The organism is Clostridium sediminicola (genome assembly GCF_050402865.1).
In the GTDB taxonomy this organism is placed as follows: Bacteria; Bacillota; Clostridia; order Clostridiales; family Clostridiaceae; genus Clostridium_AF; species Clostridium_AF sediminicola.
On sequence record NZ_BAABMF010000028.1, the window covers coordinates 1 to 44994 of the forward strand.

General features: G+C 29.2%; 42 protein-coding genes, 1 tRNA gene, 1 rRNA gene and 2 riboswitches. Of the genes, 34 read left to right on the plus strand and 10 right to left on the minus strand.

Annotation, left to right across the window (positions count from 1 at the left end):
- Positions 1-9 precede the first annotated feature (9 nt).
- From rrf to ACQ3F0_RS24445, 4 genes are all read left to right on the plus strand, one after another.
- Positions 10-126: ribosomal RNA gene (gene rrf, locus ACQ3F0_RS24430) — 5S ribosomal RNA — on the plus strand.
- Positions 127-131: 5 nt separating this feature from the next.
- Positions 132-207, plus strand: a tRNA-Lys gene (locus ACQ3F0_RS24435).
- A 262-nt stretch (positions 208-469) separates the two neighbouring features.
- Positions 470-1279: an XdhC family protein gene (locus ACQ3F0_RS24440; protein WP_428868412.1), complete on the plus strand. Its 810-nt coding sequence runs from the start codon at positions 470-472 to the stop codon at positions 1277-1279.
- A gap of 63 nt (positions 1280-1342) precedes the next feature.
- Positions 1343-2920, plus strand: a complete 1578-nt coding sequence (locus ACQ3F0_RS24445) for an HD domain-containing phosphohydrolase (RefSeq protein WP_428868413.1) — start codon at positions 1343-1345, stop codon at positions 2918-2920.
- A 29-nt stretch (positions 2921-2949) separates the two neighbouring features.
- Here the strand turns inward: ACQ3F0_RS24445 and ACQ3F0_RS24450 are convergent, their stop codons facing one another.
- Both ACQ3F0_RS24450 and ACQ3F0_RS24455 read right to left on the minus strand, forming a co-directional pair.
- Entirely contained in the window at positions 2950-3864 is a 915-nt protein-coding gene (locus tag ACQ3F0_RS24450; RefSeq protein WP_428868414.1) for an anti-sigma-V factor rsiV, read from the minus strand.
- Between the two features lie 14 nt (positions 3865-3878).
- On the minus strand, positions 3879-4415 hold the full coding sequence (locus ACQ3F0_RS24455) for a sigma-70 family RNA polymerase sigma factor (RefSeq protein WP_428868415.1): 537 nt from the start codon (positions 4413-4415) through the stop codon (positions 3879-3881).
- A gap of 247 nt (positions 4416-4662) precedes the next feature.
- On the opposite strand from ACQ3F0_RS24455, the gene ACQ3F0_RS24460 reads away from it, so the two are divergent.
- The 5 genes from ACQ3F0_RS24460 to ACQ3F0_RS24480 all read left to right on the plus strand — a co-directional run bounded on the left by ACQ3F0_RS24460 (position 4663) and on the right by ACQ3F0_RS24480 (position 10840).
- On the plus strand, positions 4663-5373 hold the full coding sequence (locus ACQ3F0_RS24460) for an ABC transporter ATP-binding protein (protein ID WP_428868416.1): 711 nt from the start codon (positions 4663-4665) through the stop codon (positions 5371-5373).
- A complete protein-coding gene (locus ACQ3F0_RS24465; RefSeq protein ID WP_428868417.1) occupies positions 5366-6997 on the plus strand; it encodes a hypothetical protein in 1632 nt (543 codons plus the stop codon). The genes ACQ3F0_RS24460 and ACQ3F0_RS24465 overlap by 8 nt, the downstream gene beginning before the upstream one ends.
- Positions 6998-7030: 33 nt before the next feature.
- The gene (locus ACQ3F0_RS24470) at positions 7031-8119 is read left to right on the plus strand and encodes a leucine-rich repeat domain-containing protein (RefSeq protein WP_428868418.1); all 1089 of its coding nucleotides are present in this window, start codon (positions 7031-7033) and stop codon (positions 8117-8119) included.
- Between the two features lie 118 nt (positions 8120-8237).
- Entirely contained in the window at positions 8238-9971 is a 1734-nt protein-coding gene (locus ACQ3F0_RS24475; protein WP_428868419.1) for a sensor domain-containing diguanylate cyclase, read from the plus strand.
- Between the two features lie 35 nt (positions 9972-10006).
- On the plus strand, positions 10007-10840 hold the full coding sequence (locus ACQ3F0_RS24480) for a hypothetical protein (protein ID WP_428868420.1): 834 nt from the start codon (positions 10007-10009) through the stop codon (positions 10838-10840).
- Between the two features lie 48 nt (positions 10841-10888).
- On the opposite strand, the gene ACQ3F0_RS24485 is transcribed toward ACQ3F0_RS24480, so the two are convergent.
- Together ACQ3F0_RS24485 and ACQ3F0_RS24490 are read right to left on the minus strand one after the other, a co-directional pair.
- Positions 10889-11035, minus strand: a complete 147-nt coding sequence (locus tag ACQ3F0_RS24485) for a hypothetical protein (protein WP_428868421.1) — start codon at positions 11033-11035, stop codon at positions 10889-10891.
- A 20-nt stretch (positions 11036-11055) separates the two neighbouring features.
- On the minus strand, positions 11056-11982 hold the full coding sequence (locus ACQ3F0_RS24490) for a permease (protein ID WP_428868422.1): 927 nt from the start codon (positions 11980-11982) through the stop codon (positions 11056-11058).
- 274 nt (positions 11983-12256) lie between these two features.
- Here ACQ3F0_RS24490 and ACQ3F0_RS24495 point away from each other — a divergent pair, with 274 nt between their 5' ends.
- A complete protein-coding gene (locus ACQ3F0_RS24495; protein WP_428868423.1) occupies positions 12257-12595 on the plus strand; it encodes a winged helix-turn-helix transcriptional regulator in 339 nt (112 codons plus the stop codon).
- An 81-nt stretch (positions 12596-12676) separates the two neighbouring features.
- Positions 12677-13018, plus strand: coding sequence for a zinc ribbon domain-containing protein YjdM (locus tag ACQ3F0_RS24500; RefSeq protein WP_428868424.1), 342 nt, complete (start codon positions 12677-12679; stop codon positions 13016-13018).
- Between the two features lie 114 nt (positions 13019-13132).
- On the opposite strand, the gene ACQ3F0_RS24505 is transcribed toward ACQ3F0_RS24500, so the two are convergent.
- Together ACQ3F0_RS24505 and ACQ3F0_RS24510 are read right to left on the minus strand one after the other, a co-directional pair.
- On the minus strand, positions 13133-13537 hold the full coding sequence (locus tag ACQ3F0_RS24505) for a hypothetical protein (protein WP_428868425.1): 405 nt from the start codon (positions 13535-13537) through the stop codon (positions 13133-13135).
- Positions 13527-13739 carry a helix-turn-helix transcriptional regulator gene (locus ACQ3F0_RS24510; protein ID WP_428868426.1) on the minus strand — a complete coding sequence of 71 codons (213 nt, stop codon included), beginning with the start codon at positions 13737-13739 and terminating at the stop codon, positions 13527-13529. The genes ACQ3F0_RS24505 and ACQ3F0_RS24510 overlap by 11 nt, the downstream gene beginning before the upstream one ends.
- A gap of 295 nt (positions 13740-14034) precedes the next feature.
- Here ACQ3F0_RS24510 and ACQ3F0_RS24515 point away from each other — a divergent pair, with 295 nt between their 5' ends.
- From ACQ3F0_RS24515 to ACQ3F0_RS24620, 22 genes are all read left to right on the plus strand, one after another.
- Positions 14035-14385, plus strand: a complete 351-nt coding sequence (locus tag ACQ3F0_RS24515; protein WP_428868427.1) for an arsenate reductase family protein — start codon at positions 14035-14037, stop codon at positions 14383-14385.
- A gap of 31 nt (positions 14386-14416) precedes the next feature.
- A riboswitch (purine riboswitch) is annotated at positions 14417-14518 on the plus strand.
- Positions 14519-14611: 93 nt separating this feature from the next.
- Positions 14612-16750: a xanthine dehydrogenase family protein molybdopterin-binding subunit gene (locus ACQ3F0_RS24520; RefSeq protein WP_428868428.1), complete on the plus strand. Its 2139-nt coding sequence runs from the start codon at positions 14612-14614 to the stop codon at positions 16748-16750.
- Positions 16751-16773: 23 nt separating this feature from the next.
- Positions 16774-17250 carry a (2Fe-2S)-binding protein gene (locus tag ACQ3F0_RS24525; RefSeq protein ID WP_428868429.1) on the plus strand — a complete coding sequence of 159 codons (477 nt, stop codon included), beginning with the start codon at positions 16774-16776 and terminating at the stop codon, positions 17248-17250.
- Positions 17237-18070, plus strand: a complete 834-nt coding sequence (locus tag ACQ3F0_RS24530) for an FAD binding domain-containing protein (RefSeq protein WP_428868430.1) — start codon at positions 17237-17239, stop codon at positions 18068-18070. Before ACQ3F0_RS24525 ends, ACQ3F0_RS24530 begins: the two co-directional genes overlap by 14 nt.
- Before the next feature lie 204 nt (positions 18071-18274).
- Positions 18275-18943 carry a PBECR4 domain-containing protein gene (locus ACQ3F0_RS24535; protein ID WP_428868431.1) on the plus strand — a complete coding sequence of 223 codons (669 nt, stop codon included), beginning with the start codon at positions 18275-18277 and terminating at the stop codon, positions 18941-18943.
- A gap of 44 nt (positions 18944-18987) precedes the next feature.
- Positions 18988-20187, plus strand: coding sequence for a hypothetical protein (locus tag ACQ3F0_RS24540; protein WP_428868432.1), 1200 nt, complete (start codon positions 18988-18990; stop codon positions 20185-20187).
- A gap of 48 nt (positions 20188-20235) precedes the next feature.
- A riboswitch (Fluoride riboswitch) is annotated at positions 20236-20294 on the plus strand.
- 149 nt (positions 20295-20443) lie between these two features.
- The gene (locus tag ACQ3F0_RS24545) at positions 20444-21673 is read left to right on the plus strand and encodes a cation:proton antiporter (protein WP_428868433.1); all 1230 of its coding nucleotides are present in this window, start codon (positions 20444-20446) and stop codon (positions 21671-21673) included.
- A gap of 192 nt (positions 21674-21865) precedes the next feature.
- Positions 21866-22249, plus strand: a complete 384-nt coding sequence (locus tag ACQ3F0_RS24550) for a BlaI/MecI/CopY family transcriptional regulator (protein ID WP_428868434.1) — start codon at positions 21866-21868, stop codon at positions 22247-22249.
- Positions 22250-22254: 5 nt separating this feature from the next.
- Entirely contained in the window at positions 22255-23736 is a 1482-nt protein-coding gene (locus tag ACQ3F0_RS24555) for a M56 family metallopeptidase (protein WP_428868435.1), read from the plus strand.
- A gap of 190 nt (positions 23737-23926) precedes the next feature.
- A complete protein-coding gene (locus ACQ3F0_RS24560) occupies positions 23927-25387 on the plus strand; it encodes a DNA-3-methyladenine glycosylase 2 family protein (protein WP_428868436.1) in 1461 nt (486 codons plus the stop codon).
- Positions 25387-25863: a methylated-DNA--[protein]-cysteine S-methyltransferase gene (locus tag ACQ3F0_RS24565; protein WP_428868437.1), complete on the plus strand. Its 477-nt coding sequence runs from the start codon at positions 25387-25389 to the stop codon at positions 25861-25863. Before ACQ3F0_RS24560 ends, ACQ3F0_RS24565 begins: the two co-directional genes overlap by 1 nt.
- Before the next feature lie 518 nt (positions 25864-26381).
- A complete protein-coding gene (locus ACQ3F0_RS24570; protein ID WP_428868438.1) occupies positions 26382-27164 on the plus strand; it encodes a short-chain-enoyl-CoA hydratase in 783 nt (260 codons plus the stop codon).
- A gap of 8 nt (positions 27165-27172) precedes the next feature.
- Positions 27173-28021: a 3-hydroxybutyryl-CoA dehydrogenase gene (locus ACQ3F0_RS24575; protein ID WP_428868453.1), complete on the plus strand. Its 849-nt coding sequence runs from the start codon at positions 27173-27175 to the stop codon at positions 28019-28021.
- A gap of 382 nt (positions 28022-28403) precedes the next feature.
- Positions 28404-29543, plus strand: a complete 1140-nt coding sequence (locus ACQ3F0_RS24580; protein ID WP_428868439.1) for an acyl-CoA dehydrogenase — start codon at positions 28404-28406, stop codon at positions 29541-29543.
- 13 nt (positions 29544-29556) lie between these two features.
- The gene (locus tag ACQ3F0_RS24585; protein ID WP_428868440.1) at positions 29557-30339 is read left to right on the plus strand and encodes an electron transfer flavoprotein subunit beta; all 783 of its coding nucleotides are present in this window, start codon (positions 29557-29559) and stop codon (positions 30337-30339) included.
- Positions 30340-30367: 28 nt separating this feature from the next.
- Positions 30368-31378, plus strand: a complete 1011-nt coding sequence (locus ACQ3F0_RS24590; RefSeq protein WP_428868441.1) for an electron transfer flavoprotein subunit alpha/FixB family protein — start codon at positions 30368-30370, stop codon at positions 31376-31378.
- 364 nt (positions 31379-31742) lie between these two features.
- Positions 31743-33452, plus strand: a complete 1710-nt coding sequence (locus ACQ3F0_RS24595; RefSeq protein ID WP_428868442.1) for a sigma 54-interacting transcriptional regulator — start codon at positions 31743-31745, stop codon at positions 33450-33452.
- A gap of 357 nt (positions 33453-33809) precedes the next feature.
- A complete protein-coding gene (locus ACQ3F0_RS24600) occupies positions 33810-34988 on the plus strand; it encodes an acetyl-CoA C-acetyltransferase (RefSeq protein WP_428868443.1) in 1179 nt (392 codons plus the stop codon).
- Between the two features lie 381 nt (positions 34989-35369).
- Positions 35370-36317: an AEC family transporter gene (locus tag ACQ3F0_RS24605; protein WP_428868444.1), complete on the plus strand. Its 948-nt coding sequence runs from the start codon at positions 35370-35372 to the stop codon at positions 36315-36317.
- A gap of 77 nt (positions 36318-36394) precedes the next feature.
- Positions 36395-37300, plus strand: a complete 906-nt coding sequence (ptb, locus tag ACQ3F0_RS24610; protein WP_428868445.1) for a phosphate butyryltransferase — start codon at positions 36395-36397, stop codon at positions 37298-37300.
- Positions 37301-37331: 31 nt separating this feature from the next.
- Complete coding sequence (gene buk / locus ACQ3F0_RS24615) at positions 37332-38399, plus strand: butyrate kinase (RefSeq protein WP_428868446.1); 1068 nt, start codon at positions 37332-37334, stop codon at positions 38397-38399.
- 295 nt (positions 38400-38694) lie between these two features.
- A complete protein-coding gene (locus ACQ3F0_RS24620) occupies positions 38695-39723 on the plus strand; it encodes a DctP family TRAP transporter solute-binding subunit (RefSeq protein WP_428868447.1) in 1029 nt (342 codons plus the stop codon).
- Between the two features lie 82 nt (positions 39724-39805).
- Here the strand turns inward: ACQ3F0_RS24620 and ACQ3F0_RS24625 are convergent, their stop codons facing one another.
- From ACQ3F0_RS24625 to ACQ3F0_RS24640, 4 genes are all read right to left on the minus strand, one after another.
- Positions 39806-40624: an EFR1 family ferrodoxin gene (locus ACQ3F0_RS24625; protein WP_428868448.1), complete on the minus strand. Its 819-nt coding sequence runs from the start codon at positions 40622-40624 to the stop codon at positions 39806-39808.
- A gap of 358 nt (positions 40625-40982) precedes the next feature.
- Positions 40983-41843 carry a MurR/RpiR family transcriptional regulator gene (locus ACQ3F0_RS24630; RefSeq protein ID WP_428868449.1) on the minus strand — a complete coding sequence of 287 codons (861 nt, stop codon included), beginning with the start codon at positions 41841-41843 and terminating at the stop codon, positions 40983-40985.
- A gap of 144 nt (positions 41844-41987) precedes the next feature.
- Positions 41988-42890 carry a DMT family transporter gene (locus ACQ3F0_RS24635; RefSeq protein ID WP_428868450.1) on the minus strand — a complete coding sequence of 301 codons (903 nt, stop codon included), beginning with the start codon at positions 42888-42890 and terminating at the stop codon, positions 41988-41990.
- Positions 42891-43186: 296 nt separating this feature from the next.
- Positions 43187-44347 (minus strand): MFS transporter, encoded by a 1161-nt coding sequence (locus tag ACQ3F0_RS24640; RefSeq protein ID WP_428868451.1) that lies wholly within the window; start codon positions 44345-44347, stop codon positions 43187-43189.
- A gap of 163 nt (positions 44348-44510) precedes the next feature.
- On the opposite strand from ACQ3F0_RS24640, the gene ACQ3F0_RS24645 reads away from it, so the two are divergent.
- Positions 44511-44994, plus strand: a 484-nt coding sequence (locus ACQ3F0_RS24645) for an alpha/beta hydrolase (protein WP_428868452.1), incomplete at its 3' end; no start/stop codon positions are given.

Consider the following 44994-nt stretch of genomic DNA (forward strand, 5'->3'; position numbering starts at 1 on the left):
AACTATATATCTGGTGATTATAGCTTGAAGGTAACACCCGTTCCCATTCCGAACACGAAGGTTAAGCTTCAACACGCTGATGGTACTGCACGGGAGACTGTGTGGGAGAGTAGGACGTTGCCAGGTAACATGATTCACTAGCTCAGTCGGTAGAGCACTTGACTTTTAATCAAGTTGTCCGGGGTTCGATTCCCCGGTGGATCACCAAAACAGCATCTCATTTGAGATGCTGTTTTTTATTTGTATTTAAATTATAAATTTTTAATAGTATATTAGAGTTCATTAAATAGTTGAAAAAGTCAGTCTTTTTTGCTAAAGTAAAAGTTAGCTAGTAAAAATTTTGCAGAAAATTATAATTAATGCAACTATGATATTTGTATTTATTAGTATTAAACTTTAAGTTAATGAGACGTTTCTGTAAATTTTCTATGTGATTTAGTAATATATAAAATGAAATGTAGGTGAAAATATGGATGAAAAAATTTTAAAACAGATTTATGAAAGTGTGAAAAATGGACAAAGAGTTGCAATGGTAACTGTTACAGAGGCATTTGGGTCTGCTCCAAGAAAAAGTGGTTCAATGATGGCGGTTTGGCAGGATGGTAGAATTTTAGGATCAGTAGGTGGCGGTAAGGTAGAGTATGAAGTAATAAATGAAGCTAAAGAGTGTATAAAGAGAGGAAAGGATAGCCAATTCGAACATGTATTAAATGAAAAAGGCGAATTAGGTATGCAATGTGGAGGATCAGTCAAAGGATTTATAAAGATATTTAGTGCAAAGCCTAAACTTTTAATAGTTGGTGGAGGGCATATAGGAGAAAATCTTTATAAATTAGGTAAAATTCTTGGTTTTAATACTGTGGTTATTGATGATAGAGAGGAATTTGCAAACGAGATTAAATTTAAAGAAGCAGATGAAGTTTTACAAGGAAATATAGGGGAAATTCTTTTAAACTATGAGATTGATAATAATACTTATATAGTCATTGTAACAAAAGGCCATAAACAAGACAAGAATGCATTAAAAGCTGTAGTTTCAAGGCGAGCAGCTTATATAGGAATGATAGGAAGTAGAAATAAAAATACACATGTTATGAATAAGCTTTTGGAAGAAGGAGTATCAAAAGATGATTTGAAAAAAGTTTATGCTCCTATTGGGCTAAATATCACATCGGGAACACCAGAAGAAATAGCTTTTGGGATACTAAGTGAAATTCTTTTAATTAAGAATAATGGATCTTTAAATCATATGAGAGAGATTAAGAAGGTTGAATTTTGATATAAAAGTTAGTTATTTAGATAAAAGACTCTGCAGATATGAAATAGCTGAGGTGTTATTGATATGTATAGAAACATGAAATATTTTATTTTCGGAATAGTTTTTACAGCAATTTTAGTAGTAAGTATAGGAACATTAACTATTAATAATATATCATGGAAGTCACTTTTAGCACATTATAATGACACAAAAGAAGATCAAGTGGACTATTATATCAATACTGTTTATAAAGATTTAGAAAGTTTACTTATATCTCATTCAGTATGGACTGATGCAATTGTTGCTCTCAATAAAAAAGATTCTGAGTGGTTGACTGAAAACGCAACTAAGTATATTGTAGACGATAAGTCATATAATATAGACTTTATTTATATAATCTCCGAAGATAGAACTTTTACTCAAACTAATGGGGAAGATTATGAAAAGCAAGTGACTATGACAAAGAGTTTTACAGATGCATTATATAATGATAAATTGAGTAGTGAAATTGTTTGGATTAATGAAATACCAATATTAATTATTGCAAGTCCCTTTTTAGAGAATGATTATAAAAATCCTACGGGGTGTTATATTATTGCTAGAAAGATAGATGAACAACAATTGGAAGAACTCAAAAATGTTTTTGGCAAAAATGAAGCTTCTGCCATATCTATTACAAAAGAACCACTTACAGACTCGATAATATCAAATGATTATAAAGAAATTTCAATGAGTTATCCAATTGAATTTAACCAGAGTAAAGATTATATAAACATTACCATAAGTACCCCTACCTTTAACTATATTTTTAAAGAAAACGAAAATCAGAACATAGCAGTGATTGCAGTAATATTAATTATTGCAATGATAGTTTTACTAATTAACCTAAAAAAGATTGTTAATACAATTATTTTAGTTATTGATGGAGTTGAAGAGATATCAAATGGTAACTACAAAAAACATATAAAGAAACTTAAATCTAAGACTATGCCTGAACTAGATCGTTTGGTTAATTCGGTAAATAATATGTCTAAAAATATTGAGAGCAATATGGAAATAATTGAAGAACAAATAAAAACAATTAACCATAAATACTATGAAACAATAGAACTTATAGTGAATACTGTAGAAATGAATGATTCCTATACTTATCAGCATAGTATTTCTGTGTCAAAATATGCTCTGATTATTGGAAAAGCTATTGGCTATAAGGATTTAAAAAATTTAGAATTGGCTGCAAAACTTCATGACATCGGAAAGATTTCTATACCAACACATATTTTAAATAAGCCAGGCTCATTAACAGATGAAGAATATGAACTTATTAAAAAACATCCTGACAAAGGGAGCATTTTGGTAAATAAAATTGACGAATTTAAAGGTATCAGTGAAGCAATTAAATACCATCATGAACGGTATGATGGTAAAGGCTACCCACAAGGATTAGAGGGAGAGAATATTCCACTAATAGCTCAAATTATATCCATTGCTGATGTATATGATGCACTAACTTCGGATAGGTCCTATCGTAAGGCAATGACATGTAAAGATGCAATGAAGATTATTTTGAACGAGTCAGGAAAAATGTTTAATAAAAAACTTGTTGATGTTTTTTATGAGGAGATAAAAAAAATAGAATGTGATACGAATACCCAAGGATAATTTTATCAATTATCCTTGGAATAGTTTTATTATTTAAGATATCCTAGTTCAGAGATGTTATCTCCGAAAGTAGAAGTATCAATTATAAATTCTGGCATTCCCATATAACCTGCTGCTATCTCATATTCATTAAAAACTATTACGAGATTGCCATCTTCATTAATATAAAAATTTGCATTATTATCTATAGTTTTAAAATAATCTATAAAAAAGGCTGCATCTTCTTTCTTGTTTTTTTCATTCATTTGTAATATGATTTCATTATTTATAACATTTATATAATCATAATTTTTATTGAATAAATCTTCTAAAGTAAGCAATTTACTGTTTTTCAAATCTACATTATAATAGTATCCTGTTTCTGATGCGCTTGCTGCAATTTCTGTTGTAATAACCATAAAAGATAATAGATCATCACTATTTCTAATCAGTTTAAAATTCTGCTCTATTGTTTCGGGTATAGAAGTTAAAAAACCTGCTTCCTGAGACTCTTTTTTTATTTTTTCAGAGTTTTCAAATGCCTTATCATAAACAGTTATGGCTCGTTTTTTTAAAATTTGGTTTATTTCCTCTTGAACATTTGTGTCTTCTAGTCCTTCAATGGATGGAATTTCTATACTTATATGTCTATACTCATCATAAAGTGCCATTTTATCAAATGTTACAAGATTTACTATATTACTAATCACAGGTATATCAAGTAAATTTGCGGCAAATACTTTATTTACATTAACTAGACTTACGAATATTGCACATATACAAGCTGCACTTGCAAGAACTCTTTTAATTATTTTTTTTGAATTTTTTCTTTTTGGTAGAGTTTTCTCTTTGAATTTATTTTTTATATTAGCTAAATTTTTATCTGTGAACTCTGGAAGTTCACTTGAAAGCATATCTAATTTTTTTTCGCCTAGTTCAGAAATAAAGTTATCATATTTTTTCATAAACATTCTCCTTTTTAAATTTTTATTCTAGTTAATAAAGATTTTCGGCTATTATAAAGTTTATTACTTACTTCTTTAGCTGAAATATTTAATTTGAGAGCAATTTCCCTTGGTTTTAATTGATAAAAATATCTAAGTAGAAAAATTTCACTATCTGGTTTTTTAAGTTTTTTTGCAAAGTTATAAATCTCATCAATCATTTGCTTTTTAAATAATGCGTCTTCAATGTCATCAGTTTCTGTAATTAAGGCATCATCATAAGGGAGAAGAGGTGTTTTATTTATTTTTCTTACCTTATCTATTGCTTTACTTTTTGTAACAATACATAAATAAGATTTAATACTACCTCTTCCTTCATCGTATTTCTCAGGGTATTCCCATAAATATGCAAAGCTTTCTGCAACGCAGTCTTCAATATCTTCTATGCTACCAGTATTTTTAAGAATACCTGAAGCTATAACCCAAAGTAACTTACTATATTTATTTATTAAAAAGTCATAGGTTTTAGGAATGCGACTATGTACATCTCGCTGCAACTTCTTATCTTCCATATCGTTTATTACCTCCTTTATTTATTACTCATAATCGATTATACAAAATAATACGAACAAAGTAGTATTTTGACTTAAAAAAACTTGTAACATTTTTGTTATCCAAAATGGCTAGTAAATTGGTAATATATATATATAATGTATAATGGTTAAAACACAATTGAAAATGCTCAATTAAAATCTTTCATTTGCTAAAGGTATGAAAAACTGAAAACTTATAATTATAAAAAACTGGGGGAGTAAAAATATGAGATTAACATTACAAGAAATTGACAAAAGATTTGGAGATAAAAAAGTGTTAAAGAAAGCATCGTTTACTTTTGAAAAGGGTAAAATTTATGGACTTCTAGGGCGTAATGGAGCAGGAAAGACTACTCTTTTCAATTGTATTGGAGGAGATATAGAATATGAGGGAGGTAACGTTATTTTATCTGAGGAGAATAAAGAGGATAGTCCATTAGATTATTCCAGAGTAGGATATGTATATTCTTCGCCTATACTACCTGAGTTTTTAACAGGACATGAATTTGTTAAGTTTTTTATTGATATAAATAAAGATAGAATAGAAGATTTGCTTTCTATTGATGAGTATTTCGACATTATAAAAATTGATGAAAAAGATAGATATCGTTTAATTAAGGGATATTCACATGGAATGAAGAATAAAATTCAAATGCTGTGTATTATAATTACAAGACCTGCCATTATTTTATTGGATGAGCCATTGACTTCTTTTGATGTGGTTGTGGCACTTCAAATTAAAAATTTGCTAAAAGAAATAAAAAGTGAACATATTATAATATTTTCTACTCATATACTTCAGCTAGCAACTGATTTATGTGATGAGATAGTTGTTCTTAATGATGGAGTTTTGGAACTATTGGATCATGAAGTAATGAAGAGTCCAGAGTTTGAAGATGAAATTATGGATATTTTAAAGGAGGAAAGAAATGATTAATACGTTTTTAGCATCCTTTAAAGTTTCTTTTGCAACAGGAGGGAATACATTTATTTATTTTTTAAAAAGAGTACCCTTATTGGGAAAGGTTATATCTGATAATTTATATAAAGAGACCAATATAAAAATTGTTTTAGGAATTATAAGTGAGATATTCAGTATAATAGGAGGGTTCTTAAAGAAAGCTTTGTATCTAGGGTTAATGATTTTACTACCTTCATTTCTTATAAATCATTATTTATTAAAGGATATTAACTTATTACCAGAATTCTTACATATATTTTTCTTTTTAAGTTTTATTATTGGAACTTTGAGCAAACCAATAATTTTTGATAAACAAAATAAAAAAGCTTATGATATGATAGTTTTAATGAGAGCTGATGCTAAAGAGTTTTATCTCTTTGAATTATTAATTAATAGAATAATGAATTTTATATGGTTTACTTTACCGTTAGTGATTATTGGAAATTTTATTGGACTATCAGCAGGAAAAGCAGCAGTTACTATATTAGAGCTTACAGCTTTTAAATTTATAGGAGAGTGGCTCTATGTATTTATATACGAAAAGAAAGTAAAAGGTTTAAAGGACAAGAGTTTTGATGATAATTCATTAATCATTTCTATAATAGTAATTGCAGCACTTATATTCGCATATGCGTTACCTTCTTTTGGATGGACAATAAAATTTGATAGTTTATTATTTAATTTGATGTTTGAAAGCATTTCAGTTATTGCAGGAACAATGGCACTAATATATTTATTTAGATATAGAAAATATAAGGCTATAGCAAAAAAATTTCTTACTATGGATAGTATTACTTCTTTTGATGATATTATGAAGGATGCAAAATTCTCTGATGTAAAAGTTGATGAAGATAAAATAAGCAAGGAAAGCCTAGACAAAGAGATTTATAAGGATAAACAAGGTTATGAATATTTGAATGCTTTGTTCTTTTTGAGACATAAAAGAATAATTTCTAGACCAATAAGAACAAGGGTTATAATAATTGGGATTGGATTTATAGCTTGTGTGACAGCAGCATTATTTTTTCCACAAAGTAAAGAAAAATTAACTGTAGTAATCCATAATGGTGCTCCGGCGTGGGTATTTATAATGTACTTGATGTCCACTACTGAAAGAGTTTGTAGGGCTATGTTTCATAATTGTGATGTAAGTTTATTAGGGTATGCGTTTTATCGTGAAGGAAAAGTTATTTTAACCAATTTTACATATAGGTTAAGAAGAATTGTATTTTTCAATTTGATACCTGCATTTGTTCTATGTATAGCGTTGTGTTTAGTGTTGCTAATCAGTGGAGCTAGAAATCTAATAATAGGAACTATACCAATATTCTTATGCATAATTTGTTTATCTTGCTTTTTTTCAATTCACTACCTGTTTATGTACTATGTCCTTCAACCATATACAAAGAATATGGAAGTTAAAAGTCCATTATTTAAGTTTATCAATGGAGCAGTTTATTTTCTAAGTTATATAAGCATTAAAATAAAAACCACATCATTATATTTTGCGTATGGAGTAATTGGGGTTACATTTGTGTACATGATGATTGCACTATATTTAACTTATAAATTAGCCCCTAAGACTTTTAGATTGAAGTAGTGGGTAATTCATTGAAAAAAGGAGAGAGAATCAATGGGGGAGAAATCAAAACAAGATTACAATAAAATTATATTAATATATTTAGTCGCACTTTTAATAACACTAATATTATATCCATTTCATGTTATGAATAATGTTCACTTTTTAATGTTTTTATATTGGGGCATATATGGTTGTCAATTGCTTTTTTTTAAAAAGCTAATTAGAAAAGATCTTATATTTATCATAGGTATTATAATATTATATGCTATATTTTCGTTCAAACTATGTATATTTGCAAGAGCTGAGATTATGTTAGGCATTTGTTTTGTAATGCTCATTTCTTATTATTTATTTAAGGTCAGAGCAAAATATAAATGGATAAAGATACTATCGGTTATGCTTCTGATTCCATTAACTATTACTATAAGTACGCATTTAAGAAAAAATGAATTGATAAAGGATAGAGTACTTGAGAAGCGTATAAAAGAAATGATTAAAATAGAAAATGATATTTCAGTAGAAGACCTAACTTTAGATAATTTAAAGAAGATAAGGAGACTACACATATGGGGAGACAACAATGTCTATGATCTAGAAGGTATAGAATACTGTTATAATTTAGAAAAATTAGAGGTTGATTGTAGAGGAGTTAAAAATTTAGAAGCTATAGGCATGTTAAATAATTTAAAAGAACTATATATATATGAAGAAAATTCATATAGATTAGAAAAAATTAGTGGTTTAGAATCTTTAGATATATTAAGGCTTTCACATGTTAAAATTAATAATGGATATTCGATAAAGAATTTTTCGGGATTGAAAGAATTAGAATTAAATGAAGTGAAATGCAAAGATTTATCCTTTACGAAGGAATTAAAAGAACTTGAAAAGTTAAGTTTAGGTGGTTGTGCAATTGGAAGTTTGGATGGGATACAATATTTATCAAATCTAAAAAGATTAGAGCTTAACCATACAGAAGTAAAAAATATTGATAAGATTAAGGAATTAAAATCTCTAGAAGAATTAGAGTTATGTAAGAGTGAATTTGGTGATGTTGACAAGCTTCAGAAAGAAACGGATTTTAAAATATCAGTTAGAGAAGAGACTTATATAGATAAGATATTGTATAAAAATGATTAAGAATTTATTTAGGAATATAAATTATCTAAAGGTTTAGAATTAATCTTCACCTTAATATTAGAATTTTCAAATTTTAGTGTATAATATATTTACATAGCAATAGAAACGAGGTGCACAAATGAAGAAATTAGGTTTTTCAAAACAAATAGTAATTTTACTCATGTCCTTGGTAATTATTTGCACAGTATTAACTGGGGTTATTAGCTATAAAGTCGCATCAGACCAAAATAACTATCTGGTGATGAATAATCTTCAGACTTTGACTGATTCAACATATAATCTAATCGATTCGTCTGTTAATGCATCTATTAAAAATCATCTTAGAGGTATTGCAGAGAAGAATAAAAATATAGTTGAACTCTATTATGAAAAATTTGTAGCTGGGGAACTATCGGAGTTAGAAGCCAAGAAGGCTATCTTAACTATTTTTTCCAATCAAAAAATTGCAGAAACAGGATATATTTATATTGTAGATTCTACAGGAATTTTGAGAGAACACCCTGTATTAAAGGGAGAAGATATATCCAGTTATGATTTTATAAAAAAGCAAATTGAAAAAAAGGATGGTTACATAGAATATTTATGGAAAAATCCTGAAGACCAAAAGGAACAAGAAAAAGTACTGTATATGACATATTTTGAACCTTGGGACTATATTATTTCTGTTTCATCCTATAAGTCAGAATTTATAAAACTTGTTAATACACATGACTTTGAAGAGAATATACTTTCAGTTAAAATTGGAAAAACCGGATATATGTATGTTATGAATTCTTTAGGAAACTTGATTATACATCCCAAACAAGAAGGAAAGAGTATTTATAATTATGTTGATTCAGAAGGGAACTACTTTGTACATGAGATTATAAAAAAGAAAAATGGTGATATTATATATCCATGGAAAAACCCAGAGGATGAAGATTATAGAGATAAAATAGTAATATATAAATATTATGAACCTATGGATTGGTACCTTTGCAGTGGGGGTTATATTGATGAAATTACTAAACCTATAGACGAATTGAAAGAACGTTTATTTATAGTTTTTATTTTTGTATTCATTTTGGCAGCTATTATTGCACTTATTTATAGTAAGATTATTCTTATTCCTATTAAGAATCTTATCACAGCTATGGAAAAAGTTATCGGTGGACAGTTTGATATAAAAATTGAAAACAATAGAAATGATGAAATAGGCGAACTTACAAAGATATTTAATGATATGGTTTTTAAAATTAAAAATTATATGGAAGAGCTAAGAATATCGAATTGTAGGTTAGAGGAAAGTAATATTAATTTAGAAAATAAAGTTCAAGAAAGAACTAGGCAACTAGAAAAATTATCAAATTTAGATGGTCTTACAGGAATACCTAATAGAAGGAAAATGGATGAATATTTAGAACAAGTATGGAATGAATCAATAAATAATGAAGAACCATTGTCTCTTTTACTAATGGATATTGACTACTTCAAAAATTACAATGATACTTATGGACACCCTGTTGGTGATGATTGTTTGAAAATAGTTGCTAGAACTATAAAAGACATGTTAAGAAAAGAAATCGATTTTGTAGCAAGATATGGTGGAGAAGAATTTCTTGCTATCTTAAAAAATACAGATGAAAAGACTGCTTTAACTTTAGCAGAAAGGATTAGAAAAGGAATAGAAGATTCCAATATTCCTCATAAATCTTCAGAGATTGCTGATTATGTTACAGTTAGTATAGGTGTTTGTACAATGAATCAGTTTTCTAAAGGCGATATAAACACAATTATTAAATTAACAGATGAGGCTTTATATAAAGCTAAAACATCAGGACGAAATAGAGTAGAGCTAAATAATTTAAGTTAGAACGTGGAGGAACATCATAATATGAAATAGATGAAATGAATACAAAGGAATACGCAGAATACAAAGAAAAAGGCTATTATCATTTTCTTTATTTGTGCGATTTGGAAGAAGATAAAATATATTTGATAGAAGATTTAAAGATAGTAAATGGGCTTGCAGTAGTACATGGCTTAATTGACTGCCTTCCAACATTTTCACATAAAAATGAAGAGTATTTGATTTTTAATGAGGCTTATATGCATGATTATGAATATGAACTAGTTATTTATGATGCAATACAAGAAAATAAGATAAATAAAGATTTAATTACGGATATAGAGGCACTATATTTGATTAGTGTTAAAGATTTTACAGAGGCTATTAAATCAGGAAATCGAAATATTCCATTTAAAGAAATTAGTAAAAGATATTTAAATGGATGGGTAAGATATCTAGCAATGGATAAGGAAAATATATATTATAGGGAAAAAGATTTTCAAACTCAAATGGAAAAGATATATAAAGTAAATAAAGAGAATTTTGAACCAATAGTTGTAAAGGAAATTGACCATAAAAAGATTGTAGGGAGATTGTTTTATGGTGATGAAATATATGAAAAAATTGAATTAGAAGACAATATTATGATAAAAGGATTGTATAATTGTGATTATAATTTGAACTTTCAAAATCTTAAAAATATATGGTTTGATGGTTTAATAAATGATAGATATTTAATTACTAATCAATGGATTGAAGATGAAGAGGACAATTATTTCGAGTTTGTCTATGTTACAGATACAAAAGATAATAAATCCATTAAGTATGATGGGACATGTAAAATTTATAACGATTGTGTGATTATATATGACAATTCAGGGTATTGGGAATAAAATAAAAGCCAAGGGATTCAGTACTGAGATCCTTGGCTTTTCTATAGATTATTTTTTGTTTTTGTTATCTGAAGTAGTCTTGTCTTTCTTCTTTTGAGGTTTTTCTTCTTTTTCTTCTACGATTTGGACGCCACAATTGCATCCTGCACTAGTTTTAAATAATCCACCGAATAAACCTTTTTTCTTTTCACTCATTGTTATTCCCCTTTCTAATATTAACTAAAGATAAGATTAAAAGCGATTCCTGTTAATGTAGCAACACTAAACACTGAAAGAACGAATGCAAAAACCATTTTCTTCTTGAAAATTGTATTTAGTAATGTTACTTCAGGAATACTAGCTCCAGCACCACCTATTACCAAAGCAATAATAGCACCCATACTCATACCAGAAGCATTTAAAGCTTTTGCAATAGGAATCATTGTTTCTGTTCTTACATACATAGGAACACCAATGATAGCTGCTGTAGGAACTGCGAAGAAATTAGATGGTCCTGCGTATTTCACAATAAACTCTTGTGGAACAAAACCATATATAAATGCACCAACACCTGCACCAAATATTAAGAATGGAATAACTTTTACAAATAAGCTAAAGGTATCTTTTGTAGCATATTTAAAAACTGCTTTATGACGTTCAGCTTTTGTACCTTCAATCTTGTCAAAAGTTATTTCATCATGGCCCTCTCCTTGAATAGTCACATTTTTAATTTGATCTTCCATGCCAAGTTTTTCTAAAACATAACCTATAAATGTTGCAAATATGAAAGTGAATACAAAATATATCCCGGTTGCCTTTAGGCCGAAGAACTTTAGAAATAGCACAATGATCATCGGATTTAGTACTGGCGAAGCGATAAGGAATGATATCGTTCCTCCAAATGGTGCACCACTTTTAAATAAGCCAACTAAAATTGGAATTGTCGAGCAAGAACAGAATGGTGTTACTGCTCCTAAAGCCGCACCAATGATATTTTGCAAACGCTTATGGGGTTTGGTCAACACTTTTTTGATAGTATCTTTTGAAATATATCGTTGGAGCAACGCAACGATAAAGCTGATAATAATAAATAGAAGGATTAATTCTGTGAAGATTAGCTTGAAAAAATCCCAAGCAATAGTTAGATTGTTTACATTGAACATTTTATTTCACCTCGTTAATTATAGGGAATCCATTGTGAAACTTAATTTATACATGTTCCAAAATCTCGGGCATCAGTGAGTTATGGTACATGTATAAATTAATAGTTGAACTGGAATCTCTATATAGATATTTTACTGCGAAATTTGATTTATTTTTCCTACAAGGTTATTATAGTATATAAATAGGATATTAAGTAAGTATGCACTTTTTTGTAACTAGTATCTAAAAGGTTACTATAAAGTGCTATAACTCGTGGAATTAGGAGGGTGAGAAATGGATAAAAAATTTGAAATTATTAATGTTTTGAGTAGTGAAGAATGCGGTATTGAGTATACACTTTCAAAAATGGGAGGAAAATGGAAGCCTTTAATACTTTGGCTTCTAGCGAAAAATGGTACAAAAAGGTATGGTGAAATCAGACGATTTATACCTAAAGTCACTAATAAAATGCTAAGTCAACAATTGAAGGAATTAGTAGGTGATGGTTTCATTAAGAGGAAAGATTATAAAACTATTCCACCAAAAGTGGAGTATTCAATTACTAAAGAAGGTCTATCATTGGTACCAATTCTAGACTTGATGTGTGCTTGGGGATACGAAAGGAAAAAATAAGAAATACTGAAGGTTTGTCAATATTATAAGATTATGATAATATATATATCGGAATTTATAACAAATGGAGGAAATGAAATTATGAATGATTTACCAAATTGTCCGAAATGTAATTCAGAATACACTTATGAAGATGGAAACTTATTAGTTTGTCCAGAATGCGCTTATGAGTGGACTTTAGCATCAGAAACAGAAAATAGTGAAGATGATAAAGTTTTTAAAGATGCAAATGGAAATATATTAACTGATGGTGATACTGTAACAGTAATAAAAGATCTTAAAGTAAAAGGAAGCTCTTCATCAATAAAAAAAGGTACTAAAGTGAAAAATATACGTTTGGTTGATGGAGATCATGATATTGATTGTAAAATTGAGGGTTTTGGGGCTATGAAATTAAAATCTGAATTTGTTAAAAAGGCATAGTATATAATAATAAGCTAAGTAATCCAGTTATTTAGAAGTAAGAACAGTTTGTTTTTAAACTACCATGATTAGTTAAAGAACTATAGTACATGGTAGTTTAAATTTTAAGGCTAATTAAACGTGATTTTCATAATAATTTCTTATAATAGGATTTATAAGAAGTCTAATTAAAATTAGTGAAAGAATAATTATCATTCCTACCAGTGATATATTTAATAACTTTGCTATTATAAGTGCAATAATTGTACAAAAATCCATTATATAATTTACTAGTTCTCCTGATTTAGCATTTATAAAAATTGTACGTTCATCATGCATATCTATTATATTTCTGCTTTTTCCATTTTGGGTAGTTGAATCTTTACTTTCTTTTAAATATATTTCTATAGATATTCCAATTAAAGCAATACCTAATCCACCAAATATAAAGCTAAACGTTCCATAATGTATCCAACTATATATTATCGTAAAAATACCAATAATTATTGTTATTAAAGTTGCAAATTTTTTATTCTTCATTTTTATTCTCCTCCTTAAAAATAAACAAATTTTCAATACTAACATGAAATACTTGTGCTATGTTATAGGCTAAAAGCACAGATGGATTGTATTGCCCTTTTTCCAAAGAAATAATGGTTCTAGATGAAACTGAGACTAGATCAGCTAATTGCTGTTGTGTCATATTAGCATTAATTCTAAATTCCTTTATGCGGTTTTTCATTTATTCACCCACCATAAAATATTTTTTTGACAGTTAACAAACCTCCTTTATAGAATTTGTATTTGAAGATAACATGAAGTAAACTTCACATGAAGTTTACTTCATGTTATCATTTTATGGAAATTTTGTCAACTTAAAACCTAAGAATGGTAAATATTCAATTTTTATATTTTTATTGATATATAGATTAAAGTATTGGTATACTTTATGTAGATAATTAGTATTTGAACAAGTCTCAATAAATTAATTCATTAGAGAATGTAAACAATAGATTTAATAGGAAGGTGATAATGAAATGCTATTTATACAATATCCTAAATGTTCAACTTGTAAGAAAGCTAAGAAATGGTTAGATGATAAAGGAATTCAATATGAAGATAGACATATAGTAGAAAATAATCCTACAAAAGAAGAATTAAAAGTTTGGTATAAGCTGTCTGGATATCCTATAAAGAGATTTTTCAATACAAGTGGAAAAGCTTATAGAGAATCAGGAATGAAAGACAAAATTCCTAATATGACTGAAGAGGAAATTTTTGAAGTACTAGCTTCAGATGGAATGATGGTAAAAAGACCTATAGTAGTTGGTGAAGATTTTGTATTAGTAGGTTTTAAGGAAAAAGAATGGACAATTGTTGAAGTTTGATGAATGATATGATAATATTATTCCTATGACAATTGAATATTGGAAATTCTCCTATATAATCTCGGTAATATGGATCGAGAGTCTCTACTGGATAGCCGTAAATTATCCTCCTATGGTGTGGAAGTTTAGTTTTTTGTAGTTAATTTTTAGTTTAATATATAAAAAAATCTAGAAATCTCACATGATGAGGTTTCTATTTTTTTAAAATAAATGGGAAGGTGTTTAGATGAAATCAATAATTGGAAAATCTATTCCAAGGGTAGATGGATGGGAAAAAGTAACCGGAAAAACAAAATACCCTAGTGATTTTTGTATGCCAAATATGTTGTATTTAAAAATGGTAAGAGCTACTGAAGCTCATGCGCTTATAAAAGACATTGATATATCTGCAGCAGATAATATAGAAGACGTTTATGTTTTTACTGCTAAGGATGTAACAGAAAACTCGTATGGAAATATAATAAAAGATCAACCAGTATTTTGTGATAAAAAGGTAAGGTTTTATGGAGAGCCAGTTGCAATGGTTGCAGCACCAACAAAAGCATTGGCTGTAGCTGCAGCAGAAAAAATAAAAATTCAATATGAATCTCTGCCTATAGTAGAAGACCCAGAAGATGCTTTGGATTCTAAAACTCCAAATCTTCATCCTAATGGAAATCTAGCAGGGGATCTTCATTTTGAGAATAGGGATATTGATAAAGGATTTCGTGAATCCAAACTGGTATTAGAAGAAGTTTTTAAAGTTCCTATGATTGATCATATGTATATGGAGACAGAAGCAGGTATTTCTTATATGGATGAAGAAGAAAATCTAACTGTTCTTGTAGGAACGCAAAACGCATTTCATGATAGAAGAGAAATAAGTCATACATTAGGAATCCCTTTAGAAAAGGTTAGGGTTAAAGGACTTATTACAGGAGGCGGATTTGGCGGAAAAGATGGAAACACTGTACAAATCTATTTAGCGTTAGCTACTTTAAAAACAGGAAGACCAGCAAAACTTATTTTTAGTAGAGAAGAATCTTTAGCAACATCCTATAAAAGACATCCAGCAAAAGTTTATATAAAAATGGGATTCTCAGAAGATGGAAAGATTAAAGCTTTTAAAGGAAAGGTTTATTTTGATACAGGAGCTTATACAGCTCTAGGGCCTGCAGTATTAGGACTCGGAACAGAGCATTTTGCAGGACCTTATGAAATAGAAAATATAAAGCTTGATGGATATTTATCATTTACAAATAAACCACCTGCAAGTGCTATGCGTGGATTTGGTGCTCCACAGGTATTGTTTGCAACAGAGACACTTATAAATAGAGCTGCTAAGATATTGGGAATAGATTCTATTGATATTAGAATAAAGAATGCTTTAGAAACAGGTAAGGAAGGTCCTTTTGGACAAATAATGAAGCATTCAGTAGGAATTAAGGAAGCTTTAGAAAAAATAAAAGAATCTCACTTATGGAAACAAAGAGCAGAAAACAAAGACGAAAATATAGTTTATGGTATTGCAGCAGGCTTTTTAAGTTGCGGTATGGGTGCAGGCATATATGATGGCGCGAAGGTTAAAATCGAGAAAAAAGGTGAAAGATATCTTGTTTCGATTGGAACAGTAGAAATAGGACAAGGGAGTATAACAACTTATGTTCAATTATCAGCAGAAGCACTAGGAGTGCCTACAGATATGATTGATGTTGTATATGCAGATACTAAAAAAACATTTGATTGCGGTTCTGTTGCGGCATCAAGAACTACTTATATAATTGGAAAAGCTATAATTGAGGCAGCGAAGAATTTAAATGAGAATCAAGAAGACTATGCAGTAGGAGAAGCAGTATTCCCAGAGTCTAGTAAAAGAGATATTGGAATAGGACTTCCTCATGTGATGTATACATTTTTAGCAAATGCAGTAAAGATGCAAGTAAACCCATTAACAGGAGAAATAAAATTACTTGATATTGTTGCAGCAACAGAAGCTGGTAAAATTATTAATCCTTCTGGCTTAGCAGGACAAATTCAAGGGGGAATTGGACAGGGTGTAGGATATGCACTAATGGAAAATATGCAGTTTAGGAATGGACAATTGTTGCAGAAAAATTTATCAACATATTTAATTCCTACTACCATGGATGTATGCCCAATAGAAAGTCTTACTGTTGATGCTTATGAAGAAAGTGGACCATATGGAGCAAAGGGAGCTGCAGAGGTAGGAACAGTTGCAATAGCTCCTGCAATAACTGGTGGACTGGTTGATAAATGGGATCTTTGTATTAATGAGCTTCCGATATCAAGAGAATCAATTGTAAAACAGTTAAGAGAAAAAGGCGTCCTCGAAGACTATATTGCAAGGAAGCATAATAAAATCTAAGAAAATAGAGGAGGGACCGTTAAATGAATAAATATAGCTTTAAAGTGAATGGAAAAAATATTACTGTGGAATCCTCGGATACAACAACTTTGCTAGAAATTCTTAGAGAAGATTTAGGATTAATCGGGACAAAAGAAGGTTGTGGAAAAGGCGAATGTGGCGCTTGTACGGTTTTATTAAACGGAAAAGCGGTGAATTCTTGTATCATACTTGTGCCTCAAGTAGAAGGGCAAGAAGTCATTACTATAGAGGGATTAAATGATGATCTAGAATCAAAACATATACAAGAAGCTTTTATTGACGAAGGAGCAGTACAGTGTGGATTTTGTACCCCAGGAATGGTTGTATCTTCAAAAGCTTTATTAATGAAGAATGATAACCCTTCTAAAGAAGAAATTCGTGAAGGACTTTCTGGAAATTTATGTCGTTGTACTGGTTATACAAAAATTATAGATGCTGTTGAAGAAGCTGCAAGGAGGATTAATGATGAAGATTTATAATCCTACTGAAATTTCAAGAGTACTTGAGTTTTTAGAAGAACATAAAGGGAATGGAAGACTTTTGGCTGGAGGTACAGATTTAGTTGTAAAATATAAAGAAAAAGCCATTCCATATGATTTTATTTGTAATATTTTAAAAGTAAAAGAACTGAAGCATATTAAAGAAGATGAAGACAGTGTAAGGATTGGATCTTTGGTGACTCATGAAGAATTGGTTGAATCATCTTTAGTTAATAAACATATTACTATACTAAGAGATGCATGTAAAATTGTAGGTTCTCCACAAATTAGAAATAGAGGAACTATTGGGGGGAATATTGGTACTGCGTCACCTGCAGGAGATACACTTCCAGTTTTATCAGTATTAGGTGCAAGTTTGAAAATCATAAGCATAGATGGAGAAAGAACTGTTCCTATCAGAGATTTTTTCACTGGACCTGGAAAAACTGTGTTAAAAGAAAATGAAATGATAGAAGAAATTATTGTTCCAAAAATGAAGGAAGAAAAAGGATTTTATACTAAGTTAGGCTCACGTAATGCATTAGCTATTTCTATTGTAGGGGTAGCGGCTAAGGTGAAATGTAAAGATAAAGGATTTGAAAATGTTGAGGTTGCTTTTGGTTCTGTTGGACCTACAGTAATTTATAAGAGAATAGAAGAATTAGAACAAAGAAATTTGACAAAACAAAAACTTTGGGATTATATCCAATCTATAAAAGAAAATATCAATCCTATAACTGATATAAGAGCAACAGCTGAATATAGAAAAGAAATGAGTGCTAACTTACTTTATGAAGGATTGAGTGAAATTTTATTTTAAATAATATTATAATTTGGTATTGCATGGTAAAATAAAAGTGGTATAATGTAATTGAGCTTTTAATTAAGTTGTGCAGATAAGGATGGCTTTGCATACCCGCGTAGGGGTCGCTAAAATCTACGCAGCACCGGATCTGACGGTAACAATCAGATTGTCATCCAGACATTGTTAATCAATGTCTTTTTTTTATACGAGGTTTTTAAAATGTATAATTCGTATGACTTAACTAAGTTGGAAAAAGTACCCAAATTTGATGAGTTTAGTTTAAGTATATTGGCAGAATATTATATATCTAGCCTTTGTAGCAATAAATTTGTGTATTTTTGTTCAGATGATTTTGGGAATAAATATCAGTTAGCTGTGAGTTTTAATATAGGAAACTTTGCACATTTATCAGGTATAGATAAGTGTGTATCAAATCGATATGGTGCATTAGAGATTTTTAACAATATAAAAAGTGGTACATGGGAAAAGAACCAGATTAAAAAAATGGACAAGTCAAAGAAAAAATCAAATTTTAAAGACGCAAAAAAAAGAATGAGATATATGACTATGGTATATAGTATTATGCAAAACCCTTCAGTTATTAGATTCAATCCTAATTTAGTTGTACCTTCAACTAATGTTAAATCAAAATACTTAATTACAGAATTTATAGAAAATACATATGTTCATTTAGGAGTAGATATACCTAGAGAAATTAAAGCAGATTATGAGGAAATATTGTTTCCTAGAACTTTATTAATTGAGGGAAAAGAAAAATTTTTAGAAGGACAAGCTGAATATAAAGTAAATAAAGTTTTAATTATTAATAAATCAATGATGGATAGTTTAGATGAAGTTGCTGCTACAAAAGATGATGGGGTGGAATAAACTCATTATCTTTTTTTATATGCAAAATAGAAAGGAATAATTTTATGGAACTAATTATAAGTAAATCAAAGGGTCAACGTACTAGAGAAATGCTAATTGAAGGATCAAATGCTATATTTTTTCTAATTTTTACTATTATCTTAATAATTGGAATGAGTATAGTATCTAGTAGTTTTAAAATTGGTATTTTATTAATATATACAGGAGGTATATATTTTGTAGTTTTATTTAACAGAATTATAAAAGTAGTACTATTAAAAGAAGAAATTAGAGTTGTATTAAAATTAATTAATTATGGTTTAGAAATAATTACATATGATGGGGCAGTAATTATACCCTATAAATATTTAATAAAAGTCCAAGAGAAAAGAGACAGTACAAAAGTAGTTGTATCTAAAAAGTGCAGGTTGAAATCCTTATATTTGCCTAAAAAATATATTGTAGAAGGAAATATCACTGAATTTATACAAAATCTTCAGGAGAAAATATTGTCTTCTAAGACTAACAGAGTAATTTCAAATGATGTAAAAATAATTGAAGATAAAAATTATATTCTTTCAATTAAGAGTAGTGTAATTAAAGATTTATTGCGCCAAATGTCTATAGATTATAGAAATTTTAAAACAATTATATTGATATTTGTTAATTTATTTTTTGGACTAATATTAATAAATTCAGAGAATGGAAAAACAGGTGGTTATATTTTATTGTCTTTAGCAATACTAGTAATACTGAAACCAGTAATAAATTTACTTGAAAGTATATATAAAGGACAAGCTACGACACATTTGTTTTACAAAGATAATAAGTTAGAAATAATTAATAACAATACATATTGTTTAGATGTTGATATTCTAAGGATTAGCAAAGATAATAAAAATCAGACAATAATTAGAAGTCTTAAGAATTCTAAATTTATCTTTGGAATGTATGATAGTGAAGTAATTAATGGAAGTACAGAGAGATTATTCGAAATAATCGAATATGAGAAGATAATTTTAAATAAATCAGTGCTAGGTACTATTGCAATTATTTCATCAGGAATATCTGTAGTTGCTATTCTCTTAGTATTAATTATAGGACAGTATGCAGTTTTTATTTGCCTGGGATCATGGATAATATCAGTTATATGTTCATTAATGAATTTATTCAAAAAAGGTATATATAAGAAATTTGCATTGATAAGTTGTTTTATAAATTTAATAATAGGGATGTTTTTTATTTATATTTTAACTCAGATATAGTTTAGTTTTTAATTTGCAAATTATATAAAAGTATGTTATTATGAACAAAACGTAATAGGCGATGGAGTTCGCCATAACTGCTAAATGCTAATGACTCCTGTATATAATATATTTATGTGCAGGAGTTTTTTTGTTGCTTAAAAATATAGAAAGGAGAGAAAAGAGTAAAACTATCTAAAGTAATATCTATAGGAATAGGTGATATGTAAACAATAGATTTATACAATTAAAACAATTTAGTGAGGAGAAATATAAAATGGCATTAACATTGAGTGTAATTATTTTATTTGGGTTACTATTTAATAAAGTTTTTGAAAAATTGAAACTTCCAGGGCTTTTAGGTATGTTGATTTTAGGAATAATTATTGGGCCATATGGATTGAATTATATGAATAAGGATGTTTTAGATATATCTGCAGACTTAAGGAAAATAGCTTTAATAGTTATATTGCTTCGTGCTGGTTTAGGTATAAAAAGAGAAACTCTTAATAAGGTAGGAACAACAGCAATAAAAATGAGTTGTATTCCAGGATTATTTGAAGGATTTACAATTTTAATTGTTAGTAGTTATCTTTTAGGAATTAGTAAGGTTGAAGCTGGAATGCTTGGATTTATTATTGCAGCTGTATCTCCAGCAGTTATAGTGCCTCAAATGCTAAACTTTATTGATAGACGACTTGGACACAATAAAGGTATTCCAACTCTAATATTAGCTGGGGCATCTATAGATGATGTATTTGCAATTACTTTATTCTCAACATTTTTAGGATTATATGGTGGTGAAAATGTAAATATACCACTAAAAATATTTGAAATTCCAGTATCAATAATTTTGGGAATTGCACTTGGAGCTTTAGTGGGATTAGCTATGGTTTATCTATTTAAGAAATATAGAATAAGAGATACTAAGAAGACGTTGATATTGGTAGGTATAGCTATTGTTATGACAGCATTAGAGGGTAATGTTAAAGTACCAGGTACTGGATGGGAAGTACCATTTGCGAGCCTTTTAGGTGTTATGACAGTGGGATTTGTATTATTAGAGAAATATCCTGTAGTTGGAAATAGATTATCAGCTAAGTTCAATAAAGTATGGGTTTTTGCTGAATTATTATTATTTGTATTAGTGGGAGCTCAAGTAAATATTCATGTGGCATTAGATTCTGGACTTATTGGAATAGTAATAATATTTGTTGGCTTAATTGCTAGAAGTATTGGGGTTTTAATTTCTGTAGCTGGAACTGATTTTACCGTAAAAGAGAAGCTTTTTTGTGTAATAGCATATGTACCAAAGGCTACTGTTCAAGCTGCAATAGGTGCTGTTCCTTTGGCAGCAGGAGTGAAGTCAGGAGAAATAATATTAGCAATAGCAGTTCTTGCAATTATAATAACTGCACCTTTAGGAGCATTAGGAGTAAGAATATCTGGTGAAAGATTATTAACAATTGATGAAGAAGAGGGAAGAGTTCAATGTAGTGTACAATAATTCAATTCAATTATTCGTAGATTTAAATTATAGACTATTTGTATAAAAGTAGTCTATAATTTAAATCTTTTTTGTCTAATAATTTTATTTAGAAAAATTACTATTGACATTTTAAGATTACAAGTGTAATATAAGTTCAAGATTACTTATGTAATCTTGAACTGTGAAAATATTTTATTATGAGGTGATTCTATGAAAAAAACAGAACAAATGCCCAAAATTTCTGATGCTGAATATGAAATTATGAAAATTATATGGGAGTACAAAAGAATTATGGCACATGAGGTGATTGAAAAAATTGATCCCAGATTTAATTGGAATGATAAAACGGTTAAAACAATGCTTAATAGACTTCTCAAAAAGAATGTAATTGATTATGAAAAACAAGGTAAATATTATATTTATTATCCTATAACAAAAGAAGAAGATTATAGGATGGTAGAAACTCAATCTTTTATTAAAAAAATATTTAATGGGTCAATAAATACAATGCTCGTTAGTTTTTTGAAAGACACCAAATTATCAAGTAATGAAATAGATGAACTAAAAAAAATATTAGAAAATAAAGAGGAATAATAAATATGAATAATTTTATAGGGATTTTGAATAATCTAATAGATATTATTATAAAAGTTTCTTTAAGAACTAGTATATTAATAGTAATTATATTTACAATTAAATTTGTTCTTAAGAAGAAATTTAATATTAAATTTCAATATGTTATATGGTATCTATTATTTATTTCCCTAATAATTCCTCATATGCCAGAGAGTCGTATAAGTATATATAATATCCCTAAGTATTTTCAGCAAAATCAAATTATGTTACAAAATAGTTCATTAACAGAAAAAGATAAAACAAAAGATACATTTTTTTTGACAAATATTGAGAATTTAAGTTCTCCGAATAAGTCTAATTTAGTAAATAAAAAAGAAAATTTAAATTTGATTTTTTACATATGGGTAACTGGGACATTAGTAATTGGATTATATATTTTATATAAAAATTTATCTTTATATAAATTAGCAAAGAAAGGGGAAGAAATATTAGAAAAAACAAAATTAAATAGTCTAAGTAAATGTAAAGATAAAATGAAAATAAATAAAGAAGTAAAAATGCTAAAGACAGATGCTTTTAATGTACCAATATTATTTGGAGTAGTTCATCCAAAAATCATTTTACCAAGAGAGATTGTTTACAATTTTAATGATAAACAACTAGAATATATCATACTTCATGAGCTTTCTCATTTGAAACGTAAAGATTTATTCATGAATTGGGTTGTTTTAAGCTTTCAATTAATACATTGGTTTAATCCACTTATTTGGATTGCATTTTATGAAATGAGAAATGACATGGAATTGGCATGTGATGCATTAGTACTAAATAATTTGAATGAAGAAGAGTATATTCCTTATGGAAAGGTCATTCTTGATCTTTTAGAGTATTTATCAAAGCCTAAATTTATTCATTTAACTGCAAATTTATTAGAAAATAAAAGAGAAGTAAAAAGGAGGATTATCATGATTAAAAAATTTAACAAAAAGGGTTGTGAATTAACTATTTTAGGATTTGCAATAATAGTTTTAGTAGGGTGTAGTGCAATAGCTGCACCAACTTCAAATAACAATGGAAAAACTAACGCTATAGTAGGGAGCAAAGTTGAAGATATAGAGGAAATTGAAAATATAGATAAATCACTTCCGCCAAAAGAATTAATTGAAAACAATATAGAAGGAACGGATGTTACAGTAGCTTTAGAAATCATCGATGCAAATCAATTACAACAAGATGCTAAAGATAGTATTTATGTGACATATAAAATAAAAGCCAAAGTAATAAATTCATACAAAGGGAACTATAAAATAAATGATGAAATTGAATTTTATAAAACAATTGAATACAATGAAGATTATGAAAAAACAAACCCATTTATAAATAAAAAACTGATAGCTAGTTTTGCATACTCTGCAGATAATCAATTGCAAATTCCGGATGTAGCTTATGATTTCCCTTACTCTGATGAATTAAATACAATGTTTGAGAGTGCCACTAAAAAATAAAGTGAAATTTTTATACAAATAGAAGTAGCTAGATTCATGCTATACAAATCTAGCTACTTCTATTTATATAAAATTAATTTAGAATGCAATATCCGAAAACCGCTTGTAAAAGATCTTGGAAAACTATATCATTACAATTAAGAGTAATGATATAGTTTTCAATGAAAAAGTGAATCAAAAGGAGCCTACGATGTACAATGAAGTATTTAGTATTGCTAGAAAAACGAAAGATAAGAATTTCGATGGAAAGTTTTTCTTTGGAGTAAAAACAACAGGGATTTTTTGTAGACCATCTTGTCCATCGCCTATTGCGAAAGAGGAAAATGTACTATATTTTGATACAATGTATGATGCGCTTGAACAAGGGTTGAGACCTTGTTTAAGGTGTAGACCTGACATAAAAGTAGAATATTACAATGGAAATGTTGATGGTACATCCATTGTGGACTCAGCACTTAACATGATATACGAGGGATACCTTAATTATAATTCTATCAGTGATTTAGCGAAAGAATTTTTTATATCAGATAGACATTTAAGAAAACTATTTGTAGAAAATTTAGGGATACCGCCTATTAAAGTTGCAAAGTATCATAAATCACTCTTTTCAAAGAAATTATTGATTTTTTCAGATTTATCTGTAACGGATATTGCATCGGCGTCTGGTTTTGGTTCAGTAAGGCAGTTTAACGATGTGTTTAAAGAAATTTTCGGAGGAACACCTACTATGGTAAGAAAAGCAATGAAAAATAAAGAAGATATTCAAGGAAATACAACCCTTTTACTAAACTATACGAAGCCATTTAATTTTAAACAAATATTATCTTTTATGAAAGATAGAGCAATAAAAGGGATAGAAGTTGTAACAGAAAATAGTTATAGTAGAACATTTAGGACAAATAGTTCAAAGGGATACTTTATAGTTTCTGATAATACTAAAAAATCATATTTAGAGTTAAATATAAACTGTGATGATATAAAATGCTATATGGAAATTTACAATAAAGTTCGAAAGATGTTTGACCTGGATACAGATTTTTCAACTATAAATGAAAAGTTTGCAAAGGATGAAATACTGCCAAAAGGTATGAATGAGGGTCAAGTTCCACGGTTACCAATAGCTTTTGACACATTTGAATTTGCTATAAGGGCTATACTTGGTCAACAAATAACTATCAAAGCAGCTACAACATTAGCTGGTAGAATTGTAGAGAAAACAACGATAAAATGTGAGTCTAATTATCCTGATGGATTAGATTATTTTTTTCCAAAACCTTTAGAGCTTTTATCTATAGAACTTGATGGAATTGGTATAACAAAAACTCGACAAGGAACTATAAAAAATGTTTTAAGCGCTATTGTCAATAAAGCAGTAAGTTTTCGAGCTAATCAGACGTTTGATAAGTTCTATGAGGATTTTTTATCTATTAAAGGTATAGGAGATTGGACCGTTAATTATGTTGCCATGAGAGGCATGGGAATGGTAGATAGTTTTCCTTCAAAAGACTTGGGGGTTATCAAAGCATTAACAAAAAATGAAAAAAAACTAACACAAAAAGAAATTATACAATTAGCTGAAAAATGGCGTCCATACAGAGCTTATGCAACATTGTGTTTATGGAATTATGAAAGTAAAAAGGAGGTCACATAATGTATTACACAAGATTTAATACACGATTTTGTGAAATTATATTGGTAGGAGATGAGGAAGGATTAACTAATCTACATCTAAACACTGGTGAGGGCAAGAGAACTTTTGAAATATTAGATGAATGGATTCTAAATGACGACTTTTTTACTGAAATTATCAATGAAATAGAAGAATATTTTAATGGAAAAAGAAAAACATTTAATGTAAAACTTAACCCACAGGGTACAGATTATCAAAAAAAGGTATGGAATGAATTATGTAAAATTCCTTATGGTGAAGTTTATACCTATAAGCAAGTAGCAACTAGAATTGGTAATGAAAAAGCTTCAAGGGCTGTTGGAATGGCAAATAGTAAAAACCCTATTCCACTTATTATACCTTGTCATAGGGTTGTAGGATCAAATGGGAAATTAACAGGTTTTGCTCATGGACTTACAATAAAGAAAAAATTAATTAAACATGAAACACTGGTTTAACCATAGAATAGAGAAAACTATGAAGTTATCAAGAGTAAACTTCATAGTTTTTTTGTTTTTTTGGATGTAGAGTACTTATAGATCTATTGTAAAAACTTTAGAAGGAGGGGTTGGTTACTAAGTGCACATGTCAACAAAGTACACAATATTTAATAGTTAGAGAAATATTACTAAATAATATGGTGATATAGGTCAACTTAGGGCTATAAATTAATAAATTCTGTGCACAATATAAACAAATCTAATAAATATAAACTTATACTTGGCTAGAAAATTTAAAACTAATAATTTTTGAGAAAGTGTAGCTGAAATTAAAGAATTGTAGGTATAGTGAGGCATAAGTAACATAAAAGGAATATTAATTCGATAAAATATAAGAATTTACAACATTATTTTTATTGACAAAAAGTTGGCATGAAAGTTGCTTAAATAATTTGTGTCAGATGTTTGTTTTGTTATGGGATTATATACAAAGGAAAAATCCTTTTGATGAAATATGCATAAAAGGGGGACTAGTAATGCAATACAAAAATCTTTTGGTAGATGAAAAAGAAAGAGTTGGAATATTAACAATTAATAGACCTTCAGCTTTAAATGCGTTAAACTCAGAAACTTTAAAAGAATTAGACCAAGCAATAAATGAAATGGATAAAAATGAAAACATATATGTAATAATTATTACTGGAGCAGGAAAATCATTCGTAGCAGGAGCAGATATAGCTGAGATGAAAGATTTGTCACCTGGAAAAGCTAGAAAATTTGGGGAATTAGGATTAAAGGTTTTTAGAAAGATTGAGCTTATGGAAAAACCAGTAATTGCTGCTGTAAATGGCTTTGCTTTAGGTGGAGGTTGTGAGCTTGCAATGAGTTGTGACATTAGAATTGCTGGTGAAAAAGCAAAATTTGGACAACCTGAAGTTGGGCTAGGAATTACACCTGGATTTGCAGGGACTCAGAGAATGTCACGTTTAGTTGGAATAGGAAAGGCAAAAGAACTGATTTTTTCAGCTAAAATAATTAATGCGAATGAAGCAGAAAAAATTGGACTTGTCAACCAAGTTGTTTCACAAGAGGAAGTTTTAAATGAAGCAGTGAAATTAGCTGAAATGATTGCAGCTAAGGGTCAAATAGCTGTGAGATATAGTAAATCAGCAATCAATAGAGGTATTGAAACTGATATTGAGACAGGTATGGTAATTGAAAAAGATCTATTTGGTATGTGTTTTGCAAATGAGGATCAAAAGGAAGCTATGACTGCTTTTATTGAAAAAAGACCAGCAATGTTTAAAAATAGAATTTAGGGGGATAAATAATGAAAATTTTTGTTTTAGGTGCGGGGACTATGGGTTCTGGAATTGCGCAAGTAATGGCTCAAGCGGGATTCGAAGTAATATTAAGAGATATTAAGCAAGACTTTGTTGATAAAGGATTATCAATGATTAGTAAAAACTTAGACAGAAGTGTTAAAAAAGGAAGAATGTCTGAGGAAGAAAAGGTAGCAGTATTAGAAAGAGTAACAGGAACAACAGATGTACAAATGGCTGCTGATGTTGATGTAGTTATTGAAGCTGCTATTGAGAATATGGAAATTAAGAAAAAAATATTTGCTGAATTAGATGAGGTTTGTAAAAAAGAAGCTATACTTGCAACAAATACTTCATCACTTTCAATAACAGAGGTTGCTAGTGCAACAATGAGACCAGATAAAGTTATTGGAATGCATTTTTTCAATCCAGTGCCTGCTATGAAATTAGTAGAAGTTATCAAAGGAATTGCTACTTCAGAAGAAACTAAAGAAATAATATTTGATATGGTAGAAAAATTAGGAAAAACTGCAGTTCAAGTAGAAGAAGCACCAGGATTTGTAGTTAACAGAATACTTATCCCAATGATGAATGAAGCTATAGGTATATTAGCAGATGGTGTTGCAACAGCAGAAGATATTGATACTGCTATGAAATTAGGAGCTGGTCACGGTATGGGACCTTTAGCTACTGCTGATTTAGTTGGTAATGATGTAAATTTAGCAATTATGGAAACTTTATATAAAGAATTTGGTGATCCTAAATATAGACCACATCCATTATTAAGAAAAATGGTTAGAGGTGGACTTTTAGGTAGAAAAACAGGAAAAGGATTTTTTGATTACTCAAAGTAAATTTTTGGCATACATAATGCCTTAAATATAAAATTTGATACAAGACAAAGCTGGCGACCTTTTGATGGCGGTGGACTTTGGAGGTATCACACAATAGCAATATCCTTGAGTTATAAGTTGTTATAAATCGTGTATACTGATATAAGAAAGATTAGTAATCTATACTTATAGATTGATAATCTTTCTTTGAAGTACAAAAATATATAGATAATAATAACATTAAAGTAAAAAAATACAATAAAATATAAGATTTCTAAAGTAAGGAGTGTTAATTTTAAAAAAAACTAAAGCACTCCATATAATTCAAAGGGATTGTTTGATAAATAACAAACAATCTATTTGAGAATACCACTTAGTAATATATTTTTAAGGAGGAAAGGTTATGGAATTTTCAATTTTAAAAGAGTACGAAATGGTACAACAATTGTACAGAGAATTTGCTGAACAAGAAGTAAAGCCTTTAGCAGAGGAAGTAGACGAAGAAGAAAGATTCCCTGTGGAAACAGTAGAAAAAATGGTTAAGTGTGGATTTATGGGAATACCATTTCCAAAGAAATATGGTGGACAAGGTGGAGATAATTTAGCTTATTCTATGGCAGTTGAAGAATTATCAAAAGCTTGTGCGACAACTGGTGTTATAGTTTCTGCACACACTTCATTATGTGCAGCTCCAATTTATCAATCTGGTACAGAAGAACAAAAACAAAAATATTTAGTGCCACTTGCAAAAGGTGAAAAACTAGGAGCTTTTGGTCTTACTGAGCCTAATGCTGGTACAGATGCAGCAGGACAACAAACAACTGCTGTTTTAGAAGGCGATCATTACATATTAAATGGATCAAAAATATTCATAACAAATGCTGGTTATGCTGATATATATATTGTTATGGCGATGACAGATAAAAGTAAAGGTACAAGAGGTATCTCTGCATTTATAGTTGAGGCAGATTATGAAGGATTTACTATTGGTAAAAAAGAAGCTAAATTAGGTATCAAAGGTTCAGCAACTTGTGAATTAATATTTGAAAATGTAAAAGTTCCAAAAGAAAACTTACTTGGAAAAGAAGGTAAAGGATTCAAGATTGCAATGCAAACTCTTGATGGTGGACGTATAGGAATCGCATCTCAAGCTTTAGGAATTGCTCAAGGAGCTATTGATGAGACAGTTAAATATGTTAAAGAAAGAAAACAATTTGGAAGATCTCTTTCAAAATTCCAAAACACACAATTTCAACTTGCTGAAATGCAAGCAAAGACTGATGCAGCAAGATTATTAGTATACAGAGCAGCAAAAGCTAAAGATAATAAAGAAAATTATAGTGTATATGCAGCTATGGCAAAACTAGTAGCAGCAGAAACTGCTATGGAAGTTACAACAAAAGCAGTTCAACTACATGGTGGATATGGTTACACAAGAGAATATCCAGTTGAAAGAATGATGAGAGATGCTAAAATAACTGAAATATATGAAGGTACTTCAGAAGTTCAAAAGATGGTAATAGCAGGAAGTATGCTAAAATAAGGAGGTTTAAATAATGAATATAGTTGTTTGTATAAAACAAGTTCCAGATACTACAGAAGTTAAAATAGATCCAAAAACAGGAACTTTAATAAGAGAAGGAATTCCTAGTATTATAAATCCAGATGATAAAGCTGGATTAGAAACAGCTTTAAAATTAAAAGATGAATTAGATGCAAAAATTACAGTTCTAACAATGGGTCCACCACAAGCGGAAAAAGCTTTAAGAGAAGCATTAGCAATGGGTGCTGATGAAGCTATTTTACTAAGTGATAGAGCATTTGCAGGAGCTGATACATGGGCGACTTCTTTAACATTATCAGGTGCATTAAAGAAATTAGACTATGATTTAATCATTGCAGGAAGACAAGCTATAGATGGAGATACAGCTCAAGTTGGACCTCAAATAGCTGAACATTTAGATCTTCCATGTGTTAGTTATGTAGAAGAATTAATAATGTCAGAGGATGCTATAGTATTGAAAAGAATGTTTGAAGATAGCTACCAAATGATTAAATCAAAATTACCATGCCTTATAACTACTTTAAGTGAAAATAATAAAGCTAGATATATGACTGTTGAAGGCGTATTTGATGCATATAGGGAAAAAGAAATTATACGTTGGTCATTAAAAGATATAGATGTAGATCCAACTAAAATTGGTTTAAAAGGATCTCCAACAAAAGTTAAAAAATCATTTACTAAAGGGGCTAAAACAGCTGGTGAAGTATTTGATGTAGATGCTAAAGAAGCAGCTAAAATTGTTGTAGATAAACTAAAAGAAAAATACTATATATAAATAGAAGTTGGTAAAAGGAGGGGTTACCTTGAATATTACAGAACATAAAGGTGTTTTTGTATTCATTGAACAAAGAGAAGGTGAAATTCAAAAGGTTTCTTTTGAACTTTTAGGTAAAGGTAGAGAACTTGCAGATAAATTAGAAGAAACGTTAACTGCAGTAATAGTAGGATATAATATAAAAGATAAAGCAGATGAATTAATTAGTTATGGTGCAGATGAAGTGCTTTATGTTGATGATGAAGTTTTAGAATTGTATATGAATGAGCCTTATACAAAAGCGATGGCAGAAATAGTTCGTATAAAGAAACCAGAAATTGTTTTATTTGGTGCAACAACAATAGGAAGAGATTTAGCTCCTAGAGTATCTGCAAGAATTCATACAGGACTAACAGCAGATTGTACTACACTTGAGATAGATGATGAAACAAGAAATTTATTAATGACAAGACCTGCTTTTGGTGGAAATATTTTTGCGACAATAATTTGTCCAGATTTTAGACCTCAAATGTCTACAGTAAGACCTGGTGTTATGCAGGCTTTAAAGAAAGATGAAAACAGAAATGGAACTGTTGAAGAAATAAAAGTTCCATTCACTTCAAAGGATAAAAATGTTGAAATTCTTGAAGTTGTTAAAGAAGAGAAACAAAAAGTTAATATCGAAGATGCGAATGTTTTAGTATCAGGTGGTAGAGGGATAGGAAGTGCAGAAAATTTTGCTATGCTTAGAGAGCTTGCTGAAGAGTTAAATGGTGTAGTGTCTTCTTCAAGAGCTGTAGTAGATGCTGGTTGGCTTGATAGAAATCATCAAGTTGGTCAAACAGGAAAAACAGTTAGACCTGATGTATACTTTGCATGTGGTATTTCAGGAGCTATTCAACATTTAGCTGGAATGGAAGAATCAGAATTTATAATTGCAATTAATAAAGATTCTGGTGCTCCAATATTTGAAGTAGCTGATGTAGGGATTGTTGGAGATGTAAATAAAGTGATTCCAGAATTAATCAAAGAAGTTAAAAATACTAATAAAGATAAATAAATTTACTAACTCAATATAACCCATATAAGAAATGAGGATGTCTCAGAAGAAAAACTGAGATCACCTCATTTTTTTTTTTTTTTTTTTGATTCATAATTTTCATCCTTTAATGGGTAGAAGAAGCATAGATTAGCGAAGAAGAGTGGATTTCTAGCTATATATGTATTTGCTATTTTAACAAAAAAATGATATATAAGAAGTATTGCTTTATGTTTAGGTTGATAACAATTTAACAAGAAAGTTTACAAATGCGTAAACCTATATTAAAATAAAAGTATACATCAAGAAATATGCACTTCTTATAAACGTAAACAAAGTTAAATTTAGTGAATATATAAGAATCTTTAATTTTGAGAGGTGAATAATGGAAAATCTTAGAGGTTGTATTAATAATTTTATAGATGTAATTGATGAAGCTGTAATAGTTTTTGACTGTGAATGTAACATTGCTAAAATTAATAAAACAGCCCAGTATTTATTACGCTTAGATGCGGATATAAATATGAGAAATGATGTAAATGAGATAATACGAAAGTGTAATATTTATGAAATCATTGAAACGGGCAAAAATGAAGTAAATAAAGATATTGAGATAAATCAAAAGAAACTAAGAGTTAATATAATGCCGTTCATTAATGATAAAAATGTAATTGAGGTATTAGTAATACTAAAAGAAGTAAAGGAAAATAACGTAACAGAAAACAATGATGAGAAAGACAAAACAGATGTAGATATTTTGCATACTATGATGGATACTATTAATGAATGGATTGTGGTTATTGATGAGAATGGATTAATAACTAAGATGAGTATGGCATACAAAGAGTTTTTAAATAAGTATGATGTTGAAGGAAAACATGTTGCAGATATCATAGATAATACAAGATTGCATAAAGTGTTGGAAACTGGCGAAAAAGAAGTTGGTGAAATACAAGAAATTAAAGGAAATAAAATGGTAGCAATGCGAATTCCAGTAATAAAAAATGGTAAAGTTGTTGCTGTGGTTGGTAAAGCAATGTTTAAAGATTTAAGTAATTTTTATTCTATTAGTAAAAAACTTAATAAAATGGAAAGAGAAATTGAATATTATAGAAATGAACTTAGTATGGAAAGAAAATCTAAATATTCTTTAGATGATATCATTGGGAGTTCATATAAAATAATGCAAGTTAAAAAAATGGCTGGTAAAGTTGCTAGAACTGATTCTAATGTACTTATTTTCGGAGAAAGTGGAACTGGAAAGGAACTTTTCGCCCATGCTATTCATAGTGCTAGTAAAAGAGTAACGGCTCCATTTGTTAAGGTAAATTGTGCTGCAATTCCACCGCAGTTACTTGAATCAGAACTATTTGGTTATGAAGAAGGTGCATTTACAGGCGCTAAAAAGGGTGGGAAAAAAGGAAAGTTTGAACTTGCTAATAAAGGGACTATATTGCTTGATGAGATTGGCGATATGCCTATGGATATGCAAGTTAAACTGTTAAGAGTTATTCAAGAAAGAGAAATTGAAAGAGTAGGAGGAAATATTCTTAAAAACATTGATGTTAGAATAATCGCTTCTACGAATAAAAACTTAGAAGAAAGTATTAAGAATGGAGAATTTAGGGAAGATCTTTATTATAGATTAAACGTTATGAAGTTAACTATACCTCCACTAAGAGAAAGAAGAGAGGATATAGGTGATTTAGCAAAATTCTTGTTAAAAAAATTAGCTAGCAAACTAGGAATATATGTAGAGGGAATTTCAAAAGAAGCAGAAGAAAAGTTGAAGAATTATAATTGGCCGGGAAATATTCGAGAGTTAGAGAATGTAATTGAAAGAGCTTTAAATTTACAGGAAACTGAATTGGTAGTAACAAAGCATCAACTACCAGAGAGAATAGTAAATAATAGAAAAAAATACTATGAAAAAGTAAACAAAAACTTAAAAGTTATTATTGAAACCATTGAAAAAGAAATTATTCAAGAAAGCTTGAAAGCTAATAAAGGGAATAAAAATAAAACTGCAATTGATTTAGGAATTAGCAGAGGCGGATTATATAAAAAAATCATAAGATATGATTTAGATATGTAAACAAAGTAGACATATTAATAATTTAAATAATAAACATTATTAAATAATAACGTTTGCAGTGAAAGCTAATTATTTTATGAGTGCTTGCTATTAAAAGTTAGAAATAGTCAAGAAAAAAGCTGATTTATCAACAACAGATATCATAATACTACCATTGAGTGTCTATGTAATTAGTAAAGTGCTGTAGTTTTATATTAATTTAACTTCAACCACAATGAAAATTGCCATAAAAGCGATTTTCACTGTGGTTTATTTTAGTTAAATTTACTTTGTGGTTTGAAGGATAAGGAAGTTGGCATGATACTTGCTTATGTATAATGTGTAAAATAATACACTAATTTTGTAGGGGGATTTAAAATGAGAGAAGTAGTAATCGCTAGTGCAGTTAGAACAGCAATGGGTACATTCGGTGGAAGTTTAAAAAATGTTCCAGCAGTAGATTTAGGGGCTTTAGTAATTAAAGAAGCAGTAAAAAAAGCAAATATTAAACCAGAAACAATAGACGAAGTAATTATGGGAAACGTGCTACAAGCTGGTTTAGGTCAAAATACAAGTAGACAAGCTGCAGTGAAAGCGGGATTACCTGTTGAAGTTCCAGCACTTACAATTAATAAAGTATGTGGTTCAGGGTTAAGAGCAGTTAGTTTAGCATTCCAAATGATAATGTCAGGAACTACTGATATAGTTGTTGCTGGTGGTATGGAGAATATGTCTCGTGCACCTTTTGTGTTAGATAAAGCAAGATGGGGACAAAGAATGGGAAATGGTGCTTTAGTTGATGAGATGATAACAGACGGATTATGGGATGCTTTTAACGACTATCATATGGGAATAACAGCAGAAAATATTGCAGAACAATGGAATTTAACAAGAGAAATGCAAGATGAATTTGCTGCAAATTCTCAAAACAAAGCTGAAGCAGCTATTAAAGAAGGAAGATTTAAAGATGAGATTGTTCCAGTAGAAATTCCACAAAGAAAAGGAGATGCAATAGTATTCGATACTGATGAATTTCCTAAATTTGGTGCTACTCCAGAAAAATTAGCAAAGTTAAGACCAGCTTTCAAAAAAGGTGGAACAGTAACAGCTGGTAATGCTTCAGGAATAAACGATGGAGCAGCTGCTTTTGTAGTAATGAGCGCTGAAAAAGCTGAAGAATTAGGTGTTGAACCTTTAGTTAAGATTGCTTCATTTGGTTCAAAAGGTTTAGATCCATCAATAATGGGATATGGACCAGTTGCATCAACTAAAGTTGCATTAGAAAGAGCTGGCATGACTGTTGAAGATTTAGATTTAATTGAAGCTAACGAAGCTTTTGCAGCTCAAAGTTTAGCTGTTGCTAAAGATTTAAACTTTGATATGGATAAAGTAAATGTTAATGGTGGAGCTATTGCATTAGGACATCCAATTGGAGCTTCTGGTGGTAGAATATTAGTTACATTAATTCATGAAATGATTAAAAGAGACTCAAAAACTGGACTTGCTACTTTATGTATAGGTGGGGGACAAGGAACAGCTTTAGTAGTAAAAAGATAATTAGAATAACATATTTAAAGCATGCCAAATATATGGTGTGCTTTTTTTTATTAAGAAAAGTGTCTTATGATTCTTTAAGAAGGGTACTTATTAACAATAGTTTTATGGTGATAATCTGAATATCTGTGCACAAAATGCATATGTCAACAAAGTGCACACTTTAAAAAATTATATTCTGTATACTTCAACAAAAATCAACAAATATCATCAAATGTTGAATAAAATATACATGTAAAACCGTAGTTTTAATATATGAGAAATATTTAAACAGGAATATCTGAAGATTATTACAGGAAACAGCTATAGAATATGGATTTTAAGAAAATCAAAAGAAATCTTTGGCATAAAACTTGCTTATTATTTAATAGAGGGGAGTGAATTATGTTAGATAACTTTGTTTTTAGCATTAGTATTGTAATGCCTATTTGTTTTGTTATGTGTGTAGGTTATATTTTAAAGAGGAAAAACATAATTGATAATAACTTTACAAAAACGGCAAATACTATTGTCTATAACGTAGCTTTGCCTATCAAGTTATTTAATGATGTTTCAAAAACTTCATTAGATGCATGTTTGGATGTTAAGTTCATAGCTTTTACGACTTTGGGAACTTTGCTGAGCATATTGATAATTTGGATAATAGGTCTTGTATTTATCAAGAAAAAATCTCAGTTAGGTGCATTTATTCATTGTTGTTTTAGAGGGAATTTTGTATATATCGGGCTAACTTTTATAGAAAATATAACAGGTTCAATAGGATTAAAAGCATCTTTGATCATTGCATTTGTTATTCCTTTATATAACATAATGGCTATTATTATTTTAACTTATACTGATCAAAGCAGAACATCTAAAATTAGAGCTAAAGATATTATTAATAGTATATTTAGGAATCCGTTGATTATTGGTATAGTATTGGGTATAGTTTATTCTTTAGTGGGATTAGAACTTCCCATTATGGCGGAGAGGACATTAAATTATTTCGATAGATTAGTAACTCCGTTAGCATTAATTACTGTCGGGTCTTCTTTTGATTTTATGAGTTCAGTTGAAAATTTAAAGCCGTCAATTTTAGCAAGTATAATAAAACTATTCATTTTGCCATTAATAATGGTTACATTAGCTATAAGGATGGGTTTCCCAAATGAAGATATTGTACTAATTTATATATTATTTGGGGTTCCAAGTACATTAGGTACATATATGATTACAGCAGCTATGAATGGAGATAAAGAACTTGCAGCTAATATAATTATGTTAACAACAATTCTATCTACTATTTTAATGACATTATTTGTGTTTGGATTCAAGACTATAGGTATTATATAAATAAAAATATTTAAATTAATAAATGGAAGTTTTAAATGAATGTAAAAATTTAATAAAATATATGAGGTGTGTTGAAAATGATTAAAACTTTTGATGAAATTATTTTAAAAGCGAAAGCGCAACAAATAAAAAAAGTTGCTGTAGCAGCTGCAGAAGATGCTCATGTGTTGGAAGCAGTTAGAGATGCTAAAAAAGAAGGTTTTGCTAATGCAGTTTTAGTAGGAGATAAAGAGAAAATAGAAGAAATTTCAAATGAATTAAATATTGATTTATCACAATTTGAGATTGTTGATGAAAAGAAACCTGCTAAAGCAGCATTGAAAGCTGTTGAATTAGTATCAAGTGGTAAAGCAGATATGGTTATGAAAGGTTTAGTTGCAACTAGTGATTTTTTAAGAGCTGTACTGAATAAACAAGTTGGATTAAGAACAGGTAGTCTTATGTCACACATAGCGGTGTTTGATACACCGAAAATTGATAGATTACTATTTTTGACTGATTGTGCATTTAATATGTACCCAGATTTAAATGAAAAAGTTAAAATAGTAAATAATGCAGTTTTGGTGGCAAAAGCTATAGGAATTGAAACACCAAAAGTAGCTCCAATTTGTGCAGTTGAAGTTGTAAATCCTAAGATGGAGGCAACAATAGATGCTGCCATGCTATCTAAAATGAATGATAGAGGTCAAATAAAAGGATGTATTATTGATGGACCACTTGCTATAGACAATGCTCTTTCAGTAGAAGCAGCAAAAACTAAGAAAATAGAAGGAGAAGTTGCAGGAAAAGCAGATATTCTATTGATGCCATCAATTGATGCAGGAAATATAATGTATAAGACATTAGGTTTTACAACAGATTCAATAAGTGGAGCAATATTAGTTGGAACATCAGCTCCTGTAATATTAACTTCAAGAGCAGATAGTCATCAAACTAAAATGAATTCAATTGCCTTAGCGGCATTAGTAGCGAACAATAAATAAATAACTAGATAAATTAAAAGGGGTGCAAATTATGGGTTTTAAAATGCTAATTATTAATCCGGGTTCTACTTCAACTAAAATTGGAGTATATGAAGATGATAAACAGATTTTTGAAGAAACATTAAGACATTCATCAGAGGAAATAGGAAAATATAAGAAGATATATGATCAGTTCGAATTTAGAAAAACAGTTATTTTGGACGTTTTAGAAGCAAATGGATTTGAAGTTAAGTCTTTAGATGCAGTGGTTGCTAGAGGTGGACTTTTGAAGCCAATAAGCGGTGGTACTTATGCAGTTAATGAAGCTATGCTAGAGGACTTAAAAGTTGGTGTACAAGGACAGCATGCTTCAAATTTAGGTGGAATAATTGCTAATGAAATTGCAAAATCATTAGAAATACCAGCTTTTATAGTAGATCCAGTTGTTGTAGATGAAATGACTGAAGTTGCTAAAGTATCAGGTATGGAAGGTGTTGCTAGAAAAAGTATATTCCATGCATTAAATCAAAAAGCGGTGGCTAAAAGATATGCAAAAGAGAACAATAAAAAATATGAAGATTTAAATTTAATAGTAGTACATATGGGTGGAGGAGTTTCAGTAGGTGCTCATACAAATGGAAAAATAGTAGATGTTAATAACGCGTTAGATGGAGATGGTCCTTTATCACCAGAAAGAAGTGGTTGTGTACCAATCGGTGATCTTGTAAAAATGTGTTATAGTGGAGAATATACTATAGATGAGATAAAGAAAATGATAGTAGGTAAGGGTGGAATGGTATCTTACCTTGGAACAAATGATGCAAGACTAGTTGAAGAAAAAGCAGATTCTGGAGATGAAAAAGCTCAACTTATAAGAAAGGCTTTCATTTATCAAGTAACTAAAGAAATTGGTAGCTGCGCAGCTGTACTAAAAGGAAAAGTAGATTCAATAATTCTTACAGGTGGTATAGCATATAGTAAGAATATAACTAGAGAAATTGTGGAAAGTGTAGGGTTTATATCTAAGGTTAAAATTTACCCTGGAGAAGATGAGTTATTAGCTCTTGCAGAAGGTGGACTTAGAGTTTTAAAAGGCGAAGAAAAAGCAAAAAAATATTAGTATTTAAAAGAAAAATGTGTGTTCATAATAATAAAGAGGTTCTTACTGAAAAGTAAGAACTTCTTTATTATTTAGTTTATTATTTTATACTATCAAAATTTTGATGTAATATTCTTGTTTTTGCAAACATTATTTACAATAAGATTTATGCATGATAAAATTAAATATAGTTTAATTGTGATTTTATTAACAATTAAATGTAATGATTCTATATAATGTAATGTATTATTTTTTATTTCAATAGGATTTTTTTATTATGTGGAATAAAGTATTTTGAGTAATGTGGGGGGAGAAAATGATAAGGGTTAAAAAGTTTAAAAAAGTACTTTTGTTAATTGTGATTTTTTTGCTTACATTAAACCTCGTAGCTTGCAATACTAGAAATGAAAATAGTAAAGCTGAAGGTGAGAGCTACGAATTGAAATTCTACTGGGTAACAGCGGATACTGAAAATGATCCATATGCTATTGCTGCACATGCATTTAAAGATTCTATTGAATCTAAAACCAATGGGCAGGTTAAAATAAACCTTTACCCCAATGCACAATTAGGTGGAGAAAGAGATGCAATAGAAGGAATGGCATTGGGAACAATTGATATGGGAGTAATTACAAATGCACCAGTAAGCGGATTTGCTCCTGAATTTCAAGCTTTAGATCTTCCGTTTATATTTGATAGTTCTGAACAGGCACATGAAATTTTAGATAGTGAGTTTGGGAAAATCCTTTTAAGCAAACTAGAAACAAAAGGAATAAAAGGGCTAGGATATGCCGAGGGTGGATTTCGGATGATGATCAACAATACAAGACCAATAAATACACCATCAGATGTCGAAGGAGTTAAATTTAGAGTTATGGAAAACCCAATATATATTGGTATGTTTAAAGCATTAGGTTCTAATCCTACACCAATGTCATGGGAAAAAACATTTACAGCAGTTCAGCAAAACACTATAGATGGATTAGAAAGTCCAATTTCTGTTATTAGTCAAAATAAATATCACGAGGTAACAAAATACTTATCATTAACTAATCATACTTATTCTCCTTTAATATTTATGGCATCAATGAAAACATGGGGTAAATTACCAGAAAATTTACAGAATCAAATTCAACAATCAGTTGATGAGGCAGTTGAATTTGAAAGAAATAAGAACAGTGAAAATATTTCTATATTATTACAAGAATTAGAATATAAAGGTATGGTTATAAATGAAGTTGAAGATTCTTCGTTGTTTAAAGAAAAAGTAGAGCCTTTATATAGTGAATTTGAAGATCAAATTGGCAAAAGTATTCTTGAAGAGCTTTTGGAAAAAACAAAATAAAAAAGAACTGATAATGTATAAAATTAAAGAGGAATTTACTAGAAAGTAAGTACCTCTTTAACATGGAACATTTTAAATAATTTTATATAAACAATTCTGGTTCTCTACGAGAAGCGAAATTAATTTCTAATTCGTGTTTATGTCTTAAGTAATCTTCGTCATCGTAAAATTTGGCATTAACAGGGCATTTTTTTATACAAGCACCGCATTTAATACAAATTCCAATGAATTCAGATACATTTTTAGGATCGATGGAACCCATAGGACATACATCTACACAAAGTTTACAATCTATACAATTACTGTTTGTTTTAGGTTTAACTTTTCTTATATCAACAGGAGTGCCATTTTCATTTTTAGGCTTATAATATTTTCTATAAGGCTTGTTTCCTTTAAAAGCAATATCTTCAATTTTATCTAAATTTGTTATTTTTCTAGATATTTTATCTGCAAAATCAGTAGCTATATCAATATCTTTTTCGTCAGGTCTGTTTTTAGCAAGAGTTTTTGAGAATGAGTGCTCTCCAATAAATGCGCCTCCAGCAATAATTTTGAAGCCTTTTGATTCAAGAATATCTTTTAATTCTATTAAAGCATCGTCATAATTTCTGTTTCCATAAAGGACTACAGGAATAGCTAATGCACCATTACCGGTAATAGAATCTAAATATTTTAATAAAACATTAGGAACTCTTCCAGCATATACTGGAACTCCAATGATTACAACATCTTCTTCTAGAAAAGATACTGTTTCTGTTCTAAGTTGTGGTAATGTAAAGTCAATATTGTTTATATTTACTTTATTATTAATGTTTTCTGAAATCTTCCTTGCTATAGTAGAGACTATTTTTTTTGTTGTACCTGTGGCACTAAAATACATTGAATAAATCGTTTTGTTCATAATACTTTCCTCCATGATATATTTATTATTTTTTTAAATTTGAACATCTTTGAAACGGAAATAATTAACCTTCCTTAGGATACTAATATACCAACTATCCATATTAAATAAAATTTTATAATAATGGAATACATTCCACTATGCAAAATATAAAAGGTTTGACATCTATAATTATTGTCATTAGCCATATAATAACAATAACTGATGCGAAAAGCAAGAGCATTATTTTAAATATAAAAGAAACAAAAAAGAGCTGATCATATATTAGTAATAATAAATTCGTCAGCTCCTTACATAAATTTTTATACCGTAATGAATTAATGGATATTAAAGCAAAAGAAATATCTGAAAGAAGATATTAATCTTGATTTTCCCAAATAAAAAGGTTTTGCTGGTCAAGAAACTGCTCTAACTTTTCAAGAGTATTTGTTGACTGTGGTTTTGTTTTTTGCCATATATCAGAAATGATGGCTTCTGCCACAAACATTGATGGTAGAATACCACATTCGCTGTTAACGGAGTTAGTGTCAATGAATACATCTGCATATCGAGCGATGGGATTTAAACTGGTATTTGTAATCAAGATAATAGGGATACCATTTTTGTGACATGCATCAGCAATATTTATTGTTAATTTTGTGCAAGGCCAAACGGAGAATACAACTAGCACCTCGTCTTTTGTTACGGAAAAAGCTTTGTCAAAAATATACTGAGAATCGTAACTTAATTGACGAACATAGGGATAGAAACGATTTATTGTATGCTCAAGATAAGTTGCTGGAATTTGAGACGAACGTAAGCCAAGTATATTAATTTGTTTTGCATCAATCATCATTTGAACTGCTTTATTGAGATTTTCTGTGTTTTTTTTTGTTATAAAACTATCTGTGTAATCTTTGAGACGTGTAGCAAGCTCGTTGAGATAATTATCATTTGAATCAATGCTAGAACGTTTTTTTATTCCGCTATAAGAAGATGTATTCTTCAATAGAGAAAGGTTGAGTAAATCACGCTTAAATTGGGCGTAATTATCATAATTCAAAGTTTTTATTAGCCTCATCACTGTAGTGGTACCGACACCAGAATTTTCAGCTAACTGGGCAACAGTCATAATTCCGGCTTGTATATAATTAAGTACTATATAATTGCATAATTGTTTTTGCTTTTTTGGAAGATCATCTTTGATCTTTAATATTTCATCAATAATACTACTTTTCATTCGTGGTTCCTCCAGTTTGAAATTTTTGATAATAATAGTTGTAATCATAATAACGCAGTTTTATAACTGAGTCAACTTAACTAAAAAACTGGATTATTATCAGTGGCTGTATAAGTAATAATTATATACCTTTGGAAGTGGTTCTTATTGTTTTTGTTTCATTTTTTCTCTGGTTTTTTCCCAGGATAATACTAGGTATATGCCAGTTATTATAAATAGAGTTCCAATAAAAAGATTCAAAGTAGCTTTTTCATTTAGAAGAATGATTGCCAAAATACTACCTAATATAGGTTTTGCAAATAAAATTAAGGAGCCATTGCTTGTACCTATGATTTCTAAACCTTTGAAATATGCAATATAAGCAATGCCTGTTACAAAGAAAGCTATATAAAAAACTGGGAAAATTAAAGAAGGTTCCAATCTAATAACTGGAATTTTGAATAATACAAGAAATGGAATAAGTATTACACTTCCTATAGTAAATGAGTATGCATTCATTTTTAAACTTCCTATTTTGGATGAAATTTTTTTTCCAAGGATAGTATACATAGCAAAAAAAATTGCAGAGACTAATGCTAAACAAGGACTCTTCATGTTTATATGTGTTATATCAAAGTTTTGGAAAAATATTATTCCTACTCCAAAAATTGATAATATCAGTCCGATTACTTTATATAATTTAATCCTTTCCTTTTCAATAATAGCGGAAAAAATAGTAACAAAGATAGGGTTACTACTTATAAGTATAGAAATCACTGATGCTTTTGCGTTTTCATCACTGAGACTTAGCTGAAGTAAATTCATAGAAATACCAACATTCAGTATTCCGGCTAAAGTAACCCATAAAAAATCTTTTTTATTTATGTACATACTTTCTTTAGATAAAAGTAATACAACTATTAAAAGAATTCCGCCAAATAAAAATCTTATGAAATTAAATTGAAATGGATTGATCCTTCCTGCAATTAACCTACATACTATTTCAAATGTACTAAAAAAAACAATTGTATTCAATAAATAAAAATATCCCAAACTCTTTTTTTTCATAAAATCCTCCTATAGCTTTCATTAATAAAAAACAACCCGAGGTAGTTTAAAATAAATCATAAATCAATTTTAAACTACCATTAATCAAGGGGTATTATAGCATTATTATAAAAAAATGTAAATAAAATTTAAGACAAAAAAAGAATAAATATTCCATTTTCATCATAAAAAGAATTAAAAATTCTTATTTTATAAGTTGTATTTAACTTACAAAATAAGAAAGAACGAATTGATATCCACCTTAAAGTAAATAGTTGATTTTTGCTGTTAAAGTTGTAAAAATGAAAATAAGCTATCTATAATAAGTTACAATTTTTACTGCCTATTAATATATAAAAAATAGAATAAATAAAAGTAAGAAAAGACAATATATTTAATGCAATATAAAAGGCTGACATGCTAATGTCTAAAACAAATCCACCTATTAAACTAGAAAGAATACCTGTTATTCCAAATATAAATGAGGCAGCTACAGTTTGAGCTGAAGCCTGCATATCTTTTGGAGTAATTTTACTAATATAAATTTTAATTGTTGAAAAACTAAGTGTAAAAGCACTGGCATGAAAAATAACTGTTCCAAGAACACCTATAGGTGAAGTAGCTAATGAAAGTGTAATAACTCTTAATATTAATAAAATTGAACAAATTAGAAATATAACATTAGCTTTAAATTTTAAAATAAATCTTGATGAGCATAAGAATAAAGGTATTTCCAGTATAGTTGATATTGCTATTGTCAAGCCTAAATGAGTGGTATTTCCACCTACATTTCTTATTATCATTGGGTAATATGAGTTTATCATTGTTGTAGTAGTAAAAATAAAAACAGAAAATACTAATAATTGTACATAAGCTGGAATTGAAAATAATTTTTTCAAATCTATTTTTTCTACATTATTTTTTAAAAATGTACCATCATTAAGTTTTGAGGACATAAAAATGTTTAATAAGGCAAATAGAAAGAAGGAAATAAACATGAAATTGTATCCCCAATATGTAATTATAGGACCCAAACATAATGCTATAAGTGAATAACCTAAGGATCCACCGCATCTAACAAAGCAGTAATCAGACTTGTCTATATCTTTATAACTAAAAAACCAGCTATCTAAAAGTGGTTCAAGTGATAGCCAAATAAACCCTATAAAACCGATTATAAGTATAGAAGCAGGGGGGATTTTTACAAAAACAATAAAAAGCCCTACAAACATAATGAAGAGGATGTTAAATAAAATATAAATATTCTTAATTGTTCTTTTTTTATCTGCTATGTATCCACTTGAATACTGGCCAATAATACCAAAAATACTGAATACAGTCAAAGCGATACCAATTGTAGAATTGGTGTAACCATTGTCAGTTAAGTAGTAAATATAATATTGTCCAAAAGATCCCCATGTAATCCATAATAAAATTTGAATAATAAAAAATTTATAGCTAGTCAATTTGTTTTTCATATTCATCACTATCCTTTTAAATTTATTATCAAATATTATATCATGGTATTTATATAATAGAAACAACGAAAGGAAGAAATCTTCCTAAAATATAAAAAAAGGTTGAAATATTCCTTTTTGCATGTTATACTTAAGCTACAAAATAAGTAAGGGGGAAGTTAAAATGAAACAAAGAGAAATCGTATTTTACAGTGAAGGTAGTCGTATGTTAGGTGATATATATCTACCTGATGATTATAAAGAGGGAGAAAAAAGACCTACAGTAATCGCTAACTCTGGATGGACAGGCCTTAATGTGGTATATCCTGCTATGTTTGCAAGAGACCTAACAAAAAGAGGGTATGTAGTTATGGGATTTGACTACAGAGGATTCAAACCAAGTGAAGGATTAGTAAAGTATACAACACTTGAAAGAGAAGTAGAGGATATATGTGCAGCTATTAATTTTTTAAAAGCTCAACCTGAAGTAGATGCAGAAAAAATAGGACTAATCGGATGGGGAGTAGGAGGAGCTGTGTGCGTTGAAGCTGCAAGAAGAGAAAAATGTGTAAAAGTTCTTGCAACACTGAACTCATTTGTAAACGGAGTTCGTTGGATGAGAATGGGAATGGGAAATGACAAATACAATAGAATGTTAGAAATGTTAG

Excerpts from the sequence above, each read along its gene's own strand:
- ACQ3F0_RS24545 (WP_428868433.1), top strand. The coding sequence starts at position 20,444 with ATGGCATTAACATTGAGTGTAATTATTTTATTTGGGTTACTATTTAAT.
- ACQ3F0_RS24640 (WP_428868451.1), bottom strand. The coding sequence starts at position 44,347 with ATGAAAAACAAATTGACTAGCTATAAATTTTTTATTATTCAAATTTTA.
- ACQ3F0_RS24625 (WP_428868448.1), bottom strand. The coding sequence starts at position 40,624 with ATGAACAAAACGATTTATTCAATGTATTTTAGTGCCACAGGTACAACA.
- ACQ3F0_RS24535 (WP_428868431.1), top strand. The coding sequence starts at position 18,275 with ATGTATAATTCGTATGACTTAACTAAGTTGGAAAAAGTACCCAAATTT.
- ACQ3F0_RS24540 (WP_428868432.1), top strand. The coding sequence starts at position 18,988 with ATGGAACTAATTATAAGTAAATCAAAGGGTCAACGTACTAGAGAAATG.
- ACQ3F0_RS24525 (WP_428868429.1), top strand. The coding sequence starts at position 16,774 with ATGAATAAATATAGCTTTAAAGTGAATGGAAAAAATATTACTGTGGAA.
- ACQ3F0_RS24620 (WP_428868447.1), top strand. The coding sequence starts at position 38,695 with ATGATAAGGGTTAAAAAGTTTAAAAAAGTACTTTTGTTAATTGTGATT.
- ACQ3F0_RS24440 (WP_428868412.1), top strand. The coding sequence starts at position 470 with ATGGATGAAAAAATTTTAAAACAGATTTATGAAAGTGTGAAAAATGGA.
- ACQ3F0_RS24470 (WP_428868418.1), top strand. The coding sequence starts at position 7,031 with ATGGGGGAGAAATCAAAACAAGATTACAATAAAATTATATTAATATAT.
- buk (WP_428868446.1), top strand. The coding sequence starts at position 37,332 with ATGGGTTTTAAAATGCTAATTATTAATCCGGGTTCTACTTCAACTAAA.
- ACQ3F0_RS24550 (WP_428868434.1), top strand. The coding sequence starts at position 21,866 with ATGAAAAAAACAGAACAAATGCCCAAAATTTCTGATGCTGAATATGAA.
- ACQ3F0_RS24600 (WP_428868443.1), top strand. The coding sequence starts at position 33,810 with ATGAGAGAAGTAGTAATCGCTAGTGCAGTTAGAACAGCAATGGGTACA.
- ACQ3F0_RS24450 (WP_428868414.1), bottom strand. The coding sequence starts at position 3,864 with ATGAAAAAATATGATAACTTTATTTCTGAACTAGGCGAAAAAAAATTA.
- ACQ3F0_RS24460 (WP_428868416.1), top strand. The coding sequence starts at position 4,663 with ATGAGATTAACATTACAAGAAATTGACAAAAGATTTGGAGATAAAAAA.
- ACQ3F0_RS24630 (WP_428868449.1), bottom strand. The coding sequence starts at position 41,843 with ATGAAAAGTAGTATTATTGATGAAATATTAAAGATCAAAGATGATCTT.
- ACQ3F0_RS24560 (WP_428868436.1), top strand. The coding sequence starts at position 23,927 with ATGTACAATGAAGTATTTAGTATTGCTAGAAAAACGAAAGATAAGAAT.
- ACQ3F0_RS24635 (WP_428868450.1), bottom strand. The coding sequence starts at position 42,890 with ATGAAAAAAAAGAGTTTGGGATATTTTTATTTATTGAATACAATTGTT.
- ACQ3F0_RS24510 (WP_428868426.1), bottom strand. The coding sequence starts at position 13,739 with ATGAAAAACCGCATAAAGGAATTTAGAATTAATGCTAATATGACACAA.
- ACQ3F0_RS24480 (WP_428868420.1), top strand. The coding sequence starts at position 10,007 with ATGAATACAAAGGAATACGCAGAATACAAAGAAAAAGGCTATTATCAT.
- ACQ3F0_RS24465 (WP_428868417.1), top strand. The coding sequence starts at position 5,366 with ATGATTAATACGTTTTTAGCATCCTTTAAAGTTTCTTTTGCAACAGGA.
- ACQ3F0_RS24605 (WP_428868444.1), top strand. The coding sequence starts at position 35,370 with ATGTTAGATAACTTTGTTTTTAGCATTAGTATTGTAATGCCTATTTGT.
- ACQ3F0_RS24445 (WP_428868413.1), top strand. The coding sequence starts at position 1,343 with ATGTATAGAAACATGAAATATTTTATTTTCGGAATAGTTTTTACAGCA.
- ACQ3F0_RS24570 (WP_428868438.1), top strand. The coding sequence starts at position 26,382 with ATGCAATACAAAAATCTTTTGGTAGATGAAAAAGAAAGAGTTGGAATA.
- ACQ3F0_RS24555 (WP_428868435.1), top strand. The coding sequence starts at position 22,255 with ATGAATAATTTTATAGGGATTTTGAATAATCTAATAGATATTATTATA.
- ACQ3F0_RS24515 (WP_428868427.1), top strand. The coding sequence starts at position 14,035 with ATGCTATTTATACAATATCCTAAATGTTCAACTTGTAAGAAAGCTAAG.
- ACQ3F0_RS24495 (WP_428868423.1), top strand. The coding sequence starts at position 12,257 with ATGGATAAAAAATTTGAAATTATTAATGTTTTGAGTAGTGAAGAATGC.
- ACQ3F0_RS24530 (WP_428868430.1), top strand. The coding sequence starts at position 17,237 with ATGAAGATTTATAATCCTACTGAAATTTCAAGAGTACTTGAGTTTTTA.
- ACQ3F0_RS24505 (WP_428868425.1), bottom strand. The coding sequence starts at position 13,537 with ATGAAGAATAAAAAATTTGCAACTTTAATAACAATAATTATTGGTATT.
- ACQ3F0_RS24475 (WP_428868419.1), top strand. The coding sequence starts at position 8,238 with ATGAAGAAATTAGGTTTTTCAAAACAAATAGTAATTTTACTCATGTCC.
- ACQ3F0_RS24485 (WP_428868421.1), bottom strand. The coding sequence starts at position 11,035 with ATGAGTGAAAAGAAAAAAGGTTTATTCGGTGGATTATTTAAAACTAGT.
- ACQ3F0_RS24585 (WP_428868440.1), top strand. The coding sequence starts at position 29,557 with ATGAATATAGTTGTTTGTATAAAACAAGTTCCAGATACTACAGAAGTT.
- ACQ3F0_RS24565 (WP_428868437.1), top strand. The coding sequence starts at position 25,387 with ATGTATTACACAAGATTTAATACACGATTTTGTGAAATTATATTGGTA.
- ACQ3F0_RS24490 (WP_428868422.1), bottom strand. The coding sequence starts at position 11,982 with ATGTTCAATGTAAACAATCTAACTATTGCTTGGGATTTTTTCAAGCTA.
- ACQ3F0_RS24520 (WP_428868428.1), top strand. The coding sequence starts at position 14,612 with ATGAAATCAATAATTGGAAAATCTATTCCAAGGGTAGATGGATGGGAA.
- ACQ3F0_RS24580 (WP_428868439.1), top strand. The coding sequence starts at position 28,404 with ATGGAATTTTCAATTTTAAAAGAGTACGAAATGGTACAACAATTGTAC.
- ACQ3F0_RS24500 (WP_428868424.1), top strand. The coding sequence starts at position 12,677 with ATGAATGATTTACCAAATTGTCCGAAATGTAATTCAGAATACACTTAT.
- ACQ3F0_RS24595 (WP_428868442.1), top strand. The coding sequence starts at position 31,743 with ATGGAAAATCTTAGAGGTTGTATTAATAATTTTATAGATGTAATTGAT.
- ptb (WP_428868445.1), top strand. The coding sequence starts at position 36,395 with ATGATTAAAACTTTTGATGAAATTATTTTAAAAGCGAAAGCGCAACAA.
- ACQ3F0_RS24455 (WP_428868415.1), bottom strand. The coding sequence starts at position 4,415 with ATGGAAGATAAGAAGTTGCAGCGAGATGTACATAGTCGCATTCCTAAA.